This window comes from Dysgonomonas hofstadii (assembly GCF_014196915.1).
Taxonomy (GTDB): Bacteria; Bacteroidota; Bacteroidia; order Bacteroidales; family Dysgonomonadaceae; genus Dysgonomonas; species Dysgonomonas hofstadii.
Genome location: NZ_JACIEP010000011.1, coordinates 57,672 through 115,342, shown reverse-complemented (window position 1 = coordinate 115,342; position 57,671 = coordinate 57,672). Strand labels below are relative to the sequence as shown.

At 41.1% G+C, this 57,671-nt stretch carries 42 protein-coding genes and 1 tRNA gene (1 of these 43 only partly in view); 23 read left to right on the top strand and 20 right to left on the bottom strand.

The genetic code is table 11. From position 1 onward, the window contains the following. Positions 1-292 precede the first annotated feature (292 nt). From GGR21_RS14965 to GGR21_RS14955, 3 genes are read left to right on the top strand one after another with little or no spacing between them, the layout of a single operon-like run. Positions 293-1,663 carry an MFS transporter gene (locus tag GGR21_RS14965; protein ID WP_183308036.1) on the top strand — a complete coding sequence of 457 codons (1,371 nt, stop codon included), beginning with the start codon at positions 293-295 and terminating at the stop codon, positions 1,661-1,663. A gap of 37 nt (positions 1,664-1,700) precedes the next feature. Further along, a complete protein-coding gene (locus GGR21_RS14960) occupies positions 1,701-3,449 on the top strand; it encodes a peptide MFS transporter (RefSeq protein WP_183308035.1) in 1,749 nt (582 codons plus the stop codon). 3 nt (positions 3,450-3,452) lie between these two features. Continuing rightward, the gene (locus tag GGR21_RS14955; protein WP_183308034.1) at positions 3,453-3,953 is read left to right on the top strand and encodes a DNA-deoxyinosine glycosylase; all 501 of its coding nucleotides are present in this window, start codon (positions 3,453-3,455) and stop codon (positions 3,951-3,953) included. Here GGR21_RS14955 and thrC read toward each other — a convergent pair. Next, positions 3,934-5,229 (bottom strand): threonine synthase, encoded by a 1,296-nt coding sequence (gene thrC / locus GGR21_RS14950; RefSeq protein ID WP_183308033.1) that lies wholly within the window; start codon positions 5,227-5,229, stop codon positions 3,934-3,936. The genes GGR21_RS14955 and thrC overlap by 20 nt on opposite strands. A 177-nt stretch (positions 5,230-5,406) precedes the next feature. Here thrC and GGR21_RS14945 point away from each other — a divergent pair, with 177 nt between their 5' ends. From GGR21_RS14945 to GGR21_RS14930, 4 genes are all read left to right on the top strand, one after another. After that, positions 5,407-5,880: a hypothetical protein gene (locus tag GGR21_RS14945; protein WP_183308032.1), complete on the top strand. Its 474-nt coding sequence runs from the start codon at positions 5,407-5,409 to the stop codon at positions 5,878-5,880. A 4-nt stretch (positions 5,881-5,884) separates the two neighbouring features. Continuing rightward, entirely contained in the window at positions 5,885-6,094 is a 210-nt protein-coding gene (locus tag GGR21_RS14940; protein ID WP_183308031.1) for a hypothetical protein, read from the top strand. A gap of 65 nt (positions 6,095-6,159) precedes the next feature. Continuing rightward, the gene (locus GGR21_RS14935) at positions 6,160-6,984 is read left to right on the top strand and encodes a helix-turn-helix domain-containing protein (protein ID WP_183308030.1); all 825 of its coding nucleotides are present in this window, start codon (positions 6,160-6,162) and stop codon (positions 6,982-6,984) included. A gap of 12 nt (positions 6,985-6,996) precedes the next feature. After that, the gene (locus tag GGR21_RS14930; protein ID WP_183308029.1) at positions 6,997-7,956 is read left to right on the top strand and encodes a ketopantoate reductase family protein; all 960 of its coding nucleotides are present in this window, start codon (positions 6,997-6,999) and stop codon (positions 7,954-7,956) included. On the opposite strand, the gene GGR21_RS14925 is transcribed toward GGR21_RS14930, so the two are convergent. The 3 genes from GGR21_RS14925 to GGR21_RS14915 are packed head-to-tail and all read right to left on the bottom strand — an operon-like array spanning position 7,951 to position 11,341. Continuing rightward, the gene (locus GGR21_RS14925; protein ID WP_183308028.1) at positions 7,951-9,237 is read right to left on the bottom strand and encodes an Nramp family divalent metal transporter; all 1,287 of its coding nucleotides are present in this window, start codon (positions 9,235-9,237) and stop codon (positions 7,951-7,953) included. The two genes, GGR21_RS14930 and GGR21_RS14925, sit on opposite strands and share 6 nt — an antisense overlap. Next, positions 9,234-10,634: an MFS transporter gene (locus tag GGR21_RS14920; RefSeq protein WP_183308027.1), complete on the bottom strand. Its 1,401-nt coding sequence runs from the start codon at positions 10,632-10,634 to the stop codon at positions 9,234-9,236. Before GGR21_RS14920 ends, GGR21_RS14925 begins: the two co-directional genes overlap by 4 nt. 59 nt (positions 10,635-10,693) lie before the next feature. After that, a complete protein-coding gene (locus GGR21_RS14915) occupies positions 10,694-11,341 on the bottom strand; it encodes a type 1 glutamine amidotransferase (protein WP_183308026.1) in 648 nt (215 codons plus the stop codon). Positions 11,342-11,475: 134 nt separating this feature from the next. Here GGR21_RS14915 and zupT point away from each other — a divergent pair, with 134 nt between their 5' ends. The 3 genes from zupT (at position 11,476) to GGR21_RS14900 (ending at position 19,197) form a co-directional block, all read left to right on the top strand. Then, a complete protein-coding gene (gene zupT, locus GGR21_RS14910; RefSeq protein WP_183308025.1) occupies positions 11,476-12,270 on the top strand; it encodes a zinc transporter ZupT in 795 nt (264 codons plus the stop codon). 436 nt (positions 12,271-12,706) lie between these two features. Beyond that, positions 12,707-18,271, top strand: coding sequence for an alpha-2-macroglobulin family protein (locus tag GGR21_RS14905; protein ID WP_183308024.1), 5,565 nt, complete (start codon positions 12,707-12,709; stop codon positions 18,269-18,271). Between the two features lie 77 nt (positions 18,272-18,348). Further along, positions 18,349-19,197, top strand: coding sequence for a hypothetical protein (locus GGR21_RS14900; RefSeq protein ID WP_183308023.1), 849 nt, complete (start codon positions 18,349-18,351; stop codon positions 19,195-19,197). Here GGR21_RS14900 and GGR21_RS14895 read toward each other — a convergent pair whose 3' ends face one another. The 7 genes from GGR21_RS14895 to pgeF all read right to left on the bottom strand — a co-directional run bounded on the left by GGR21_RS14895 (position 19,198) and on the right by pgeF (position 24,967). Next, positions 19,198-19,644 carry a DUF3788 family protein gene (locus GGR21_RS14895; protein WP_183308022.1) on the bottom strand — a complete coding sequence of 149 codons (447 nt, stop codon included), beginning with the start codon at positions 19,642-19,644 and terminating at the stop codon, positions 19,198-19,200. Between the two features lie 39 nt (positions 19,645-19,683). Beyond that, positions 19,684-20,880 carry an MFS transporter gene (locus GGR21_RS14890; RefSeq protein WP_183308021.1) on the bottom strand — a complete coding sequence of 399 codons (1,197 nt, stop codon included), beginning with the start codon at positions 20,878-20,880 and terminating at the stop codon, positions 19,684-19,686. Positions 20,881-20,884: 4 nt separating this feature from the next. Continuing rightward, positions 20,885-21,598, bottom strand: a complete 714-nt coding sequence (locus GGR21_RS14885) for a hypothetical protein (RefSeq protein ID WP_183308020.1) — start codon at positions 21,596-21,598, stop codon at positions 20,885-20,887. A gap of 6 nt (positions 21,599-21,604) precedes the next feature. After that, positions 21,605-22,480, bottom strand: coding sequence for a carbon-nitrogen hydrolase (locus GGR21_RS14880; protein ID WP_183308019.1), 876 nt, complete (start codon positions 22,478-22,480; stop codon positions 21,605-21,607). 271 nt (positions 22,481-22,751) lie between these two features. Beyond that, entirely contained in the window at positions 22,752-22,976 is a 225-nt protein-coding gene (locus GGR21_RS14875) for a hypothetical protein (protein ID WP_183308018.1), read from the bottom strand. Between the two features lie 98 nt (positions 22,977-23,074). Next, positions 23,075-24,118 carry an agmatine deiminase family protein gene (locus tag GGR21_RS14870; protein WP_183308017.1) on the bottom strand — a complete coding sequence of 348 codons (1,044 nt, stop codon included), beginning with the start codon at positions 24,116-24,118 and terminating at the stop codon, positions 23,075-23,077. A gap of 39 nt (positions 24,119-24,157) precedes the next feature. After that, on the bottom strand, positions 24,158-24,967 hold the full coding sequence (gene pgeF, locus GGR21_RS14865) for a peptidoglycan editing factor PgeF (RefSeq protein ID WP_183308016.1): 810 nt from the start codon (positions 24,965-24,967) through the stop codon (positions 24,158-24,160). A 126-nt stretch (positions 24,968-25,093) separates the two neighbouring features. Between pgeF and GGR21_RS14860 the strand changes: the two genes are divergently transcribed. After that, the gene (locus GGR21_RS14860; protein WP_183308015.1) at positions 25,094-25,633 is read left to right on the top strand and encodes a hypothetical protein; all 540 of its coding nucleotides are present in this window, start codon (positions 25,094-25,096) and stop codon (positions 25,631-25,633) included. Between the two features lie 322 nt (positions 25,634-25,955). After that, the gene (locus tag GGR21_RS14855) at positions 25,956-26,165 is read left to right on the top strand and encodes a hypothetical protein (protein ID WP_183308014.1); all 210 of its coding nucleotides are present in this window, start codon (positions 25,956-25,958) and stop codon (positions 26,163-26,165) included. A 68-nt stretch (positions 26,166-26,233) separates the two neighbouring features. On the opposite strand, the gene GGR21_RS14850 is transcribed toward GGR21_RS14855, so the two are convergent. From GGR21_RS14850 to rnr, 9 genes are all read right to left on the bottom strand, one after another. Beyond that, entirely contained in the window at positions 26,234-28,438 is a 2,205-nt protein-coding gene (locus GGR21_RS14850) for a glycoside hydrolase family 97 protein (RefSeq protein ID WP_183308013.1), read from the bottom strand. Positions 28,439-28,770: 332 nt separating this feature from the next. Continuing rightward, positions 28,771-31,254 (bottom strand): glycoside hydrolase family 31 protein, encoded by a 2,484-nt coding sequence (locus tag GGR21_RS14845; protein ID WP_183308012.1) that lies wholly within the window; start codon positions 31,252-31,254, stop codon positions 28,771-28,773. 20 nt (positions 31,255-31,274) lie between these two features. Continuing rightward, positions 31,275-33,032 (bottom strand): endo-dextranase, encoded by a 1,758-nt coding sequence (locus GGR21_RS14840; RefSeq protein WP_183308011.1) that lies wholly within the window; start codon positions 33,030-33,032, stop codon positions 31,275-31,277. A 54-nt stretch (positions 33,033-33,086) separates the two neighbouring features. Further along, entirely contained in the window at positions 33,087-34,544 is a 1,458-nt protein-coding gene (locus tag GGR21_RS14835; protein ID WP_183308010.1) for a SusF/SusE family outer membrane protein, read from the bottom strand. Positions 34,545-34,563: 19 nt separating this feature from the next. After that, positions 34,564-36,051 carry a RagB/SusD family nutrient uptake outer membrane protein gene (locus GGR21_RS14830; protein WP_183308009.1) on the bottom strand — a complete coding sequence of 496 codons (1,488 nt, stop codon included), beginning with the start codon at positions 36,049-36,051 and terminating at the stop codon, positions 34,564-34,566. Positions 36,052-36,072: 21 nt separating this feature from the next. Next, positions 36,073-39,078: a SusC/RagA family TonB-linked outer membrane protein gene (locus GGR21_RS14825; RefSeq protein WP_183308008.1), complete on the bottom strand. Its 3,006-nt coding sequence runs from the start codon at positions 39,076-39,078 to the stop codon at positions 36,073-36,075. Between the two features lie 222 nt (positions 39,079-39,300). After that, positions 39,301-40,911 (bottom strand): DUF6377 domain-containing protein, encoded by a 1,611-nt coding sequence (locus GGR21_RS14820; protein WP_246348087.1) that lies wholly within the window; start codon positions 40,909-40,911, stop codon positions 39,301-39,303. A gap of 258 nt (positions 40,912-41,169) precedes the next feature. Beyond that, positions 41,170-41,862 carry an AIM24 family protein gene (locus GGR21_RS14815; RefSeq protein WP_183308006.1) on the bottom strand — a complete coding sequence of 231 codons (693 nt, stop codon included), beginning with the start codon at positions 41,860-41,862 and terminating at the stop codon, positions 41,170-41,172. A 233-nt stretch (positions 41,863-42,095) separates the two neighbouring features. Continuing rightward, positions 42,096-44,252 carry a ribonuclease R gene (rnr, locus tag GGR21_RS14810; protein ID WP_183308005.1) on the bottom strand — a complete coding sequence of 719 codons (2,157 nt, stop codon included), beginning with the start codon at positions 44,250-44,252 and terminating at the stop codon, positions 42,096-42,098. Positions 44,253-44,448: 196 nt separating this feature from the next. Here rnr and tsaB point away from each other — a divergent pair, with 196 nt between their 5' ends. The 11 genes from tsaB to GGR21_RS14755 all read left to right on the top strand — a co-directional run. Further along, positions 44,449-45,156 carry a tRNA (adenosine(37)-N6)-threonylcarbamoyltransferase complex dimerization subunit type 1 TsaB gene (gene tsaB / locus GGR21_RS14805; protein WP_183308004.1) on the top strand — a complete coding sequence of 236 codons (708 nt, stop codon included), beginning with the start codon at positions 44,449-44,451 and terminating at the stop codon, positions 45,154-45,156. 26 nt (positions 45,157-45,182) lie between these two features. Next, complete coding sequence (locus tag GGR21_RS14800; RefSeq protein ID WP_183308003.1) at positions 45,183-45,572, top strand: hypothetical protein; 390 nt, start codon at positions 45,183-45,185, stop codon at positions 45,570-45,572. A gap of 92 nt (positions 45,573-45,664) precedes the next feature. After that, entirely contained in the window at positions 45,665-46,027 is a 363-nt protein-coding gene (locus GGR21_RS14795) for a BlaI/MecI/CopY family transcriptional regulator (protein ID WP_183308002.1), read from the top strand. Positions 46,028-46,135: 108 nt separating this feature from the next. Further along, positions 46,136-47,848 carry a M56 family metallopeptidase gene (locus GGR21_RS14790; RefSeq protein WP_183308001.1) on the top strand — a complete coding sequence of 571 codons (1,713 nt, stop codon included), beginning with the start codon at positions 46,136-46,138 and terminating at the stop codon, positions 47,846-47,848. Between the two features lie 103 nt (positions 47,849-47,951). Continuing rightward, a complete protein-coding gene (locus tag GGR21_RS14785) occupies positions 47,952-49,253 on the top strand; it encodes a tetratricopeptide repeat protein (protein WP_183308000.1) in 1,302 nt (433 codons plus the stop codon). Between the two features lie 137 nt (positions 49,254-49,390). Continuing rightward, entirely contained in the window at positions 49,391-50,683 is a 1,293-nt protein-coding gene (tyrS, locus tag GGR21_RS14780; RefSeq protein ID WP_183307999.1) for a tyrosine--tRNA ligase, read from the top strand. A 35-nt stretch (positions 50,684-50,718) separates the two neighbouring features. Then, positions 50,719-50,789 (top strand) — tRNA-Gln (locus GGR21_RS14775). A 416-nt stretch (positions 50,790-51,205) separates the two neighbouring features. Further along, positions 51,206-54,274, top strand: a complete 3,069-nt coding sequence (locus GGR21_RS14770; protein WP_183307998.1) for a SusC/RagA family TonB-linked outer membrane protein — start codon at positions 51,206-51,208, stop codon at positions 54,272-54,274. 18 nt (positions 54,275-54,292) lie between these two features. Then, positions 54,293-56,086 (top strand): RagB/SusD family nutrient uptake outer membrane protein, encoded by a 1,794-nt coding sequence (locus tag GGR21_RS14765; protein ID WP_183307997.1) that lies wholly within the window; start codon positions 54,293-54,295, stop codon positions 56,084-56,086. 32 nt (positions 56,087-56,118) lie between these two features. Next, on the top strand, positions 56,119-57,222 hold the full coding sequence (locus GGR21_RS14760) for a DUF5017 domain-containing protein (protein ID WP_246348086.1): 1,104 nt from the start codon (positions 56,119-56,121) through the stop codon (positions 57,220-57,222). A 130-nt stretch (positions 57,223-57,352) separates the two neighbouring features. Beyond that, positions 57,353-57,671 carry the beginning of a hybrid sensor histidine kinase/response regulator transcription factor gene (locus GGR21_RS14755; RefSeq protein WP_183307996.1) on the top strand. 3,806 nt of this gene lie beyond the right edge of the window, so the window shows 319 of its 4,125 coding nt (coding positions 1-319); it begins with the start codon at positions 57,353-57,355; its stop codon lies off the right edge, out of view.

Here is a 57,671-nt window from a genome sequence, read left to right as displayed (position 1 = left end):
GGAATTCTACTCTCTAATCTTGTCGTGCTAGAGCGAAGCGAGGCATCTAAAAAAGGAAGATCCTTCGTTCCTCAGAAACAACTGTTGGCTCCGCCGATTCTTCGAATTCGACGGAATGAAATGTAGTCAATGACAAAAAGGAAATCAAAAACTAAAATATGCGTAAACTTTGTCAACTTTTAACTTTTGAAATATTCAAAACTACTTTCTGTTACTTATCTAAGAACGTTTTATAAATCTTTTCTATACATTTGCATGACTAAAATTCGAAAAATATTATAAACTCAAAAAAATGACCGAAATATTAAGACAAAAACTAAGTGACTCCAAAGCAGCCCGGTGGACTGTTCTCTGCGTTGTCGCCTTTACAATGTTTTGTGGATATTACATTACCGATGTAATGGCACCGTTGATGGATATGTTACAGGTAGAATTAAAATGGGATGCCAACGAATACGGAATCTTCACCAGTGCATACGGATGGTTCAACGTTATGTTGTTTATGCTCATTATCAGCGGCATAATACTCGATAAACTTGGAGTAAGATGGACAGGGATTATGTCTTGCGCACTAATGATAATAGGTTGTGCTTTGAAATATTATTCTGTAGCCAATCCCGATCTATTCACAGGAACTGTCTTCGGCATAAAATCACAGGTTATTTCGGCCAGTATCGGATTTGCAATATTCGGTGTAGGTATAGAAACCGCAGGGATCACTGTCACAAAAGTAATCGCCCGATGGTTTAAAGGACACGAGATAGCTTTAGCAATGGGTATTCAGGTAGCAGTAGCACGAATTGGCACAGGTCTGGCTATAGGTACAGCCATCCCCCTTGCTGAAGGTTTGGGTAGTTTATCTGCACCAATACTGCTTGGATTAGCGTTTTTATGCATAGGCACTATTTCTTACCTGGTATTTTGCGTAATGGACAGAAGGCTGGATGCTTCTGTGAAAGATATGGATGAAGAACCTGAAGAACCATTTAAGATTAAAGACATTTTCTTCATCATCGGGAACAAGGGATTCTGGCTTATTGCGCTTTTATGTGTCTTGTTCTATTCTGCCGTATTCCCATTCCTGAAATTTGCGACATCGGTGATGATCAATAAATATAGCGTCGAGCCAAAACTCGCGGGGCTCATTCCTTTAATCTTACCTTTTGGAACAGTGTTGTTAACACCTCTATTCGGCGGAATATATGACAAGAAAGGCAAAGGGGCTACAATAATGGCAATAGGTGCAATATTATTAATTATTGTTCATTTCTTATTATCGCTGCCGTTCAACTACTGGTGGTTTGCAGCTATTCTTATGGTAGTACTTGGCGTTGCATTCTCTCTTGTCCCGTCAGCCATGTGGCCTTCCGTCCCCAAAATCATACCGCAAAACAAACTTGGCACAGCCTACGGTCTTATTTTCTGGGTGCAAAATATAGGGCTCAGTGGAGTTCCTCTGTTAATAGGCTGGGTATTGAATAAATATTGCATAATAGGAGAAAAGATTGATGACAAAGGAAAGATATCTACCCTTTACGACTATACCATCCCTATGATAATTTTCACCTGCTTCGGCATACTAGCCCTATTTGTCGCATTCTTACTGAAACACGAAGACAAGAAAAAAGGCTACGGGCTCGAACAACCAAATATTAAGAAATAAAACTCAAAGTCCGGCACAACCGGACTTTTTCAATAAGATGAAGGAAGAAATAGACGCTATACAGAAAGGACATCCTAAAGGTATTTATCTGCTTTTTGCCACCGAAATGTGGGAACGTTTCAGCTATTACGGCATGCGGGCATTATTCGCTTTGTATATGCTGAAAGCTTTGTTATTCGACACGGCATACAGCAGCAGCATATATGGCAGCTACACAGGACTGGTATATTTAACCCCGCTGATCGGCGGATATATAGCCGACAGATATTGGGGCAACCGCCGCTCCATAATGGTAGGGGCCTTACTGATGGCGGTTGGGCAATTTTTATTGTTCCTTTCAGGCTGGTTTTTCAAAGATGTAAGTTTAGCTACGACGCTGATGTTCTCGGGACTGGGATTTCTCATATTCGGCAATGGGTTTTTCAAACCGAATATTTCCTCTATGGTGGGACAATTATATGCGCCCGGTGACAGCCGAAAAGATTCGGCCTATACGATTTTCTATATGGGAGTAAATACAGGCTCATTCATAGCCCCGCTTATTTGTGGATTCTTTGGGGACACAGGTCATCCCGAAGATTTCAAGTGGGGATTTCTGGCAGCATGTATCGGTATGTTGCTCGGACTGATCGTATTCATTTTATTCAAAGACAAATATCTGGTGACTCCGGCAGGCGACTCGATTGGAGTTATACCCAACAACAAGGATGAAAAGAAAACAGACGTAAATGACACGAACAAACAATCAGACAAATCTCCGGTAAAAATAGCCATCATCTGGGCTACCATACTGATTGTTTTATTCTATCTCCTTTATGTTGTTTTAGATACGGATTTCTTCGGTTCCATCATTTACTCACTGGCTGTTGCCGCACCTGGATATATTATTTCCGACCCATCATTAACCAAGATTGAGCGTTCCCGCATCTGGGTGATCTATATCATCGCCTTTTTTGTAATCTTCTTCTGGGCAGCCTTCGAACAGGCAGGAGCATCACTCACTTATTTTGCCGAAGCGCAGATCGACCGACATCTAGAATTGTTCAACTGGACAATCCCGACTTCTTACTTCCAATCGGTAAATGCACTGGCTATAATTGTATTTGCGCCGTTATTCGTAATCCTTTGGACAAAACTCGGACGAAAAGGAAAAGAACCCGCCTCTCCGATGAAACAATCGATCGGATTATTTCTCCTTGCAATAGGCTATCTGGTTATTGCGTTTGGAGTGAAAGGGCTGGCACCGGGGGTGAAAGTCAGCATGCTCTGGCTTGTAAGCCTGTATGTGATCCATACTTTTGGCGAACTTTGTTTGTCCCCCATAGGTCTGTCGATGGTGAACAAACTGGCTCCTCTCCGTTTTGCTTCATTACTGATGGCAATATGGTATCTGAGTACAGCCACGGCGAATAAATTCGCAGGGACTTTGAGTGGTTACTATCCGCAACCACTGATAGAAGTCGCCGATGTAAAAGCTGCCGCAGAAAAAAGTATGTTAAAGTTACTACCTGAAAATTTCGAGAAATCAGTATCTGAAAAAAACGGTGTGGAGGTGATGCCTTTTGATAAAATCGCATTTTCGGAAATAAAGGATAAAAACCTGAAAGAAGAAATTCAACGGGAACTAGAGCCTAAACAGATGGAGAACCCTAAAACATTTTTAGGGTATCAGATTTCCAATTTGTATGACTTCTTTATGCTCTTCGTATTCATGGCAGGGGCAGCATCTATTGTACTGTTCTTCCTGTCCCGCAGGCTATTGAAAATGATGCATGGAATAAGATAAACGATGAGAAAAGAAAGCTTTGAACCGATCATTAACGAAAAGTGCCGGATATTGATACTTGGCACACTGCCCAGCGAAGAATCGATGCGCAAACGTGAACGGTATGGCCATAAAACAAACCAGTTCTGGCGGCTTATTTTCACCCTTTTCGAAAAACCTCTACCTGATAACTACGAAGAAAAGAATGCCATATTAGCAGAAAACAATATTGCGATCTGGGATGTGCTTCACTCCGCAGAAGGTAAAGGCAGTCTCGACAGCAACTTAAAGAATGAAGTTCCTAATGATTTTATGACCTTATTCAGAGAATATCCACAGATAAAATACATCTTTTTTACCGGAACAAAAGCCGCAGATTTTTACAGAAAACATATAGGATTCGACGAAGAGCGGACATATATCACCCTACCCTCTCCCAGTGCGGCTAATGCACGTTTAACCTTTGCTCAAAAGCTGGAAAAATGGCAATTGCTACTGGATGCTGTCAAAGAAGTAAATGCTTGAATTCATCGAACGATTTACCCATACCGATACTTTTCTTTTCGCCTTTCATAAATTCCTGCAACTTTTCAGGAATAGCAATTTTCTCTCCGATAATAGACTCTACCGTTTCAAGGAATTTGGCAGGATGAGCCGTTTCCAGGAATACGCCAGTTTCATCGGGTTTTAACTGATCCTTCAACGCCTGATAGCCGCATGCTCCATGAGGATCGAGCAAATAGCCGGTATCGATATATGTTTGTTTCAGAGTTTTCCTTATACTGTCATCGTTGTACCATTCACCTGAAATGTCTGTCTTTATTTTTTCTAAAGAATGGTCATAAAGATCCAGCACCCGCACAAAATTACTCGGATCGCCTACATCCATTGCATTGGCAATCGTCTGCACAGACAGACGTGGATTATATTCACCTGTTTGCAGGTATTCGTAAAAAATATCGTTACTATTGTTTGCCGCGATAAAGCGTTTAACAGGTAATCCCATACGTTTGGCGATGAGTCCGGCCGTGATATTGCCAAAGTTACCGCTAGGCACACAGAAAACCACATTATCGGTTTTACCCTGCTTCGCCAATTGCGCATAAGCATGGAAATAATAGAAAGCCTGCGGCAGGAAACGGGCTACATTGATCGAATTGGCAGAAGTCAGGTTCAGTTTCTTATTCAATTCTTCATCAAGGAAAGCAATCTTCACTAATGCCTGGCAATCGTCGAACGTACCATCTACTTCTATAGCGGTAATATTTTGCCCTAAAGTAGTGAACTGGCATTCCTGTATTGCACTCACCTTTCCTTTAGGGTAAAGCACATATACATGGATGCCATCGACTCCCAGAAATCCGTTTGCCACGGCACTACCTGTATCACCCGATGTGGCAACCAGCACTTTCACATCTGTCTGTCCCTGTTTTTTGATGAAATAGCCCAACAAACGAGCCATAAAACGGCCGCCGACATCTTTAAAAGCCAATGTAGGGCCATGAAACAGTTCCAGACTATAAATATTATCGTTTACATGCACCATAGGCGTATCGAAGTTCAGCGTATCGTAAACGATCTGCTTCAAAGTATCCGCTTCTACATCCTCCCCGAAAAAGGCATCGGCTACGCTATAAGCAATTTCCTGAAAGGTCATATTGCCGATATTATCATAAAATGATTTTGGCAATACTTTTATTTTTTCAGGCATATAAAGCCCTTTATCGGGAGCCAGTCCTTTTACAACGGCTTCCTGCAAGCTAACTTCCGGCGATTGTTTATTCGTGCTGTAATACTTCATTTTTTCAAAAATCTAAATTATGAACAACAAAAGTAGTAAAATGACAAGATAAAATCAAATTGAAGCTCAGAATGACACACGCAATTCTACTATTTTATCTTATGAATTTGTATGTTTGCTGATATTCTATTAATTTTAAAACAAATTGCATCACGTATATAATCTAATATATTTATTATGAGAAAGCTTTTGAGCCTTTTAGTACTGAGTTTTTTATTGGCTGGTTGCAGTAGTGACACCGAAGAGCCTGACACGAAAGAATTGTACGAATTCTTCTTAGCGGGAATATGGAAACCCGCCGTTTTTGAGAATTTCCCCACGGATGGCAATTCTGAAGATTTAGGTTCGGTTTTTACTTTTAACGAGGATAAAACAGGGAGTGTGCAGATTATAGAATCTATTGAAGACAATAAATATACCTTTTCGGCTACTTACGATATAAACAAATGGGAAATCAAAGAATATGACAGTACTGGTAAAGATTATGTAATCACTTTTGATATAGAAAAAAATGTGGGGGGCCTTCCCACTAAGGTTTCATATTTATTGCTGATCAACCATATTGAAGCGACAATGCTATATACAACAGATTTAACGACAACGAAAAAAACATCATACCTGAAAACTAAGAGTATTGACCTGGCAGAATAATATTATGAAAAACTGGTTTAGAAGATTTTTTTTCTTTCTGGGACTGGCAAGTTTCACCTTCCTTCTCATGCGTTTTTTAGAGCTTCTTCGCAATGGTGGAGAGCTTGTTTTTACCGCATCTCTTTTAGGGGGGCACATACTTATTGCTATTGGCATTTCGGTTTTAGCTGCTTTTCTGATAAAGCCCAGAAAAACGGAACAAAAGGAAGAATAGATAAGGAATCAACAAAGTCCTTTTTTTACACCTTATCTTCCGAAAAATAAGTTTTAATTTGCTTTATGAATAGTTTTTATGCCATAGAACCCTCTCCTATGCTTATTCCTTTTGTAAAGCAATATTGGTTTGTATCATTAGATGATATAGCAAAAGGTTATCAAAGACTACTACCTTTCGGATATGCGGGAGTGACTTTCCACAGAACGAAACACAACAATCTCTTGGATGGAAATAGATTACCGGTCTCATATATCAGCGGACAGTCTACACAGTACAGCAAACTTGTTTTTAATGGCAGAATAAATTTCATATCAGTCATATTTCATCCGGTAGGAGCTATGTTGTTTTTCGATATGGCAATGAGTGAAATTACCGACAGGCATATACCGGTTGAAGATTTGAAGAACAGATCGATGACCGAACTGGAAAACAGATTGACAGAAACAGAGGACAACGGAAAATGTATCGAATTAATCGAAAGATTTCTGATAAAAAGCCTGTGTAAAAATCAGGACAGAGAAGACTACAGACTGGCCGCTACAATAAATTCTATCCATAACGGTGTAAATGACATTTCATCCCTCGCACAAACCGTATGCCTGGGATATAAGCAATTTAAACGAAAATTCTATGATCAGGTAGGGATTAATCCAAAAGATTATATACGGATAAAACGGTTCCAGCAAGCAGCCTATATTATACAAAGCAATAGAACGACAACGCTGGAACAATTGGCAGACAATTGTAATTATTACGATAAGTCGCATCTGATAAAGGATTTCAAAGAATTTTCGGGACACACACCCGGAGAGTATCTGTCTCATTGTGATCCATACTCCGGCTATCATGCATTGTTCAGGTCTGCTTTTCTGAATTCCACGCCCTGATAAAAATATATTATGAAAATACTTATCTATGGAGCAGGTGTTATCGGATGCACCTACGGCTGCCAATTTTCCTCTGCCGGGCATGATGTGAGCCTTTTGGTAAGAAAAGGCAAGGCTGAAAAGATAAAAGATAAAGGCATACATATCAGTTGTGCCGACTACAGAAGCGGAAAAAGACAAACAACGGAAACAATGTTCTGTCCAAAAGTAATTGAGAACCTATCTTCTGACAATGATTTTGACTATATACTAATTACTGTAAGTTCTGCCGATCTTATGGACGTATTACCTTCATTGTCTAAATCAGCTGGTAAAGCACATATTATATTCTTCCTGAATCTGTGGGACGAATTCGACGAAATATCCGGATATTTATTACCTCATCAATATTCTTATGGTTTCCCGTTTATGGCAGGCGGCGGACGGAACGGGAATATATTAGACGCGATCATATCGGGATCAAAATACTCGAAAACGATGCTGGGCAATGCCGATGGGAAGAAAACGCCCGAACTTGAAATATTCTTCGGGATTTTAGATGAAGTAAACCTGAAACCTTTTATCTCCGGTCAGATAATAAACTGGCTTGTTCCTCATTATGTATTTATAGCAGCAATATCGGCAGGAATAATAAATTCAGGCGGTACGACAAAAAACTTCCTTGGAAACAAAAAGCTTATTAAAGATACTGTAAAGGCTATCAGAGAAGGGTTCGGCATTTGTATAAGAAAAGGGATCAATCCGAAGCGGGAAAAAGTCAACCAGTTGTATTACTTACCGTTCTTTATATGTATCCCTGTCATGAGAAAAATATTCAGCAATGAAGACATGGCATCCATGTTCGACGGATACCTGAAACATTCAGTTAAAGATATAAAGTTCATGCTTGACAAAGTTATTCTTTCTGCTAAGCCGTATGATATAGAAATACCTTATCTTACCGGATTAAGGAAAAGCATCGATAGTTTATAACTTTATATCTACAAAAAAACTGGCGAGCAATAATACATTCAGGAACGTTACCACAGTAGCGATACCATACAGCAAAAATTTGGTAAATGGAGTATTAGCATACTTACCCATCACCTCTTTAGAAGAAGTTAGCCTTACCTGAAGAAATACGGTAACAGGTAATTGCATACTCAATACAGCCTGAGAAATTATAAGCCCTTTGAAAGGATCACCTATCAGGAAAATAATACATAAACCTATACCCAAAGATATGGCTATCCCCGTACGGGAATGAATATCCTTTACATTGTATGGTTCGTTGTACATCCCTGCAAAGATCGACCCTGCAGCAATCCCCGATGTCATGGAAGAAGATACCCCGGCAAACAACAAGGCTACGGCAAATATAATAACGGCATTGCTCCCCAGTAACGGTTCCAGCAGGGAATGAGCCTGTTGCAGATCATCAACTACCATTCCCTGCTTAAAAAATGTTGATGCTGCCAGTAAGATCATAGCACTGTTTATCGCCCAGCCTATCAGCATAGAGAAAAACGTATCGAAAAATTCGTATTTAAGCTGTTTTTCCATCACCTTTTCATCCTGTAAATTCCACTGGCGGCTCTGGATAATTTCAGAATGCAGAAAAAGATTGTGGGGCATCACCACCGCACCCAGCACACTCATGATGATCAGCATACTGCCTTGTGGAACAGAAGGAACAACCCATGACCTGGCAGCCTCGCCCCACTCGATGTCCACAAGAAATAGTTCATAGATAAAAGAAAGCCCTATCAGTGAAACGAAAGCTATGATATAGCGCTCGATCTTGCGGTACGAATTGGAAAACGTCATAAAGAACACAAAGACTGTAACCAGTACAGCCCCTATCTTTATAGGTACGTCAAACAACATATTCAAGGCGATAGCTCCTCCTAATATTTCGGCGAGCGAAGTAGATACTGACGCACCCATTGCCGACCACAGGACAATACGTGAACCTGTGCGTGGCAGGTATTTATTTGCAGCCTCGGAAAGGCACAACCCTGTTACAATACCCAGATGCGCCACATTGTGCTGCAAAATAATCAGCATGATTGTAGACAGGGTAACTACCCATAGCAAAGCATAACCGAATTCCGATCCGGCAGCAAAATTCGAGGCCCAGTTCCCGGGATCGATAAATCCGACCGTAACCAAGAGGCCCGGCCCTATATATTTCAGTAATTCGAAGGCGCTGGATTTTTGCCTTCTGTTGATAGTTTTGTATTCCTGCTTTAGTCTCTTGAATAAGTTTTTCATTTTCCTGTAATATCACTGGCCTTCTTTTTCTCCCTTGCCGAAGATGCATAAATCCCGAAGCAGCAAAGAACCAAACAAATAACAAAAGTGATGCGCATACTGTTCATTAATCCAACATGTACATCAGGTGAAAGCTTTACATTCCCCACCATGATAGAAATTGCCATGATGGCAATTCCCATACTGAAAGCCTGGCCTGTGAGCCGCATCGTACCCATCGTCGCGGAAGCCAGACCATAGTGCTTCTTTTCCACCGAGCTCATGATAATATTTGTATTCGGTGAAGAGAAAATACCAAAACCAAGTCCCAGCAAGAAAAGAATAGCACCGAGAAGGTAATAACTGGTAGTTTCAGAAATAAAGCATAGGCCAATCAGTCCGACGGCAATAATGCCCATCCCTAAAGTCGCCAGAAAAGTAGCTGACATCTTATCTGAAAGCCGTCCCGATTTCAAGGATGCGAACGCTTGCACGATTGATTGTATAATCAGTATAAGTCCCGCATCCCGTGGCGACAGACCTCTTACATACTGCAAATACAGGCTCAGCATAAAAGAAATGGCAAAAGTCGCCGAGTAGTTTATCAATGCCGAAAGGGAGGATAAACGGAATACCCTGTTCTCAAGGAAAACACGGATATTGAATACCGGATATTCCTGCTTCTTCTCATAAAAAGCGAAAACCAACAAAACGATCACCCCTACTCCTATACAGACAAAACCCTGTACATGAGGTAACTCGGCAAAACCATAAATAAGAGCGGATAACGAAATAGCAAAAAGTACAGAGCCTATAACATCGAACTTACTTTTCACTTCCTCTTTCCAGTCCTCCTTTATAACGATAATACCTCCTACCGCTACAATAAGACTGACTGCCGCCGCCACAAAAAAGATACTGTGCCAGTTAAGATACTGAGTAAGTATTCCTCCGATAAAAGGTCCTGCTGCTAACGAAAAATAAACAGTCGCCGCTATTGTCCCCATAGCCATCCCCCTCTTTTCGGCAGGGACAGACGAGGTAAGGATTGCAGTACTTGTACCGAACATCATAGCACTGCCCACTCCCGACAGGAACCTGTAAATAATCAGTGTTGTTCCGGTAGTGGCCAATCCGCTTAGCACAGAGAATATTGTCAGGATAATTACTCCCCAGATAAATACTTTCCGCCGTCCGATCATATCGGCGATCCGGGCACATGGTATCTGCAATATGGCTGTGGATAACATGTATGAAGTAGGTACCCACCCCGACATAACGGCATCGAGTGAAAGGTCTTTATTGATATAAGGCAATGCAAGGTTCAGCGCCGAACCCATAAATGGCACTAAGGAAGAGCCCAGGCACAATATAAATAATAGCGCGCCTGTATTCTTTTTCGTTTCAGATTGTATCATAATCTTTCAGTGAAGTTATCCAGTATTGATTTAATCATCCTGTTCGATTCCGGGATATATTACACATTGTTACGTATATATTCTTCTGTCTGAATGTATTTACCCTCTGTGAATGCACTTTTTCCGTTGACAATTATATCATCACGGCTTTCTTCTGTCACTTCGAAGTGGAATTGCAGGGCAAGCACATTTTCCTTATAAAGAAATGCCTGATTAGTGCATGCTTCACTTGAGGCTAAAAGGCGGACTCCATCCAAAGGGGGCAGATCGAAGGTGTCGCCATGCCATTGGAATGCCACAAAATATTTTTCTTTACTGTCGAATAGTTCCTGTGCTACAGAATCAGTAAAGGCAACAGGCCACCAGCCTATTTCCTTTTCCTTGTTCGGATAAACATCCGCTCCCAGGGCACTTGCGATTAACTGTGCGCCAAGACAAATCCCGATCACTGTCTTCCCGGCCTCTATGGCCTGAAGGACAAAAGCTTTCTCTTTTTTCAGCCAGGGATATTTGTCTTCTTCGTAAACACCCATAGGCCCACCCATGACAACCAGCATGTCAAATTGCGACATATCAGGTAAAATCTGATCTTCATATATTTTTGTCACCGATAGGTTATACTCTTTTTCCTTTACCCATTTTTCTATATACCCCAACCCTTCGTATGGGACATGCTGAATATAGTGAACAGTACATATTTTTTCCATTATGTTGCAATTTTAGATTATAAAATTACAAAATGTTTATTCTCTTCCTGATTAAAACCTCATTTTAATTTTAACTTTTCGCTAAAAATATGTGTATCTTTGCATCTATTATGGTAACTATCTGAAAAACAACAATGACCGAACAGAATATATTGCTTGCATTTATCCTTACCGCTATTGCCGGATTATCCACCGGTATAGGAAGCCTTATCGCTTTACTGGCAAAGCATACAAACACAAAATTCCTGTGCGCGTCATTAGGTTTTTCGGCAGGTATTATGCTTTATGTATCGTTTATGGAGATGATACCGCAGGGAAAAGAGGAACTGATATCTGTTTTCGGCGACAAAATGGGAACTTTATATCTTATCCTTGCTTTTTTTGGAGGTATTGCCTTTATCAACCTCATCGACTTTCTGATACCCGAATCGCTCAATCCGCACGAAATACAGGGTGTGGAAGATATGGACAAGAAAAGTGCACTGAAACGTACCGGATTAGTAGTAGCCATGTCCATCGCCATACATAACTTTCCTGAGGGAATAGCTACTTTTACCTCTGCACTTGGATCGCTTGATGTAGCCATACCAATCACCATAGCCATTGCCATACACAATATCCCCGAAGGAATAGCCGTGGCAGTACCGATCTACCATGCCACTGGCAGTCGCAAAAAAGCTTTCTGGTATTCCTTTGCATCGGGACTGGCTGAGCCATTCGGCGCTTTGATCGCCTATCTGTTCCTCATGCAGTTCTGGACTCCGGCCATGAACGGGATCGTGCTGGCTGCCGTATCAGGTATTATGGTGTTTATTTCTTTGGACGAACTTCTCCCGAGTGCTGAAAAATATGGAGAACATCACCTTTCTATCTCCGGACTGGTTGCCGGAATGCTGGTTATGGCGTTTAGCCTTTATTTGTTCGTGTAAGCCCAATAATCATTTTAATTCTCCGAGTTAAATAGTTGAAATCTGTATTTTTATTCTGATTCTTTATCTATAGTCAATAGAAGCAATCTTTGACATGGATAAAGTTGACAAGTAAACGAGATACAAGTAAACAAGTTTCCTCGTCTCATCGGATTTAAACTAAAAATTGTGTCAGGAATGTCAGGTTTTAACAAAAAAGCGAATAGCCATGAGCTAACAGCTAAAGGCTAAATAATCTGTCAGGTTTGTCAGGTTTTGATAAAGCAACCAAAGGCTAAATAAAAACTAAAACATACGTGAGTTCTGTAAACTTTGGCAATTTCCGACAGCTTATTTACGCTGTTTATGGAAAAATAACTTCACTTTATTTCATTTATTCTTTTATATTTGTGTTTAGAATACTTAAAACACAATATAAGGCACAAAATATACAATTATGAAAAAAAATCTACTCCTTTCCTCCATTTTTATTTTGTCGTGTCTCTTCATCATCAATGCATGCAAGAGAAGTGGCACACGGGATATCAATCCTGAATTTGCTAAGTATATTGCGGCATTTACCTACGGGCAGGTATCATCTTCATCTGAAATACAGATCGAACTGACTCAAGACATCCCTACTGTGGAGTTGAACAAAGAGGTAGATCAGGAATTATTCAAATTCTCCCCGTCTATCAAAGGGAAAGCCTTCTGGACAAGTTCGCGAACGATAAAATTCGTACCCGATCCGGGTGAATTAAAAAACGGGCAGGAATATGAAGCACACTTTTTACTGAATAAAGTGTTGAAGGTAGATAGTGAATTTAAAGATTTTAATTTCAGTTTTCATGTGCCTGAACAGAATTTCAGCGTCAACCTGAATCCCTATTCTCCGATAAAAGACAATGATCTTTTATGGAATGCCGTGCAGGGCAATCTCAATCTGGCAGACGGGGCGAACGTGGAAGATATACAAAAAATGCTGAGCCTTTCGGGCGAAAATGCAAAAGATGCCAGAATAAAAGTTACGCCAGCCGAAGGAAAAGGACGGTTCAACCTGCTAATAGACAGCCTTCGCCGTGGAGATAAAGATTTTGAATACACACTCCATATAAAGGGTGATCCTGTAGGTGTAAAAAGAAACGAAGATATAAAAATAAATATCCCTAAGATACAGGATTTTTCAGTGCTGGAGGTTATAAACGAATATTCACCGCAGGAGTGTATCAGAGTTACATTCAGCGATCCTTTATCCCTGAACCAGAATATACAAGGCCTTATCAAACCGGGGGAAATAGAGAATTTTACCTATGACATCCAGAAAAATGTATTGAGAATCTATCTGGATAAGAATACCAGTGGAACAAGTATAAACCTGAAAATCCACAAAGAGCTGAAAAGCGCCGGAAACAAACCGTTGAAAGAAGATTATACAGCAGCCGTAGTCATACAAAAAAACAAACCGGAAATCAAGCTTGTCAATGCGGGAAATATTCTTCCGAATTCCGAAAATCTGATTATTCCTTTTCAGGCAGTCAACCTATGGGCTGTAGATGTGAAAGTGATCAAAGTATATGAGAATAACATTCTGGGTTATCTTCAATCGAATGACTTTGGAGAAAACAGCGAACTTAAACGTTTCGGACGGCTCATACTGAAAAAACGAATCCGGCTTGATTCCGACCCGACGCTTAAACTCGGCGAATGGAACAACTTCTCGCTCGACCTGTCGAAGATGATCAAGCAAGATCCGGGCGCGGTCTACCGTCTCGAATTCTCGATAAAAGCACAATACTCGCTTTATCCATGCGACGGTATGATTCCGCAAATACCGGAAGAAGCGTCACTTGAGCGCTTCGATGAAATAACCGAAGCCGAAGAAGCTCAATGGGACAGGCCGGGTTATTACTATTACGATGACGGACGCGACTGGAATAATTATGTATGGAAAGAAAGGGATAATCCTTGTCATCCAACCTATTATATGGAAAAATCGTCGGTAACCTGTATGGTATTGGCCTCTAATATAGGCATTACAGCCAAGATGGGTGCCGAAAAGAAAATGACGGTTGCCGTGACTGATGTTTTAACGACAAACCCGCTTTCGGGTGCTACAGTAGATATTTACAACTATCAGATGCAGCGTATCGGCAGTAGCACTACCGATGGAAATGGTTTTGCCGAAATAGAGTATAAGAACGGCGTGCCTTTCGTTGTGATTGCGACCAACGGAAAAGAGAAAGGATATCTGAAAGTAACATCCAACCTCTCCCTGTCGTTAAGTAACTTCGATGTAAGTGGGAAAAGGCTGGAAAAAGGACTAAAAGGATATATCTATGGGGAACGGGGCGTGTGGCGTCCGGGTGACTCCATTTTTGTAACTTTCATCCTCGAAGATAAAGCCAAAACATTGCCGGAAGGGCATCCTGTTTCACTTGAACTATATACTCCTCGCGGGCAAATGGCTCAACGTTATGTATCGAATGGAGGAAAAGAAAATTTCTATCCGTTCCGTATGGCTACCGATGCGAATGCCATTACAGGAAACTGGCAGGCACGGGTAAAAGTGGGTGGCGTTACGTTCTACAAAACGCTGAAAATAGAAACAGTGAAACCAAACCGCCTGAAAGTCCGCCTCGATGTTAGCGATATGATAGACGCCAGCAGTGGTACTTTCAATAGCTCATTATCATCGCAATGGCTGCACGGTGCTCCGGCATCCAATCTGAAAGCGAAAGTGGAAATGACATTGAGCAGGGCAAACCGTCCGTTCAAAGGATACGAAAATTATACTTTCAGTAATCCTGCGTCGAATTTCACGGCAGATACATATACAGTCTTCGATGGGCAATTGGATGCATCAGGGAATGCCACTGTAAGGGCAAATCTGCCACAAGCAGCCGGTGCACCGGGATTGTTGAAAGCCGATTTTGTTTCCCGTGTATTCGAAACAGGAGGCGATGCCAGCTTTTATAGCCAGACATCTGTATACTCTCCATTTGCCGCTTACATTGGCATTAAGTCTCCGACCGATTCGTATTACGGATGGATGGAAACAGACAAAGACAACATGATCGATATTGTTACCCTCAATGCAAAAGGGCAACCTGTGAATCGTTCGGGTCTGCATGTAAAGATCTATAAGATAAAATGGTCGTGGTGGTGGAACTCCAGTGACAATCTGTCCTCTTATATAAACAATACTTCCACTCAGGTCATCCTCGATGAAAATATCTCTACGACAAACGGAGGAAAGGCCAAAGTGAAATTCCGTGTCGACTATCCTGAATGGGGACGCTATCTGATTATGGTAGAGGACAAAAACGGAGGCCATATATCAGGCAGGACACTGTATGTAGACTGGCCGTCATGGCGTGGACGTTCGGATAAACAAGACCCCGAAGGGCTGACAATGCTTTCTTTCACTACCGATAAACAAGCATATAAGGTAGGCGAAAAAGTGACTGTCACTTTACCGAAGAGTTCTGCAGGGCGTGCGCTCATCAGTATAGAAGATGGTTCGAGAATATTATCGAAGGAATGGGTGACAACCAATGCCAAAGAAGATACAAAATATACCCTCACCGTGACCGAGGAGATGGCGCCTAACTTCTATATATTCGCTACACTTCTGCAACCTCATGCACAGACTGACAACGATCTGCCTATACGTTTGTATGGTGTGTTGAATATCAATGTAGAAAATGAAGAGACCAAACTTACTCCAGTCATCAATATGCCGGACGAACTGCGTCCTGAAAAAGAATTCTCTGTATCCGTATCGGAAAAGAACGGTAAGGATATGACCTATACATTGGCAATAGTTGACGAAGGACTGCTTGATCTTACCTCATTCAAAACCCCGAACGCATGGAGTGACTTCTATGCCCGTCAGGCTTTGGGTGTGCGCACATGGGATATGTTCGACCTTGTGGTAGGTGCACAAACAGGAAAAATAGGGCCGCTATTGAGTATCGGAGGAGACGAAGCCCTGAATCCGTCTAAAAATAACGTAAACAGGTTCAAACCTGTGGTAAAATATATCGGGCCATTCACTCTGAAAGGAGGAAAAACCGATACACATAAACTAACATTGCCATCCTACTTCGGCTCTGTTCGGGTGATGGCTGTTGCCGGAAATATGAAAGGCGCTTATGGCAATGCAGAAAAGACCGTACCTGTACGCAATCCGTTGATGATATTATCTACACTTCCACGTGTAGCCGGACCGGAAGAAGAGATCCTTTTGCCTGTGAACGTATTCGCAATGGATAAGAAAGTGAAGGATGTAACTGTTACCGTCCAATCCAACGGACTATTCCAGTTCACCGATGGTAAATCCAAATCCGTTTCTTTCGCCGAAACAGGTGACAAGATGGTTTACTTCAAGGTAAAAGTGAGTAAGAAAACAGGATATGAAAAGGTAGTCATTAAAGCGACCGGAGGCGGTGAAGCTGCTACCGAAACGGTGGATATAGAAATACGCAACCCTAATCCGCATGTGATAATGACGTCCAAGTCGTTAGTAGATCCAAATGGCACAGCTAATCTGAACCTCACATTCGAAGATATAAAGGACGGTGATTGGGCCCGCATGGAGGTTTCGCGTATGCCGGGTATCGACCTGGGCAAACATCTCGAGTTCCTTCGTTACTATCCTCACGGATGTTCCGAACAGGTTACTTCCAAAGGTTTCCCTCTATTGTATGTAGAGAACTTCCGAGCTTTGACAAATGCCGAGAAAGAATTGACAAACAATCACATCAAAGAAGCGATCAACATCATTGTTTCACGACAACTCAGCGACGGAGGAATCGCATACTGGCCGGGCAACCGCTATCCGAACGAATGGGTAACTACCTACGCAGGACACTTCCTTGTAGAAGCACAACGTTCAGGTCGGGATGTACCTGCATCAGTCATCAATAAGTGGAAACAATTCCAGAAGAAATCGGCGCAAACATGGGATAGGAAAGACCTGTACAGTTCTTACTACAGTTATTCGATGAGTGATCTGCAACAGGCTTACCGTTTATATACACTGGCATTGGCCGGAGAACCTGAATTGGGAGCGATGAACCGCTTGAAAGAAATGACAGGTTTATCTACACAGGCACGCTGGCGCCTGGCCGCAGCTTATGTGCTGGCAGGCAAGAAAGACGCGGCTATACAGTTGACTAATAATGTTAGCGATAAAGTAAGTAAATATTCATTCAGCAATAATACGTATGGTAATACAGTACGAGACAGGGCTATGATAATGGAAACGTACTTGTTGCTCGATAGGGTAGAGAAAGCGCTTGAACTTTCATTCGATGTTGCGGATCACCTTAGCGGTGGTTACGTAACTACACAAACTGCAGCTTACGGACTTATAGCTATGTCACGACTTGCTGAAAAAATGGGTAAGAGCGACATTAAATATGAATGGACGCTAAATGGCGAGAAACAACAGACTGTGAATACGAATAAGGTATTCCAGGAAATAGTGATACAGCCTAAACAGAAAATAGATATCAACTTCACGAACAGAGGCGAAGGCAAACTTTATGTACGTTTGTTGGGACGCACCCAACCGTTGGAGGATAAGGCTCCTGCTATCAATGAAGGTATCAACCTGTTTGTGAAATATGTGGATGACAACGGAAAGGATATGGATATAACCAAACTGAAACAGGGTACGGAATTCTATGCAAGTGTGATTGTCCAGAATATATCGGGACAGTATTTAACAGATATGAATCTGAACCAGATATTCGCTTCGGGATGGGAGATATTCAATAACCGCCTGTTTAATGCTGGTGCAAATATGCAAAACAGCTCGTATAACTATCAGGACATACGGGACGACAGGGTGTATACGTACTTCAACATCGGGATGGGTTATTCTATGTCGTTCAAGGTGAGATTACAAGCTGCTTATTGTGGTAAATTCTATCTGCCTGCCGTAGCATGCGAAGCCATGTACAGTCCGACAGAACAAAGCCGTACTACGGGTATGTGGGTAGAAGTTGTGCAATAAACATTAGATAATATAACTAAGAAGAATAGAGTATTAATCAGATAAATGCCCTATTTTTGCATCATAAGTACAATAGGATGAAAAGAGCGGTCTGCACATTTGGTAGTTACTATCTCACGGAAGGTTTTCCCCGATTCAGGAAGATGGCGGAGGATATGAATCTCTTTGATGAGATATATACTATTTGCGAAAAGGATCTGGATGAGGATTTTAATAAACGCTGGGGACGCTATCTGATCCCTTATTCCCGTGGTTTCGGTTACTGGTGCTGGAAACCATATTTCATTCTGAAGATACTGGAAAAGATGGATGAAGGAGATGTGCTCCTTTATTCGGATATAGGCTGCTATTTCAATCCGAAAGGCCGAAAACGTCTGTTAGAATATTATGATATGGTAGAAAAGACGCCGACAGGGATGTTAGGTGTGAAAAGCCAGGTGGAAAGCTACAACGGCATGCCCGAAACACTCTATTTCGAATATGAGTGGACAAAAGGCGATGTCTTTGCCTATTATAACGTATATGATAATAAAGCATATACGCATACCCCACAATTCGAATCGACCATTATATTCTTTAAGAAAAGCCCGGTAGTAATGCAATTCGTACAGGACTGGTATCAGGCGTATCTTGATGATTACACCCTGGCAACCGACTCACCATCCCGTATACCTAATCTTCCGGGATTTAAAGAGAATCGCCACGACCAAAGCATATATTCCATCTTAGGAAAGAAATATGGAATTGCCGAAATCTCCACAAATGAGATTTTTCAGCGAGACTGGTCATTATTAGACAGTTATCCCATACAAGCACGACGAGATAAATACTATACAAGTAAATATCACTATAAACACCGTTTCAGACTAAGGAAGCTTTACAGAAGACTCTGGGCTATAAAGTATTGGTTTAAGGACAGATTCTAGCTACTGCTTCTTCATCGATTTCTTTATCATTATCATTTTCTCCAGTTCGGGCAATAGTTTACTATCGTTCAACGTAATAAGCATCCATCGGCCGTCATGTAGCTGAGGGGTATTATCAAATATGTCCGTCATATAAGAATCGAAGACAGCCCTGTTGGCCTCAAATGTAATGACTTCCTTCTTCCCATATACCAATACAACGGAGAAAGCATCTTTCTCGGGAAAAATAGAGACAAGTGTCTTTCCGTTTTTACGATAACGTATCATAACCCCGAAATTCTTGCCTCCGAAAACAATCTGTTGTTCAAAATTATAGTTATTATCGAGAAACTTCAACAGAGAATCAAATGCTTTTATTGCTTTTTTCGAACTGATAAATGCTCTTAACTCTTTCAAGTCTGGTAAAGGTTCCTGTCTATAGATTCTTTCGGGTGACTGCGCTTCCATGATAGTGTCAATTGGTTTTAACAATTGACAAATATAATATTACTCTTTGAATTTCGGCTTATTGCACAATAATAAATGCACAAATAAACATAAAATTACAAACAAAGCGCCGACAGATACAACTCCAGTCCATCCATAATATTGCCATGCCTGCCCGCCAATCAGGGTACCCACAGATCCTCCGATGAAGTAGGACACCATATAAACTGTATTCAGTCTGTTAGAAGCTTCAGGGTGAGTAGAGAAGACAATAGTCTGGTTTGTCACATGCATTGCCTGCAAGCCTAAATCAAGAAATATGATCCCGGCAATCAGTCCGGTATAGGTACTCCCCCCTATGCCAAATATCCCCCATGACAATATGAGAAGGATACAGGCTATGGTTATAATAGTGTTTTTATTGATTTTTCCTGCAATATAACCTGTCAGCGAAGCGGCCAAAGCCCCGGCAATACCCACTAATCCGAGCGATCCGGCAATATCACTCCCCTGAAAGAAAGGAGCCTGTTCGAGCCTGAAAGTCAATGTCGTCCAGAAAATAGAGAAAGAGCCAAAACCCAAAGCGCCCCTCAAGGACGCAAGCCTGAGACTGGGCAACTCCTTTGTATAGCGGGCAATGGATGCCATTAACTGGCCGTATGTTCCACCGAATGTAGGACGCATATCTGGTAAAAGCCACGCGATCAGTGCAGCCAGTACAATCATCATGGCTGTAGCGATATAGAACACCTCGCGCCAACCAAGATATTCACCTACAATGCCGCTGAATACCCGTGATGCGAGAATCCCCACCAACAGACCGCTCATCACAATCCCTACATTCCGCTCTTTCTCTTCAGGTCTTGAAAGTTGCGCCGCAATAGGAACAAATATCTGAGGAACGACAGAAGTCAAACCTATAAAAAAGCTGGCAGTAACCATTACAGGTAACGAACGGCTAAAAGCAAATACCAAAAGGGAGGCTATAATGAAAATAAAATCAATCAGTACTATCTGCTTACGTTTGAACATATCGCCAAGCGGGATAATCAACAGAAGCCCTGCCGCATAACCTACCTGTGTGAACATAGCTACCTTACTTGTAGCGGCTTCCGATTCGCCCAGTTCACGTGAAATCATTCCCAACAGAGGCTGATTGTAATAATTATTTGCCACAACAAGCCCCGCCCCAATGGTCATCAGCCAAAGAGTGCCTTTGGATAAGTATTGTCTATTATTTTTTTCCGGTTGCAGCATTTATCTATTCCGAATAAGGTGTATTCATTATCCAGTTCTTTACCATCTCCCTGTCAAAGATTTTACCAATAATCCTGTATTTCGAATCATTCAATGGATTCCTCCCTGTCAGAGGTTCGGACATCACTCCGATTTTCGGGCGGTAGTAGTTTGCATGAACAAAAGACATTTTGCCTCCTGTATAATAGATATATCCTACATGCTGATCCAATCCCACAACGTATAACCCCTCACCTTTTCTTTCGATATAGTCTATGATTTCATTCATTGGTTTCTTATGAAAACGTTGTATATCAGAACTGATTTTCTTTATCAGGTATTCCGAAGCCTGTTGCGCCCACTTTATGCGGGGAATATTAAAGCCCATGTCCCTGAGTGTGGTAGTAACAAAATACCCACAGGCAATACTTCCTACTCCGGGTATCTGGCTATGACCGTGGAATGTCCACGGGGTATTGTACCATGAACGGAAGAAATTATCAGATACCTTTAAAAGATATTTTTGAGCTTCAGTTATTATACTGTCTTTATTATTAGCCTGTTGGCATTGTTTGTAAAAATCATCCCGTTTTTCCAGTGTTTCTTTTTTCAGTTCGTTATATGGTTTTAAATATGGAATGATCTTTTTTTGTAGAGATACTGATCCTTGCTCCTGCGAATTTATATTGCAGGGAAATAGATAAAGTAAAAGAAACAATGTCAGATAAAAGAATTTCATTCTATTTTAATCTCTGAACCGCTTGGTGATATCTCCGAATGCATCGATACGCCTGTCGCGGAAGAATGGCCACCAGCGGCGTACCTGCTCCGAACGTTTCAGGTCTATTTCTACAATCCGTACCTCTTCCTTATCGTTACTTCCCTGCCATAGGATCTCACCCTGAGGGCCTGCGACAAAACTATTTCCCCAGAAAGTAATACCATTCGTCTGTCCCGATGGATCGGGCTCATAGCCTGTGCGGTTAACAGAAACGACATGCAGGCCATTGGCCACAGCATGTCCGCGTTGCGATATTACCCATGCTCCGAGTTGACGATCCTTTTCGTCCTGTGTATCGGTAGATTCCCAGCCGATAGCAGTAGGATAGATCAACAGGTCGGCACCTGCCATTGCCATCAGGCGGGCAGCTTCGGGGTACCACTGATCCCAGCAGACAAGTACACCCAGTTTACCTAATGAGGTATCGATTGGTTGAAAGCCGAGGTCGCCCGGAGTAAAGTAGAATTTCTCGTAATAGGCCGGATCATCCGGTATGTGCATTTTACGGTATTTTCCGGCGATTGTCCCGTCCTTTTCCATCACTACCGCTGTATTGTGGTACAATCCGGGAGCACGTTTTTCGAACAGGGACAAAACAATGACTACACCCAATTCTTTCGCTAAAACGCCGAATTCATCGGTAGAAGGCCCGGGAACCGGCTCTGCCAGATCAAATATATTTGTATCTTCTACCTGACAGAAATAGAGCGAATTGTGCAGCTCCTGTAAAACGATAAGCTCCGCACCCTGCTTAGCAGCCTCTCTTATATTACTTTTTAGCTGCTCTTTATTTTTGTTGACATCGGCTACATTTGCCTGTTGTATTATTCCTATTTTCATAATTCAGTAAAAAGTTGACAAAGTTGACGCATATTTTAATTTTTGATTTGCCTTTTGTCATCCTGAGGAACGAAGGATCTTTCTTTTTTAGATGCTTCGCTTCGCTCTAGCATGATAAGATTAGAAAATGAAACCTCTCGCAAAGACGCTAAGCCACAAAGTAAAAATAGTACATTCTTGAATTCTTCATTCATTATTTATAACTCAATTATTTATAACTCTTTCATACATAGATAAAGTTATCAATAAAAAATGCAAATATAATATCAAATTAATCCGGCAGTTTGATGGTATCGGGAGACATCTCGATATGTTTTTCAAACTCTTCTATTCTTAATAATATATCATCCAAAAACGCCCTATCACATCCCGCTTCCTTCGCGTCTTCATAATAACGTCTCAGCAGAGGCAGGAAAAGAATGTCATTTCCCGAGAATACCATTGCCGGCACATCATTATGTAGACATCTGAATAATAAAGCTTTCTGATCTTTCATATTTTTATAGTTACAAATAATATTAGTTAACGAGTAGACAAGATACCAGTAAACAAGTTTTCAAAATTACGATATTGTTAACTGATAACTGTTGGCTGTTAACTGTTTATAAATCCTTCCGGATATTGCATGGTTATACAATGTAACGAACCATGCTGACGAATGAGCGCAGAGCAATCTACACCTATTACCTCCCTGCCGGGAAAAGCTTTTTGCAACTGATTTTTCGCTTCTTCATCCCGTTCCTTATCATTATAGAACGGCAGCAGAACGACATTGTTCATTATTAAAAAATTGGCATAGGTAGCGGGCAGGCGGGTATTATCTTCATCATAAACAGCCTTTGCCATCGGCAGGGGAATCAGTTTATACGGATCGCCTTTATAATCTGTAAATGTTTTCAACTGCTCTTCCATTTTATTCAGGGCTTCGCAATGTTCATCATCCCGATCATTACATTTTACGTAGGCAATCGTATGCTCGTCACAATAACGGGCCAATGTATCTATATGGCTATCGGTATCGTCTCCGTCCATATACCCGTAATCGAGCCAAAGCACACGATCGAGCCCGAATGTTTCTTTCAGATAGTCTTCGATTCCTTCTTTCGACAGATAAGAGTTCCTATTGGGAGAAAGCAAACATTCACTGGTCGTCAATAGCGTCCCTTTACCGTCCGATTCCAAGGCTCCTCCTTCGAGAACAAAATCTTTCTTATTCTCTAAAACAGCATCCTGTTTAAAAACCTTCGCGGCATACAGTCCCCGGGTTATCTGATTGTCGTAGTTGGAAGCAAATTTTAACCCCCAGCCATTGAATGTAAAATCATAGATATATTTTTCTCCGTTTTTCAGGACAGAAATACCACTATGATCCCGCGCCCAGGTATCGTTTGTTGAAAGTTCCACGATTGTAAGATTATCAAATAATTCTTTATAATCCTGCAACTGATATTTTACCAATCCTTCGTCACGGCAAACAATTATAAGCTTTTGTCTTCGCAATATCTCTGCTGCGATCTTCACATAACATTCACTTACTTCCTCGAGCATATAATCCCAATCGGTATCGGCATGCGGCCACGTGAGTTGTACAGCGCTCTGAGGATACCATTCGGGCGGGAAAAATATATGATGTTTCATTTTTCAAGCATTTTATTTCACAAACAAAAGTACGAATAATTATCTTAAAACCCCACCTGTTATCATTCTGCCCGAATGTATAGTCTGGCGGCGGGCAGAGAAGAACAATCCGGGGTTGGAATAAGTGCAAAGACCGGCAAGCTCTATATTTTCGGGAAGAACACCCGATTCTGTCAAAATCATCTTATTCGTCTTTTCCAAATCGATATGCATTTTACCCGAATCATCATTCCGGTAGGCGATAGCATCGATGAGGAAGCCCGCATTTTGAAATGTATCGATAACCTCATCCCCCACTTCAAAATGCGTTTGAGAAATGCAAGGGCCTATTCCTGCCAGTAAGGAACGGGGATCGCAACCGAAATGCGCCATCATCGCCAGAATCGTTTTATACACGATTTTAGTGACGGTTCCTTTCCACCCGGCATGCGCTGCTGCCAGTATATTTTTCACCGGATCATATACTAACACAGGGACACAATCGGCCGTCGTTACACCAATGCAGACACCTTTCCGGTCTGTAATAACGGCATCGACTTCGTTCAGCTTTAAGTATCTGTCGTTATCTTTTAGAGATAAGAAAGCTTCATCTATAATGCATATTTTATCACTATGTGTCTGGTAAGGAATAAATAAATTACCATGCTCTACATCTGCTGCCGATTCCAGCCTGTAACGGTTTTCATGCACATTCTCAGGATTGTCTCCCGAATAGAATCCAAGATTGAATGTAGCATAACTACCTTTGCTTACCCCACCTTGAATCGTAGTAGAAAAATGGAATATTCTTTCGCTAGGAAATAGGTTGAACTGCAAGAGATTTATATCATTTGTATCTATTAAATTCATTTTGTTATATATCATTTTTATGTTATAAATAGTTAAATAGGAAAACCTTTCGTTACTGCCAGTGTCTTAGCTATGTAAATTATTACCAGAAATGACAAACTAATTATCTAATCAAACCAACACATTATGAAAAAAGTTTTACTGATACTACTAGTTAGTACTTTAGCCCTATTCTCGCATGCACAATCGACACAGAACGAGAATTATTACAAAGGAATAGAAACTTACCGGGATTTACAGCTTTCATCGGAACAAATAGCAAAAATTAAACAACTCAAAAAGGAAGTAGGTCCCAAATTCGAAGCGATTGGACTAGACCGTTCTCTGTCGGGATACGAAAAAGGACAGAAAAAAAGAGAACTGGCGCTTAAACATAAACAAGAAATAGAAAGTATCTTAACTAAAGAGCAGATTGGCTTGTGGGAAAAGAAACATGGCCAATACACATCCCTGGATAATGTGAGGAAGGGGGTGTCGGATGGCTACGACAGCAAAGCAGATGCCCTGGAAGACAAGTACGATGCCGAGAAATCTGCAATTGAAAACAATACATCACTTAGCAAAGACGAAAAGAAAGTTCAAAAAGAAGCCCTGAAGCAAAAATATAAAGCAGAGAAAGATAAACTTAAAGCCGAAAAAGAACATGCTAAGAATGAAATGCTTTAATCATAAATAGGATATAATTTAGAGTAAAGCCCGGAACTGAAGTTCGGGCTTTATTATTAATAATGCGAATCAGCAGTTAGATTTAAATGTTCGTTTTTACTAACGCGCCCTTCGGGTTTGTTTTTCATTTTGGCATTGCCCAAAACGAAACAAAAGGCTAGTGCTTGGTTCCCCGCCGACCTGTCAACGGCTTGCCGGCTAAACCAAATAAACTCGCCTGCGGCTCAGACAATATTTGGTTTCACGCCGTCTTCACCGGACAGGTGCCCGTCGTAGGAACCTATGCACGGAAGGCTGACGCACGACAGGGAATTACCCTACCTTGAGGTGGCTTCGCCCGGTGGCATTAAGCCGTAGTGCGGGGCACCCGTCAGGCGAAAGGGGCGTGAAATGGAAAGCGTCCACAGGACAATCTTTCCATTTAGCCCGTGAGCCTGTAACGGGTCGCACGGAGGATGAGCCACCAAAGCGTTTTTGGTTCCTTTTGTGGCTTTGGGCAAAAGGAACACAAGCAATCTTCGATTGCACGTAGTAGAAAAGAAACGAACATTTATTCATTACAATCATAATTTCAACTACTGATTGGCATTAATCAGAGGACTATAGTTTTCTTAGTCCTTTCATCAAGTTCTTGTCTGTAACAGGAACAATACTGATAGCATACCCTCCACCGGGAGCCGACATTTGCTTCAATTTTGATTTATTGGAAACCACAATTTTCCGAATCTCATAGGCCTGTGGATTGGTCTTATAATGAGCGCCTTTAGCATCGGAATAAATGGTAGCTATATATTGTTTATCAGTATCGAGGAAATCAAAAGATATATTAGATGTGTAACCTTTTTCTCCTGCGACATTTCCGATAAACCAGTTATCTGTACCTTTTGCTTTACGGGCCACAGTGACATATTCACCCGGCTCGGCTTCCAGATATCTACTGTCATCCCAATCAAGAGCCACGTCTTTGATAAACTGAAATGCATCGATAAATCGCTCATAGTGTTCAGGGAAATCGGCAGCCATTTGCAACGGACTGTACATAGTCACATACAGAGCCAACTGATTAGCCAGTGTACTGTTGACGTGCGATTTATTATTCGGATTGATCTTTTCTATATCCATTTCAAATATGCCCGGTGTATAATCCATAGGTCCACCGATCAGGCGTGTAAACGGAAGGACTGTCACATGGTTCGGCTTACTTCCTCCAAAAGCCTGATATTCTGTGCCCCGGGCCGATTCGTTTCCTATCAGGTTGGGCCATGTACGGCAGAGTCCTGTAGGCCGGGTTGCTTCATGCGCATTCACCATTATCTTATGTTCGGCAGCTTTCTCTATCGCATACTGGTAATGATTGTTCAGCCACTGGCTGTAATGATATTCACCACGGGGAATCATATCGCCCACATATCCCGACTTTACCGATGTATATCCATTTTCGTTCATCATTTTATAAGCTGCATCAAGGTGACGTTCATAGTTGCGGACAGATGCCGACGTTTCGTGGTGCATCATCATTTTCACACCTTTGCTCTTCGCATAATCACGTATGCCATTAAGATCGAAATCGGGATAAGGAGTAAGGAAATCAAATACATAATCTTTCGAATTCCCGAACCAGTCTTCCCAACCGATATTCCATCCCTCGACCAATACCGCATCGAATCCGTGTGCGGCAGCAAAGTCAATATATTTCTTTACATTTTCGGTTGTCGCTCCATGACGGCCATGCGGTTTTACTTTCGAGTAATCGGTGATGCCCAGTTGCACACTTGGCAGGTCATAAGTGTAAGACCATTCGCTTTTTCCTGTGATCATTTCCCACCATACACCAACATATTTGGTCGGTTTGATCCATGATGTATCTTTTATCTTACATGGCTCGTTCAAATTCAGCGTGATATTCGAAGCCAGTATATCCCGGGCATCATCGCTTACAATAACAGTACGCCACGGCGTGTTGCACGGAGCCTGCATATTGCCTTTATTGCCGTTCGCATCAGGAGTAAGCCACGATTCGAATATAAAATTTTTATCATCCAGATTGAGATGCATACACGAATAATCGATCAAGGCTGCTTCGTGGATATTGATATATATCCCGTCATCGGTTTTCAACTGTAAAGCTGTCTGCACACCCGTAGGAGAAAAAGGTGTTTGCGAAGCATTCGGGGTAATTGCACCTTTCATCAATCCTCTGATCTCCGACAGGCGTGATTTTGTATAATCATACTCTTGTGTATCATAATCACCCGGAATCCAGAATGCCGTATGATCTCCAGTCATGGCAAACTGTGTTTTTTCTTCTTTGATAACAAAGTATATAAGATTCTTTTGTTGTGGAAATTCATAACGGAAACCTAGTCCGTCATCGAACAGGCGAAAACGGATAAGCATCTGCCTGTCAGTTCCTTTTTGGCTGAGAGTAATAGCCAGTTCATTATAATAAGTACGGATATCTTTTGTCTCGCCCCAAACCGGTTGCCATGTTTCGTCAAAAACTGACATTTTTGTATCAACCACTTCGAAGTTATCATATAAGGATGTCTTGGGATCCTTGTTCCCGGACTTAATATCCATTTCAGCCCCAAACTCCACTTTTGTGGTATTACCTATCAATTCCAGTCCCAGCTTACTTGGTTTTATTACCTGTTTCCCTTTGTAAGCTAGTTCATAAACAGGTATTCCTTTATTTTGGACAGAGAATTTCATAACTAAATTCCCGTCCGGTGATCTTAATTCCTGTGCCTGCATCATCATACATGACAAAACACTTAAACCTAATAAAAAGATTATTTTTTTCATTATATCATTTTTCTTTTTAACTAAAAATCTTTACTGTCAACAAAATCTGACAATTGAAAATCAACGAAGCGAAGGCGAGGCAAATGTTACACTTTTGCAGCTTTTTTAATCAAAACCTGACACTTCATTCAGTGAACAGTCAACAGTGAACAGTTAACAATTTCATTCTTTGCGTCTCTATGTCTTTGCGAGAAACTTGTTTTGTTAAAACCTGACATTCCTGACACAATTTTTAGTTTAAATCCGATGAGATGAGGAAACTTGTTTACTTGTATCTTGTTTACTTGTCAACTTTATCCATGTCAAGGATCGCTTCTACTGACTATAGATAATTATTTCAAAATAATATTCACACTTTTCCTCCTATCCGGAATCTTTACCCAACATTCTTTTGTCGTTTCATTCCATGACCATTCCAAAGATGTGAAATCGGATTCCTGCTTATCTAAAATAAGTCCCTCTTCTACATTCTGAATCGCTTTCCCTTCAACTGATACCGTGTCAGGTTTTTCTTCCAGATGATATTTCAGAACAATATTGCGTTTATCCGACTGTGTGAAGCCTTTGTTTTCGGGAGCGATGGTTGTCGCATATCCTCCGGACTGTGTCGTACAAACAAACTTCGTTTTTGAATAAATGTCTTTCAGATAATCAAGATTTTCTCCATCGTCTTCATATAATTCGAAGCTTGCGCTTTCATCCTCATAGTTAGGAAAAATATGGACAGACAGCGGATAGTCTTTCTTTTCGTGTATATATTGCATAACAGGCATCATCGGAATGATGGAGCCTTTCTTTACAAAGATGGGAATAACCCCCAATGGCGCACGGTAAGCAACAGTTTGTCCACCCAGATATACAGTCTTTTTATCATTAAAGTCAATCCATTCCCCGTCAGGCAGATAAACCCGTTTTATCCGCTCGCCTTTTTTCAGGACAGGAGCCACTAAAATCTCCTCCCCGAAAATGAACTGGTTATCTATTTTCACAGCTTCCGCATCGTTCGGATATTCCATAAACAAACCTCTGGTTATAGGCAAACCTGTATCGTGTGCCTTACGGGAATAGGTATATAAGTACGGGAATAACTGGTATTTCAGTTCAATGGCAGCCTTACTGTTTTTCTCCACCACATCGCCGAACATCCACGGCTCAACAGCATTATCTCCCTCGTGATGCGCACGGCTCAGCGGGCAGAATATACCGAACTGCATCCAGCGGGTATACAATTCACCCATTGCCTTGTAGTCGGTAATATCGCCACAATAACCAGATATATCTGTTGTCCAGAAAGGGATTCCTCCCAATCCGGCAGAAATGCCGACTGCTACCTGATTCTCGAGTTGTCCCCAACCTTCAAGCACATCGTTACCGTTTCCACTGTCGTTTGTCCACCCGAAAGTATAGCGTTGGAGTCCCGCATAGGCCGACCGTGTCATTTGAAATATCCGGCGGTTAGGATTACGCTTATCAAATTGTTCTTTCACTACTCTATCCCATGTAAGGCCATATACGTTGTGTATCTCATCGTGCATACCTATATGATGTTTCATATTCAGGCGGTCAATATCTTCCTCGTTACTCCATGCCGGTTCGCCCATATCTGTCCAGAATCCGCTGATTCCATCATCCATTGGCTTCTGCTGATATTTACCCCACCAGTCGGCAACCCCGGGTAGGGTAAAATCAACTACTCCGCAATTTCCGCCCCAAGGCCATGGCATATCATATGATTTGCCGTTACGCACGTCTTTTACAAAATAGCCCAGTTTATCGGCTTCATGCCATTGCTTTTTATTTGCCTGTGAAACAACAGGGTCTTGTGAAACGATCATCTTAAAGCCCTGCCCTTTTAAAGTTTTAAGCATTTCTTTCGGATTGGTGTAGTTTCCTTTCCTCCATTCAAAGTCCTGGAGATATTGTGTCCAGCCTATATCCTGATAAATAATATCGCATGGTATCTGCCGCTTACGGAATTCGGCGGCTACGTCCAATGCCTGCGCTTCTTTTGTATAGAGCCCGCGTGACTGAGCAAAACCTAAAGCCCATTTGGGTGGCATAATCGGTTTCCCTGTCAGGGCAATGTATTGTTCCTGAATATCTTTATAATCTTTACCAAAAATGAAGTAGTAGATAAACGCCCCGTCCGGCGCTTCGAAAGAATAATATTCCTCAGATTCGGTACCGAATTTAAATTCTGTCTTGTATGTGTTATCTAAAAATATACCATAACGGTAACTGCTCATAAAGAAAGGAATACTTTTAGCCAACGGGTCTTCGGTCACGCTATAACAAGGACGGTCACTGTTCCACATTTTATATGAACGTCCACGGCGGTTCAATGGGCCTGTTTTTTCACCGAGCCCGAAAAACTGTTCATCGCTGCGCAATACTTTGTATGCTTTTACACTTTTAGAATCGGATTCATGCCCTTTTTCTTTGAAATCACTGAATACCAGCTTCTGCCATTTGTCGAATATTTGCAATTGCATCGGATCTTTATTCAGCCGGATGCGAAGTTTAGAAGTGAATATTTCATAGCAGGCGGGCTCGTCATTTACATTTATCTCGCCTACATTTTCCAGATTTTCATTTACGACAGCAAACGATTCATTACTTCGTATAAATTTACCCGACTGATCGAACCATATCTTAACCACCGAACTGCTATTGATCGTCAGCAACAGTTTCGATCCGTCCTTACAGTTAAATATTACCTGATTTCCTTTTTTGGTGTAGGAGATACATTCTCCGGCAATCAGGATTGCCGAAGAAAATACCAACCCCATGATAAATAACCAAACTCTCTTTATCATAACTTTTTACCTGTTTATCTTTAATATTCCAACACAACCATATTCCAGTATTTAAGGGATGGCAATGTCAATGCCACTTCATTTCCCGTCTGTGTAAATTCCAGATTCTGCGCTACACCGCCGTTCATATCGGGCGAAGCCAGCCACACTTTAGAAACCGTTTTAGATACTGTAATCCTGATTGCCGCATCCGCAACCTGCGCAGGCTCTTTCTGTGTACCGTTCGTATCGCGCCACTCCATCGAGTTGGCATTGGTAAAGTTTATCAGATGGATAACATCCCTGTCTGTAAACTTTTTTCCCTGCGCAGCTATACTTCCCTGTGATGCAGGCCAGTTTTCGAAAGAAAGTTTTCCATCGGCAGATTGTACATTTATTGCCGAAAATGTTCCCCCGTCACGTAACAGGTTTTGGTAAGCAACAAGGAAATCATAATAGTACATCAATGATTCTTTCATCGCCGATTTCATCTGTAAATTGGAGTTCGGAAAATATTCGTTTGCCAGATAATGTTCGCCCAGTTCAAGATGTGCTCCTCCAAAAGAAAATATAACAGCATTAGTAAGCAATACACCCGGCAGATTGATAAATCCTTTGTTGCCCGATTTAGCGTAGTTCATATAGGCTGCCAACACGGTTTGTTTTGTATTCTCACTATACGTGTTATTGTCAAGAATCACCTGTGCCAATTGTTCAAAGGATTTAGATTCGTCCCAAACCTCAGTATATAAAAAATCGACATCCGATTTTGCTATACTTTTCTGCTGCCCGTACTGAGACACTGCATTCATCACCAACCGTTTATCCGGACTGGCTACTTTCATTGCCGGAATAAATGATGCATAGCTATTTTCAAGATTCACTTCATTTCCGCTGTAATCGTACACAGTACCACGGTTTCCTAGCTGGTCGATATGGTATCCATCAAAGTCAAACACCTGATACACATCCTTATGGCGTCCTGCAATATAATCCTGCCATTCGGCATTTGCGGGATTGGTCAGATATATGCTGCTACGGAAAGGCTCATCCAGATGGTGATTGTCTTTTTCCGAATGGTTTTTATCCTTGAAGATGTACCATTCTTCTTTTACTCCGTCAGACGCGGCATTGCTCAAAGCTCCGAAAGCAAGATTGTAGAACATCGCCTTCATGCCTTTGCTGTGTGCAGCATCGATATATCCTTTTACTGTTGACAGATAATTTGTACGCCCCATAAGATCGAGCCATGTAGCGGCCGGATTATCCACCGTACCGGCCAACGGACGATGATGGTCATACATCCAGTCGTAAAACTGAATCCCGTTGATGTGATATCTGTTCAGATTATTAATATTATTCTGAATAATAGTCTCCGATAGTTTACCATAAGAGGACAAGAATCCGTAACGGGGGAACTTTGCCCAGTCGGAGGATACATCGACCGCAATACTCTGGTATATCTTTTCTTTCCCATCAACTACTTCATAAATAGACACCATATAACCTCTATAATCTCCGGCAGGTGCAACCCAGCTCCATGAGGTTGAAGACAGGCTTTCCTCCGAAAGAGTTTGTCCCAGATATGAATAACGGATTTTCGCATTCCCCGAAGGTATTTCCTTCAATGTAAACTGCACTTTATCGCCGGGTTTGTAGCAAGCCTTATCAATACTGAGATCAGCATTAAAATAAGTCTCACCATATATTACCGGATCATTTTTCGTATCGTAATAGTCTTCGCAACTACTGACAAGCAAAGCAAAAGACATGACGATAAACAAATATATTTTTTTCATACTATATTTTCTTTAAGGTGGCGTTATTAGACGACAACACCACCTATAGTTTCATTATTGTTTTTTGATTATAACTGTTTCCTGTAATTGATCCAGCTCTATGGTATACGTGCCGGCAGTGGTTATCTTCCATTTATTATCAGGATTAGACCCTGACGGACTAAATATCATTTGTTCCTGATCACCTGTCGGTTCCATTCCATTCTGGCTGGCTAAAAACCATGCTCCGTTCCAATCGCTTTGCTTGTCACACGTGAATTTCATTTCACCTTCTTTCAATGTACCTGTCCAAGTGAATTTGTACGGATCGCTTCCGGCGGTCATTGGCGTCGCGTTATCTATGCTCCAGCCATTAGGCGCAGCTTCCCCGACCAGATAAATCATAGCATATGGTGTAAATGCAACAATATCAATTTTCATATCACGGGTATCAAGCTTTATTTTATATACCCCTCCTGTTATATTCCATTTATAATCATTCTCACCTCCCGGTTTTTCACTCTCCGACCATTTCACTACATTCAGATCTGTACCTGGGCCTTGTCCGTTTATTTCAGGACGAAGGAATACAACACCCGGATCAAAATCGGCAACCGTAGCTATTTTAAATTCACCACCAGCCGAAAGGTCTGCATTGTAACGGAAAATAAACGGATCGGATGCATCGGCGGCCATCGGCTTGAAACTCCATCCCGTAGGATTACCCACGAACCATAGTTCCCCGTAGTCAGGTGCATCCAAAGCTTCGATACTGATAGCAAGGCTGATGATATTGGCTGATATTTTATATACACCCGTTGCCGGAATTGTGAATTTCTCATCAGGATCGTCATCCGATTCCCTTAAAACTAATTTCGTATCATCGCTTCCCTTATTATAAGACGGAAGAAATTCGCCAAGTGTAGTGATAAACTTGAGTTCTCCTGCATTCAGTTTTCCCTGCCACACAAATCCGCCCGCTGCGCCTGTGACCGTATTCATCTTTGTGGCATCGTCAGCACTCCAGCCATTTGGCGCTGCGCCACCTATCAGGTAAAGCGTGGATGATACCGGTTTATAACTTGCCACCTTCAATTTTACCGTTTCAGATACTTGTGGCTGGATTCCATCGCTATGCACCTGAGCCGTCACACGCGCTTCCAGTTCTACTTCTTCATTAGTTCCTGCACCAAATTCGTTCAGTAGGATCGCATTGAGCTCTTCAGTTTTATAAGATACCGAATTTTTCCCTTCCCTGAGTTCTACCTGTATGCTTTTAGTAAAGCCACTCAGTCCCAACTCGAAAGTATAGGTTATGGCAGCATTGGTATTGAAGTTAGACCCCGGAGTCCATTCAAACGTTACGGCATTGCTTTGTGGCGCGGTTATATCCAAAACCAGCGTCGATTCACTGGCAGACAATACCAGAGGCTGGTCACCCAGATTGGTCTCCGCATAATCTTCGCTACACGATACGATCAGAAAAGGAAGCGCCAGCAACATTCCGAATAATATATTATATAGTTTTTTCATCGTTATATCCTTTTTTAGATTAATATCCCGGATTTTGTTTTAGATTTGGATTCGAATCTATTTCCTGCTGTGGAATAGGTAACAACAAGTGTTTCGATTGCGCATTCACTTTTCCTATCGAATGCAGAAAATCGAGCGCATAGGTTCCGTTGTCCCAGCGTATCATATCGAACCAGCGATGGCCTTCAAAGGCCAGTTCTATACGCCGCTCGTGACGGATTTTGTCACGCATCTCATCCTGAGTCAATCCCTCAACATCGCTTCTGTCGGTAAGTCCGGCGCGTTTACGCACCTGATATAACGGTTCTTCCGCATCGCCCGTGCTTCCCAATTCATTCAGAGCTTCGGCTTTCATCAGCAACACATCAGCGTAACGCAGTACAATAATACTCGCCGAATTTGTATTATAATCGGGAGATACTGAAAGAGGAACCAGGAATTTTCGCACATTATATCCGGTAGACGACATAGAGCTCTTATACTGCTTACCATCGAAGAGCGGACCTCCCTCATAAAGGACAGTTTTATCCTTACGTAAATCCCCGTCTTCGTACTGATCGATAAATTCCTGAGTCGGCTGATTCCAACCGTAACCTCCGCCTACCCAGCCTGAATTGCGGGGTCCCATATAAGTACTTAACCAGCAAGCCTGGTTTTCGTCGTCCCAGAATCCGGCCTTTGTCAGCCCGTAGTACTGTATCTCGAATAAGGATTCGGCAGTATTTTTATGTTTATCTTCTCCTCCGAAGCAATCACTGTAGTCAGGATTAAGAACATACCCCAGAGTTTCCACCATGTTGCACATTTCTATACTTTTCTGAAATTGGCCTAAGGTAAGGTATACCTTCGCCAGCATACCGGCCGCTGCTCCTTTGCTTGCCCGGCCAAGATCTTTACTACTATAGTCCTCGCGGCGGGGGAGCAGATCGATAGCGTCGAGCAGATCGGGGATAATCACTTCGTTATATATCCGGTCTTTGTTAACCCGTTCTGGGAACAGGTTATCTCCCGGTTTTGTAGGGGTCAGGGTCAAAGGTACGTCACCAAATAACTGGACAAGGATAAAGTAATAGCTTGCCCGTAAAAACTTCGCTTCGCCGATGCACCTGTTCTTTATATCCTCACTAATCGCCATGGCAGGCACATTCTCCAGCACCGTATTACAATAAAGGATTCCGGGATTGGGACCACGCCATAGGTCGATAGCCGCAAAATTATCGGGGCCTGCCACAAAGTTGGCCAACTGGATCGTCTCTATACCATCGTCACCCCCTCCGGCCCCGACCTCACTGTTTCCGGCGACGATATCGAGCGCCCAGATACGCATGTTATACAATTTAGGGCGCTGCATCGGCTGGTAGGCCGCATTGGTCATCGCTATAGCAGAAGCTTCGTCGTTAATAGTTTCCGCACTAGGGTCTTCATACGGTTCTTTGTCCAGAAAACCGGAGCAGGAAGTGAGCATGTAAGCCAACAGAAGAAATCCTGTATATATTATTTTTTTCATGATCGTTTTATCTTTTTTAGGTTAGAACTTGATATCAACGCCAAAGCTGATAGTACGGGTAAGCGGATAATTGCTGTTGTCAACCCCGCCCTGCACTTCAGGATCGAAGCCCGAGTATTTTGTCAGTGTCAGTAAATTCTGTGCCGACATATAGACACGCAGATTACTGATATACGCCTTCTTTATCAATGAAGCGGGCAGTGTATAACCGAATGTCAGGTTCTTGAGTCGCAGGTATTTTCCATCCTCAATAAAGCGGTCTGAATTACGGGTATTCTTATTCGGGTCACTGTATATAGCCCGGGGGATAGAATTACTTGTGCCTTCACCTGTCCAGCGATCGAGAACTTTTGTAGTCTGGTTTCTGATCGTGTACATACCTTCAAGTGTTACCCTGTTTGCATTATAGATCTTATTTCCGGCTACTCCCTGCAGGAATATCTGTAAATCGAAATTACGATATGAAAAACTGTTATTCATAGAGAAGTTCCATGCAGGAGTCGGATTTCCTATATAAGTACGGTCGTAATCGTTTACCACCCCATCGTTGTTTATATCCAAAAATTTGATATCACCGGGTGCCGTACCATTTGCCGCATCCGCTCCCTGATACTGGTAGGCATAGTTATTTACCTCATCCCAGTTCTGGAACAATCCGTTTGTTACCCAGCCATAGAATGAACCCACAGGACGTCCTTCGATATGAGACTGATAGCCGTAATAAATCGGAGTACCATTATTCAGTTTTATCACTTTGTTTTTGTTATAAGATACATTAAAGTCGGTATTCCATTCAAATGCACCTCTCATATTTTGTGAAGAAACAGTCAGTTCCCAACCTGTGTTCTTCACTTCTCCGGCATTGATCATAGGCGTATAGATATCTGAATATCCGGTTGTGATCGGCACAACCATACTAACAAGCATATCGGTCGTCTTTTTGATGTATGCGTCGAAAGTCAGGTTTATACGCTGGTTAAGTAAAGTTGCATCGAATCCGATATTTGCCTGCTTCACGGTTTCCCATTTTATATCGGGATTTGGCATCACTAACGGATATAATGTGGAAACAGGCGTACCATTAAATACATACTGAGCAGTTTTCAGACGGGTAACGGCAGCATAATTATCAAGCACTGCCTGATTACCTGTTACTCCATACCCTAAACGGATTTTAAGGTCGCTTAAAATATCATTTTTCTTATAGAAGGATTCTTCCGACAAACGCCACGCAGCCGAGAAAGAAGGGAATGTTCCCCAACGATTGGCTTTAGTAATGCGTGATGTGCCGTCGCGGCGAACTGTAGCCGTTAACAGGTATTTATTATCGAACGAATAATTTACACGCCCGAAAAATGAAAGTAAAGCCCACTCATTTTTGCTACCGCCCGCAGTAGCGTCAAGCAACCCGTTATTCAACTGGTTATTGCTGTCCGACAAGAATTCCTTTATACTTGCATTCATATAGTTGTACACATTATTCTGAGCACTGGAACCCAGCATTATACTCAGGTTATGCTTTTCATTGAATGTGTCCATATAGGTGACAGTGTTATCCCACAGATAAGTAAGACTTTTGTTGGAACTTTCACTACGATACGAGTTAGGAACAGGTATGGGTTTCCAGTCGTATTTTGGTGAGAAATTTACCTCATCCCAGAATTTGAAGTCGATCCCACCCGTCATTTTATAGATTATTTTATCGAAAAGAGTGACTTCTCCATACAGGCTGCCTAATATATTATAGCCTTTTGTTGTCTTTTGGTCCAGATTGGCCGTACCGATCGGGTTGCGAAGATCGCCATAGAACTGAGGCTCTGTACCGGGGCCCGAGTATGTGCCATCTTCATTGAATATAGGCTGCGTAGGCAGGGAAGCCAGAGTATTGAGCACATCGTATGAACCGCTCTTCTTCACATCGTGGCTCAAGGTCACATTATTACCGAATTTCAACCATGACCGTACTTTCGACTCATTATTGAACTGAATTGTATAACGGCGGTAGGACGTATTTATAACAATACCTTTCTGGTCGAACACCCCACCCGACACATAATAATTACTTTTATCATTTCCACCTGAGTATGAAACCGAATAATTCTGCATCAAAGCTGTACGTAACAACGCGTCTGTCCAATCGGTGCCTGTACCCCACGAAAGCGGATCGGCAAAATCGGGACGCTGCCCGATACCATTATTGGCCATCATCTCATTGTGCAAAGAGGCGAATTGCGCAGCATTCAACATCCCGGGTACACTGGTAGCATCCTGTATACCCCAGTTTGCTCCTATTGAGATTACCCCATCTCCGTCTTTACCTTTTTTTGTAGTGATCAGAACTACCCCGTTTGCTCCACGGGAACCGTAAATGGCAGTGGCCGAAGCGTCTTTCAAAATATCGATGGTTTCTACATCATTCTGATTAAGGGCATTTAGTGGCATATCGGTGGGAACTCCGTCGATAACCAACAGGGGATCGGAATTATTTATCGAACCTAACCCACGGACACGGATACTCACATTGCTACCCGGCGCCCCCGAATTAATCACCTGTACGCCGGCAGCACGTCCCTGAAGAGCTTCTCCAATATTTGATACGGGTTTGTCCTGCATGACCTTTGCTCCGACAGAAGAAAGTGATCCGGTCAGGTCGCGTTTTTTCACAACACCGTAACCGACAACAACTATTTCGTCGAGCAATGCGGCATTTTCTTTCAATGTGATCCGGAAGTCTGTTTTTCCTGTGACAGAAATATCCTGGGGAAGAAATCCCAGATATGATATGGTTATCACCGAATTATCTTCAACACTCAAAGAGAACCGGCCGTCTATATCCGTAATTGTCCCGTTTGTTGTTCCTTTCACTGAAACCGATGCCCCAATAATGCTCTCTCCTTTTTCATCGAGAACAGTCCCTGTAATCTGTTTCTGACTTTGCGCCGATAAACCGGCCACAAAGAACAAAGACAAGGTAAGCAGACATATTCTGTTGAGATAAGTCCATTTCTTTTTCTGATTTTTTTTCATGGTCTGTGTGATTAATAATTTTAATATTTATACGGTTAACATTATTCCCTCAGTTTTCCATAACTGAAACAGAGATATAACCTCCCGGATACAAAAATATGAGGGGCAATCATTTAAAGAAAATTCACATTGATAAAATATAGACAGAAAAAAAGTATATAATACTTATATACAATACATTAGCGATACAGATAACATATAAAAATATAGATGGAGTATTTTTTAATTTTTCTTGATCGCTCCTATTTTCATAACCATATTTTCAAACTCATCGCGAGGTACGGCCGCTTTATTCCGTACCCTGGTACGGTAACTGTAAATGGTGTTTGCCGAGTAGTGAAGGAAGTGTGCAATTTTGGAGCTATCGGTAATACCTAACCGTATTAATGCGAATATGCGAAGTTCTACGTTTAATAGTTCATTCGGTTTCAGGATAAACCTTTCTTCTTCGAGCAGCAAGGAATTGAACTCTTCTACAAAATTGGGATAGAGGTGCAGGAATATGTTATCGAAGTTTTCATAAAGCTCTTTTAACTCATTGTCGATCATTTCCCGTGATTTCAGAATCTTATACAACTCGTCGAGCTTCTTCTCCACGGCTTTTTTGTTAAGGGTATTCTGATATTTCTCCAGTTTATTTATGTATGTCGAACACAGATCAAGGAAATGACCGATATAGGCTTCCTTGATCTGATTGGCTTCTGAAAGCTCATTATTAACGTCCGACAATTCTTTATTCACTTCATTAAGCTGGCTGACTGTGTATTGAAGATCGCTGTTCAGTTCGTTCAGCTTCACATTGGTTCTGTATAACTCTTTACGTATGCGCGCAACCCGTTTCATTTGCCTGTAAACATATATCACCGCAATGATCAGGAATGCAGACAATATACTCACCAGAATTAGGAATAACTGGAGTTCCGATTTCTGCCTGTTCACATTTTCCTGATAAGCCGAATCTATAATCGGAAATATCTGCGAAACCTCGTATGTCCTCAACCGGGCATTACAGAACATGGCGTCTTCCATCGAGGATTTTATGCAATCATAAGCTTTCTCCACCTCTCCGGTCTCGTAAAGTACCGAAGCCAAGGCTTGCAACGAAGCATTTTCTTTAATTGCATTCTTTATATCACAGATAGCAGATATGGCATAATAGTGCTTTTGCAGGCCGATATTCCCTTCTTTTTTATAGATATTAGCCAAAGCATAGGCCAGAACGGCCTTTTCGTGTGTATCGGATTTAGTTTTATCCAGAAGATCCTGCAATATTTGCTTCGCTTCGTTCAATTTATTTTCATCATCCAGCTTCTCGGCATATACTATCTTATAGTGATTCGACTCCTTGTCCAGAACATTTAACAGTGAATCCCTGTACAATTTACTTTTTTCGGCATGTACCAGTGTATATGGATTATTATACGAATAATAATTATATAACTGCTTATAACAATCGTAATATTTAACCAGTAACCAATCCGGAAGATCTTTATTATTTATCGATTTCAGTATATCAATGGATTCGATATACATTCCTGTGATTGAGTAAAGAGATACCAGGTCTAGCCGCGATTCGTATATCCAGTCGGCATGGTTAAGATTTTCAGCGATCTCTTTGTTTTCCCGGACATAAAAAATAGCAGAATCTGAAATATATGTTTTGTATTCATTATACAGCTTCAGATTTATATTGTAGCGCTGCTCGGCATTTATACCGGGAGTCTCAAACATCTTTCTTATTTCGGATATCTTATTCTCTTTCTGAGACATATAGGTCTCTTTATTTTCTATCAGTTGATACAGATACCTGAAAGTAGTATCTTGTGGAACCATAGAAAAAATGTTACAGACAGATAACAAAAACAAAATAAGAAAGACTGGTTTCTTCATTTATTACTACATTATATGGATACGGGCAAAGTTATTAAAATAAGCCATAAAGCGAAATTAATAATATGTTTTTAAGTTATTTGATTCTTTGACTTGCTCTATGAGCATATTTTACGATAAAGATTTTCTCTACAAAACAAGAAAAGCAGCCTGTCTGGCTGCTTTTCCCTTCTGTAAGAAGATTATATCATAAAGCTTCTCTTATTGAGGGTTGCCGTATACTTCTTCACATGGTTGTACGATCACCCATCCGTCGCCTTCAAACATCATCTGGAAGCTTTCGCCACTACCACGTCCCACAAGAGTTTTCAGGGAGATATCTGTTTTCATTGTAGGGGTAAGGTTTCCTGACCATGCTACCGTAGCATTCGGATCTGTAAATACAGGTTGTCCGGGTTTTACAATAAGTGTCAACGGATTGCCATGAGTTGTGATAGCGATATGTCCTGTTCCGCTCAAACGGGCCTGGAATAAACCGCCACCCATAATTCCGGCAACGCTCTTCATCATTTTGATCTCAGATTTGATAGATTCTTCGTGTGCAAGGATATCGTTACCATTTACGTTGATAGCCTCGTTTTCCATATACAGTACGCGTACTCTTTTTTCGAAGTCAGCAGCATATACTTTTCCTACGCCTGATGTTTTCATCATTGTTGTACCTTCGCCGGACATAGTCTTTTTCAGCAGGTTACCAATACCTTTGCTTAACATTCCTTCTCTTACGAATTTAACATTTCCGGTATATGCTACCATCGCTCCTTTTTTCAACATCACTGTCTGGTTGTTGATGTTTAACTCAAGCATGTAAGGGCTTTCCAATTGGAAAAATTCGTTTTTCGACTCGTCTTGTGCTGTTTCTTCGATAAAAGCTTTGATTGAATACTTGTTCATAGAGTAAAAGTTTGATTTTAATTAAATAATAAATGTGTTTTGTGTCAATTTCTGTGTTTCTATATTTTTTGTGTTCTTTGCTTCAGGCATCTAAAATAATATTTTTTTCATTATGTCCAAAAATATTCTGTATGTTTAGGCATTACTTTTTATTTATCCCTGATAATAAAAGAAACAGAAAATATCTTATTAAAGACATTTTCTGTTTCTTTTATTATTTTGATCGTAAAATATTATTCTTCAATCAGGGCAAAATCCAGTTGCTTACGTTCCAGGTTAGCCCTTGCCACTTTTATTTTTATAGGATCGCCAAGGCTGTATGTACGTTTATTGCGTCGTCCACGCAGGCAATAGTTCTTTTCATCGAATTCGTAGAAGTCATCATCCAGGTCACGGATAGGAATCATTCCTTCACATTTATTTTCGTTGATCTCCGCATACACTCCCCACTCTGTTATACCGGAGATAACAGCTTCGAATACCTGCCCCAGCTTATCCGACATATACTCTACCTGTTTGTATTTGATAGAAGCCCGTTCGGCATTGGCTGCCAGTTGCTCCATTTCAGAACTATGTTCACATTTGCTTTCGTATAATGTTTTGCTCACGCTGCGCCCTCCGTCGAGATACCTTGTCAGCAGGCGGTGAACCATCATGTCCGGATAACGGCGTATCGGAGACGTGAAATGAGTATAATATTCGAAAGCCAGTCCGTAATGGCCAATATTAGCCGTTGAGTATATCGCCTTTGCCATCGCACGTATAGCAATGGTTGAAATAAGATTTTCTTCAGGTTTACCGCTTACTTCATCCAATAAATGATTGATGGATTTAGATACGGAGGTTTTTGTTCCGTCCACCTTGATTTTATAACCGAAGCGCCGGATAAATTCAGAAAGGTTTTCCATTTTTTCGCTGTTCGGAATATCGTGAATCCGGTATACAAACGTCTTGGCGTTTTTATTTTTAGGGACATTGCCTACAAACTCGGCGACTGTACGGTTAGCCAGAAGCATAAACTCTTCGATAAGTTTATTCGACTCCTTTGCATATTTGAAATATACGCTGATAGGCTTACCTTTTTCGTCTATTTCGAAACGGACTTCGTGGCGGTCGAAAGCAATGGCTCCGTTTTCGAAACGTTTAGCCCGGAGTTTCTGTGCCAGATCATTTAGCTTCAACACTTCTTCTTTAAAATCACCCTCTCCGGTTTCTATTATATCCTGAGCTTCCTCATAGGTGAAACGCCTGTCGGAATGAATAACAGTGCGGGTTATCCGGTGTTTTTTAATGTTGGCATTATCATCCAGTTCAAAAACGACAGAGTAACATAGCTTATCTTCATGCGGCCGCAACGAACAAAGATTATTACTCAAACGTTCGGGAAGCATAGGGATAGTCCTGTCTACCAGATAGATCGAAGTTGCCCGGCTTTCACCTTCCTTGTCTATAATATCACCTTCCTGTACATAATGGGTAACATCGGCTATATGCACACCGATTTCCCAGTTGCCGTTCTTTAACTGTTTAACGGATAATGCATCGTCAAAGTCTTTGGCATCACGCGGGTCTATGGTAAAGGTTGTCGTTCCTCTCATGTCTTCGCGTTTAGCTATTTCCTCCGCTGTTATTTCATCGGATATTTTATTTGCGGCAGCCTCTACCTTTTCGGGGTATTTATACGGCAGGCCATACTCAGCGAGGATAGCGTTCATTTCGGTGTTATTATCGCCTGCCTGACCGAGTATATCAAGTACTTTCCCTATAGGATTCTTCGCTTTTTGCGGCCATTCCACAACCTGAACCAGGGCTTTGTCCCCGTCTTTTCCTCCTTTAAGGTTATCTTTCGGAATAAAGATATCGTTAGCCAGTATTTTGCTGTCCATCACCAGGAATGCAAACTGCTTCTGTACATCCAGCGTGCCCACGAATGAAGTTTGTTTCCGCTCGATTATTTCTACAACTTCGGCTTCGGGATCACGTCCTTTGCGTTTGGCCAGCATTTGCACTTTCACCCTGTCGCCACCCATTGCATGCGCAGAATTTCTCTCTGCTACAAATATGTGGGAATCTTCTTCCTCGCCGTCAGCGACAAAGAAATTCTTACCATTGCTCCGCCTTTCGAATGTACCTTCGAGAAATACGCCGTGCGTATTCGATTTGTATTTACCACGGGCTGTTTCTATAATAAATGCATCCTCTACCAGATCGAAAAGGATATTGTTTATAAGCTGTTTTTCCGCAGCTTTCTTATAGCCAAGTTGTTCGGCAACCTGTTTGTAACTATAAGAAGCATCCCGGTTCCTATTGAAAAAGTTGACTACTGTGTTTATTATGTCTTTCTTTGTTTTCCGCTTGTCTGTTTTGTGAGTTACGTTCTTTTTACTCATAGTATATAATAATTAATATCTTTGATTCTATTTAATTGAAACATTTCACAACAATGAATGTTTAATTCAATGTTATTTTATCCAAATGTACGAAAAAGAATTAATGTTGGAATCTCAAATCATACGAATGGAAATATTTTGCAATAAAATTTGCAATAAAATATGTACTTTTACTCCATAATAAAAATAGAAATAAATGTCTTGCATCCTTTATATAGAAACTGCCACTGAAGTATGTTCAGTAGCTGTATCAAACAACAACGAAATAATTTTCAGTAAAAAAGAAACCGAAGGCCCGTCTCACGCAGTAGTACTTGGACAGTTTGTAGATGAAGCCATAAAATTCATCAATTCGAAAAACATCAGACTGAATGCAGTTGCTGTCAGTTGTGGTCCGGGATCGTATACCGGGCTTCGCATCGGGGTGTCGGAGGCAAAAGGACTTTGCTATGGACTGAATATTCCGCTCATTGCAATAAATACCCTGAAAGTATTGGCTTACGGGATAGTTAACAATAAAACTATAGATGACGACACTTTGCTCTGCCCGATGATAGACGCCCGCAGAATGGAAGTATATGACACTTTATATAATAATAAACTGGAAGAGATAAAACCTGTTTCGGCCGATATTATCGACGAAAGCTCCTTTGGCGAATATCTCAAAGAGAAAAAAATCCTGTTTTTCGGCAATGGGGCAGAAAAATGTAAAGCTGTCTTGCATCACCCTAACGCTCTTTTCCTGGATAGTATACATCCGCTGGCAGAGGATATGACCGGGCTGGCAGAAGAAGCTTACAGAAACAAATCGTTTGTCGACACTGCATATTTCGAACCTTTCTATCTGAAAGAGTTTGTAGCGACGATACCGAAGAATAAAGTTTTACCAATGAATTCCCAGTAATATAAATCTATAAAATCTTATTACTTATGAAAAAAATATTGACTTTAGCTCTCTTAGCTGTATTTGTTTTGTCTTGTGGTTCAGATGACGACCCTAAGGAAATTGTATCAAGCATCGTTTTTTATCAACCGGCAGATATAACCTTACCCAATTGTGTGATCGGATATAAAAAAGACAGTAAGTTTATTAAAATAAAAGAGATGGGTGATTTATATAAAGACACCTATTCGGAAGAACTGTGGATGTCAGGAAATACAGTTAAAGAACTCTATTTATTCTCTGATTATAATAGTGTAGTCAGGTTTGACACAGTGTTTGTGATCAAGGAAAACGATAGAAATACATTTGAGATATCCGACAAAACAAAACTTATACCAGTAACTGACAAAGAAGATCCGGCTCAGTATCCACAATAAATTTTTCAAAAAATATTTATAATTATTTGAATTATTAGAAAACCTTTATGTATATTTACGAAAATTTCGTAGATATACCAAAATATAATAACATGGAAAAACTTACCCATCAGGAAGAATCGGTTATGATAAATATATGGCAATTGGAAGAATGCGTAGTGAAAGACATCGTAAACAAGATGGATGATCCTAAACCTCCATATACTACTGTGGCCTCCATAGTACGCAATCTGGAGCAAAAAGGCTACCTGAATGCAAAGAAATACGGAAATGTATGGGTATATTCCCCAAAGATAAAAGAAGAGGAATACAAAAAAGTATTTATGTCGGACGTTGTCAGGAGTTATTTTGAGAACTCCTATAAAGAATTGGTTTCCTTCTTCGTGAAAGAAGAGAAAATTTCTCCTAAAGAACTGAAGGAAATAATGGAAATGATAGAAAAAGGAAAACAATAAGGTCGCAGACCTTTTTATTGTTTTGTAAGCATAACAACTAAAGTTGATTATGATTCAAAAACATATCATTAAAAACCTTTTGTTACTTAATCAAAAACTCATCGCGCCATGGATAATATATTTTTTATATATCAGATAAAAGTTTCTGTCGCACTTGCCATGTTCTATATGCTATATATGTTTTGCCTCAGGAACGATACATTCCTGAAAATAAGAAGATTTTTCTTTCTGTTCGCCATCCTTTTTTCTGTTGTTTTTCCCTTTGTAAAACTGGAACTCTCGAATAATACAGATGCTGCCATGCAGATACCCGGTTACTGGCTTTCCGATTTTGAACTGGGGGTTACCGCCACAGACAGCATTACCGAAAAACCTGTCGGTATATGGGATGTGATAATCATTCTCATTATTATTGTATCCATATTGTTTGCCTTACGCTTCCTCGCACAACTGTTCAGTATTTTCAGATTAAGGACAAACAGCGAAACTGAAGATCTGCAAAACTGCCATATTGTAAAAATAAAGGATAAAGAAACATCTCCGTTCTCTTTCTTTAAATGGATTTTTGTCAACTCAGGCAGATATAACCAGCATGAATTAGGCGAAATTATAACTCATGAACAAATACATGCCAGACAGTACCATTCTATAGATGTTATCTTATCCGAAATATTGTGTATCTGTTTCTGGTGGAATCCTTTTGCCTGGCTGATAAAAAAAGAGATGAAAATAAACCTGGAATATCTTGCCGATGAAGGCGTATTAATCGCCGGCTTCGACAGCAAAGAATACCAATATATATTATTACAAGTTTCGAATAAAAGTACCGGTATACCACTTATCAATAATTTCAATGTTTCACAGTTAAAAAAACGAATTACCATGATGAATAAAAGGAAAACATCTATAGCCAAGGCTGTAAAATACTTGCTGGCAATACCGATAGGTTCGGCTCTGCTGCTGGGAAATGCAGTACAGGCTTCATCTACCGATCTGATAAATATTATTACAGAAGAAACTACTTTTGACGGGAATCAGGTTCCACAAAAGAAAGGAGACGTATATACTGTTGTTGAAGAAATGCCTGAATATCCGGGTGGAGAGAGTGAAATGCATAAGTTCATTGCATCGAACCTGAAATATCCGGCAGAAGCACAAAAAGACAAAGCGGAAGGACGCGTTGTTGTACGTTTTATTGTAAAGAGTACCGGCGAAATAGCTGATGTAGTCACAGTAAGAAAAACAAATGCTTTGCTAGATGAAGAAGCTATCCGGGTAATTAAGGCTATGCCTGACTGGACTCCGGGCAAGCAAGATGGAAAAGCGGTCGATGTATATTTCACATTGCCTGTCGTCTTTAAATTAAAAGGAAGTAAAAATAATACTGCTTCATCAGGAAATAAAGATGAAGTTGTAGTAGTGGGATATGGTTCTAAAGAAAAGGCTAATGCCACATCAATGAGTGACAATAGTAAACCATTTATAACTGTTGAACAAATGCCAATGTTCCCGGGAGGAGAAAAAGCAATGCAGGAATATATAGGCAATAACCTTAAATATCCGGAAGAAGCGCAAAAAGCAGGTGTGCAGGGGCGTGTAACTATCCGTTTTATTGTAGGTGCTGATGGAAGCATTAGTGATGTAAATATTATAAGAGGAATTTCTCCCGAAGCTGATGCAGAAGCTGCGAGAGTCATCAAAGCTATGCCCAACTGGACTCCGGGTAAACAAAATGGACAGGACGTTCCTGTGTATTTTACATTACCTATCGTTTACAGGCTGAAAAAAGATGAGCCCAAAGAAAATATGCCTCAATCGTAGGCAGGATTCACTAAACATTACTTTTTTACAAAAGAGGACGATTTTTTATTATTAATACATTGATTATTAATGAATCGTCCTCTTTAAACTAAAATGCGTATAGATGAAAAAGCCTTTCATATTTCTCATTCTCCTTTCCAGTATTACGTCCTTTCTCTATTCACAACAGGCCGATAGCGAATTGCTGTCCTATATTAATAATTTCCAGTATCAAAAAGCGCTGGAATATATAGATACACAAGAACCTACAAAAGAGATTATGGAACGGAAGGCCTTTTGTTATAAAGCATTGGGTAATTATAAAGATGCGATTGAAATATTGAGGGAATTATCGGCTGAACATGCTGATGACATCCGGCTTAAAGCCGATCTGGCCACTTGTTATGCGAATGCAGGAAAATTAGATGAAAGCATAAATTGCTACGATTCGCTGATATGCATGGACTCAACAAACTCATATTTTAAAGTACAAAAGGCAGAGTTGTTATATCAACAGGGTAGTTTTAAAAAAGCACTGGAACTTTACCAAACGATACACAGCCGTGACGGATTGAAGAATATGATAAAGCGATCTGCCCAATGTTTCGAAAAAATAAATGAACCGGATAGTGCAATACATTATTACAGCCTTGCATGGGAAACCGATTCGACGGACAGCTTTTCGGCAGCAAATCTCATAAACCTGAATCTCAAAAAAGAACAGTATGGTAATGGCAGGCTGCTTTCCGACATTTACATGCAAAGAGATTCTACCGATAAACAGATAAACCTGCTGAATGCCCTGAGTTATTACATGTCCGACTTATATGAAGAAGCCATTCCCCGCCTTCTGAAATGCCATGCGGCCGGAGATACTTCTGTAATTGTAAACCGCAGTTTAGGATTATGTTATTACTCATTAAAGGAAAGTTTTAAGGCTATGGAATTTCTGGATATAGCATACAGACAAGACACAACAAACAATAATGTATTGTATTGCCTTGCTGTCTCTTGCAGCGAAATGGCTGAACCTGAAAGAGCCATAACTTATTTTCATAAGTTACTGGACCGGACTATTCCTCCGGATCTTACATTATACCTTTATTACAGGAATTTGGCTCAGGCTTATTCAAAAACGGACCAATATCAGGAGTCGGCAGATAATTATGCTACCGCTATCCAGTACGGGACAGATAATCAAAAGATGAATTTATATTACACTATAGGTGACATTTATGTAAAGAGGCTTAGAAACAATGCAGAAGCGTTGAAATATTTCAGGCTATACAAAGTAAGTATAAACGCCTATCTGGAAAATGAGAAAACAAAGCCCGAACCAGATAAACAAGAAATAAAAGATACAATAGAAAAGATCAAACATCTGGAAGAATACATCACAAATCTGGAGAAAGAAATTAACGGATAAAGTTACAATAAATTATTACAAGACTAACTATCAGATAAATTCGTATAAAAAGCCTGTAACTTTTTTTCTTTTCGAAATAAGGTCGTACTTTTGCACCCTGACTATTTTAAGTTACGTTGTATTAATAAATCAATTCGATGAATTTTGTTGAAGAACTAAGATGGAGGGGTATGATTCAGGAAATCATGCCGGGTACGGAAGAACAACTGCAAAAGGAACTGACCTCGGGATATGTGGGCATCGACCCCACAGCCGATTCGCTTCACATTGGCCACCTTGTGAGCGTAATGATACTGAAGCATTTCCAGCGTGCAGGACATCGCCCTATCGCCCTTGTCGGTGGTGCAACAGGAATGATCGGCGATCCTTCGATGAAGTCGGCCGAACGTAATCTGTTAGATGAAGCTACGCTTCGCCACAATCAGGAATCGATAAAGAAACAACTTGCAAAGTTTCTCGATTTCGAGTCTGATAAACCCAATGCGGCTCTGTTGGTAAACAACTACGACTGGATGAAGGATTTCTCATTCCTGAGTTTTATCCGCGACGTAGGTAAACACATCACTGTGAATTATATGATGGCTAAGGAATCCGTAAAGAAACGTCTGAACGGAGAAGCCTCGGAAGGGATGTCGTTTACAGAGTTTTCATATCAACTGATGCAGGCTTACGATTATCTCCACTTATATCAGACACAAGGTGTTCGCATACAGATGGGAGGCTCTGACCAATGGGGCAATATTACCACCGGAACGGAACTTATCCGCCGCGCGGCAGGAGGCGAAGCCTTTGCTTTGGTTTGTCCATTGATTAAAAAAGCTGACGGTACAAAATTCGGTAAAACCGAATCGGGTAATGTATGGCTCGACAGAAAATATACTTCTCCTTACAAATTCTACCAGTTCTGGCTGAATGTAAGCGATGAAGACGCAGAAAAATATATAAAGATATTTACAGCACTCAGCAAGGATGAGATCGAAGCTTTAGTTGAAGAACAAAAAGCCGCGCCTCACCTTCGCCCGTTACAAAAGCGTTTGGCGAAAGAGGTGACAGTGATGGTTCACTCCGAAGAAGACTTCGAGCTGGCTGTTGAAGCATCAAATATTCTTTTTGGGAATGCGACTGCCGATGCATTCAAGAGACTGGATGAGGAAACATTCCTGCAAGTATTTGAAGGTGTCCCTGCTTTTGATATTTCTAAGGATGAGTTGTCTGCGGGAATTAAGGCCGTGGATCTGCTTACAGAAAAAGCACAGGTTTTTCCATCGAAAGGAGAGATGCGCAAAACAGTTCAGGCCGGAGGAGTAATGATAAACAAAACAAAGCTGGAAGGCTTTGACGACACTATTGATAATTCTTCTCTGATAGCCGGGAAATATATTATTGCACAAAAAGGAAAGAAAAACTACTTCCTATTGATTGCAAAATAAAAAAATTATTACTTTTGCACTGTCAAAAGTAATATTGTCTCATGGTGTAATGGTAGCACTGCAGATTCTGGATCTGCCTGTCAAGGTTCGAATCCTTGTGAGACAACAAAATATTTAATTAAGCGACTGATTATCAGCAATGATTTTTCAGTCGTTTTTTCTTTTGGGGCAAGGGCTCGGAATCAAATATATATTTTAATTCATCTTCTTTGTATATTCAAGTGAACCCTAAAAATCAATACTTATCTTTTAGGATTTACTATACTAATTTTCTCCTGAGATCCACACAAAAAATATACATTCCCCAAAAACGATGTTAAATAGCCCTCAGGTCAAGGAAAATGTACAATAGGTCAACTCGATTGAAGAATAATAAAGTTCATTTACAAACAAAAAGATTGAAACTATAGCTATTTGAAGGAATGATATATATCTTAGTATAAGAAGTAAAGTATTCTTACAATTAGCTATAATACCTTAATATGTAAAATAGTAATTGTTAATTTTAATATCTATAACATTATGAAGAAAATGCTACTAATAATGTTGTTCATTATGCCGGTCTTTATGGCTGCATTTGCACAACAAATTAATGTTTCGGGGCAGGTTTTGGATGAAAAAAGAGAACCTCTTGCCGGTGCCTCTGTGAATATAAAGAATACTTCTACCGGAACGATGGCTGATGATAACGGTAATTTTAAGATTGCTGCCAAACAGGGGGATGTCCTTGTCTTTAATTTTTTAGGATATAACCCTCAGACAATAGCAGTCAGCGACAATCGTCCCCTAACAGTTATTCTTGAGCCTGTAGTTACAGAAATGGACGAAATTGTAGTAGTCGGGTATGGAACTCAGAGAAGGAGTGATATATCAACAGCCGTAGCTTCCGTTAACATGAAGGATATTACACAAAGCGGTTCGGCACAAACACTTCAGGCCTTACAGGGAAAAGTCAGCGGGGTGCAGATAATCCCAACAGATGGTTCCTTATCCAGCGGGATGACTTTCCGTATCAGGGGGGTAAACTCCATTACCGGAGGTACTCAGCCCCTGTTTGTAATAGACGGTGTTCCTATGCCTGCGCAAAGAATAACAAACGATGATACAGAAACCGTAAACAATCCTTTGCTGGGACTCAATCCCAATGACATTGCTTCGATGGAAATACTGAAGGATGCCGCTGCCGCTGCCATATATGGGGCAAATGGTTCTAACGGTGTCGTTATTATCACCACCAAACGGGGTGCAGCATCAGCTAAACCTAAATTTTCATTAAGCTACACGGGAGGATTAGACATAAGCCCTAAAAGTTCGATAGAGGTACTTTCTCCTGAAGAATATGCTACCAAGATGCTGAATTATGCCACCTTCGATGGAGAGAACCTGATTAATTTCTGGCAAGGTGTTATTGATAATAAAGGATGGAACGATCCTTCCGTACACAAATGGATGGACGAAATTACGCAGACAGCAAGAAAGCATGAAGTAAATACAAGTATGTCGGGCGGCAGTAACGGAACAAATTACATGGTTTCGCTGGGATATCTTAATAATACAGGTATCATAAAACGTTCGGCTTTCGACCGCTTCACCTCACGTGTAAATCTGAGTCAGGAGGTAAGTTCCAAAATAAACGTTGGCGTCAATTTATCATACTCAACATCCAAAGATAAGAATCCTATCAATGACTGGTCGCAAACAGGTGTCATGCTGAATGCATTACAGAGATCGCCGTTCTTATACTATCCGGGACTATCCGACATTATGAATTACAGCAATGTAAATATAATGAGTCCCCTTGTGGCTATAGAACAGGTGGATATTAAAAACACTTACAATGAACTGAATGGTAACATTTACTTTAACTACAAGATATTAGATGATCTGACTTTCAGCACAAGCGCTTCTTACAGGAAATATACAGTCGGACAAAGCAAATTCTGGGGACCCGATACCTGGTATGGACAATCGGAAAAAGGACGGATGGAACTTACCAACAGGGAAGAAGCCAGCTGGGTCTATGAAGCCAGACTGCAATATTCCAAAAATATACAGAAACACTATTTCTCCCTGATGGGTGCTTTCGAGGCTTCGAAGTGGACAATGAAGAATATATACAACAAAGCAACCAACTTTGAAGATACAGCACTGGGCATCTGGGGAATAGACCAGGGACTTGTCACATACGCCCCTAAATACACTTACGATGGCAATCAGACAGCTTCTTTTATAAGTCGCGGAACATATACCTTTGACAACAGATACGTCCTCAACGCTTCTTTACGTATAGACGGATCTTCAAAATTCGGGATAAATAATAAGTACGGATATTTTCCGGCGGTGAGTGTTGCCTGGCGTGCGTCGGAAGAAGAATTCATCAAGGAAATCGATTTTATTTCTAACCTGAGACTGAGGACTAGTTTCGGGATGACCGGAAACAATCAGATCCCTTCATATCAATCACTCGCACAACTGGCAAACAATAAAGTGGTAGTCAATGGAAACAGTGTGGAAATAGGGCGTTATCCTTCGAATGTTGTCAACGATGACCTGAAATGGGAAAGTCAGAAGCAATATAATGTCGGCCTCGATTTCGGTGTGCTGAATAACAGGTTCTCATTCACAACGGACTTTTATTATAAAAGGATCGACGACATGTTATTGCAAGTCAATATACCTTCTACTTCCGGATATACACAAGCCTGGAAAAACGCAGGATCGATGGAAAACAAAGGTGTGGATTTTGCGATAAACGCAAACTGGCTGACAGGAGATTTTAAATGGTCTACCGATTTTAATATCTCATTCTACAAGAATAAAATCCTGTCACTCGACAAAGATCAATATCAGCAATTCTATGACAGGGGACTCAATGCCAAGATAACAAGCGATGTATTATTAAGAGTCGGTCAGCCTGTTGGTATTTATTACGGATATATATCAGACGGAGTATACAACAATGAAAATGAAATAATAAACGGATACCCGGGGCCGAATCTTGCGCTGGGGCAACTAAAAGTCGTAGATACTAATCAGGATGGCATAATAGATGCGAACGACCGAGTGCCTATCGCAGATGTAAATCCCCTGCATACCGGAGGGATAGGCAATACTTTCTCATATAAAGGATTCGATTTATATGTCTTTTTCAGATGGTCGTATGGCAACGATGTTATCAATGGTAATGCCTACTATCTGGTAGGGACAGCCAGTATAGACAATATTATGAAGAATGTATACAAGGATGTCTGGTCGGCCAGCAATCCCACAAACAATTATCCTTTGTATGGTTCCGGAACATGGGGCGAAAGTGTAATGAGAAGCGATCTTGTTGAAGACGGATCTTTCCTTAGGCTTCAAACCCTGACTTTAGGATATAATTTACCAACAAATTTTGTGAAGAAAATGGGACTATCCAATGTAAGGGTAGCAGCCACAGGCACCAATCTTTGTCTCTGGACACGCTATTCGGGTTTCGATCCCGAAGCAAATACAGGTTATGGAACGGTTGCACGTTTAGCTCCCGGTCTTGATATGAGCCCATATCCAAAACCACGGTCTTTCTCTTTCTCCATCGAACTAGGATTTTAAACATTAAAAAGAAAAACCATGAATAAATTAAGCATATTAATAATAATTTTTATATCCCTGATTGTTTGCAGCTGTTCCGATTTTCTTGAAGAAGATCCAAAGGGAATATTGACGTCTGAAAATTTCTATAACAGCGAACAGGATGCCCGTCAGGCTATCAACGGCGTTTACAGGAACCTGACCGACTCGAAAGTCACAGGATACAATATGAAGCAGATTCCAAACGACCTGCTCAAAAGGGCAAGCTGGGATGAAGCCAGTGGCTTGAGTAACTTTACGTACGGTGCAGATAATTCATACATAGCCGGCATGTGGCAATCGCATTATTCGGTTATAAAAGACTGTAATTCTGTAATAGACAACGTAACTGCCAATAAGGAAAAAATAAACAACTGGGAAAGATATGTCGGACAGGCACGGGGTATCAGGGCATTTTTATATTTCGACCTTGTCAGATGGTTTGGCGATGTTCCGTTAGTGCTGGAAGAAACAAAATCACTGAATAACCTTGAAGTCGCACGCAGTCCGCAAAGTGAGGTTTTCAAGCAGATCATAGAAGACTTTGAGTATTGCATCGAGAAAACAATGGATAAAAATGATACAAATAGTGGTTATCAGTACGGAAGATTGACAAAAGACGCCTGTCGTGGTTTCTTAGCGAAAGTTCATCTATGGATTGGAAGTGTCACACAACGTGATGGAAAAGAAATCTACGGAAGTGCCGCCGATAACTTTGAAAAGGCACTGGAATATGCGGAGGAAGTAATCCGTGGAGGGCGCTATAGCCTGGTGGACTATTACCCCGATGTATTCAATGCCAAGACACGGGAAAAAGCGCCGAATGAAGTTCTTTGGACAGTACAGGGATTGACCGGCGATGAAACAGGAACTTGGACAGGCATGATGTTCGGTATACGTGGCAATCAAAATCTGGGAGGATCGTGGGATAATATATCCAGTTCGGACTATCACCGTATGATCTACGAGCCGACCGACTCCGTACGTCGTTTATGGAACTGCCCGAGAGTACAGATCCAGGATGATGGGACTTTGTGGGGATGGGACTATAAAATCTATTGGGATACCAGAGCCGACCAAAAGCTGAGCGAAGCGACAGAAAATGACAATTGGGTTCAATGGAGCGTAGGCAAATTCAGAAGATATCCGCTGTCTGACCCGGCATCATACAATTATACTAACTTCGGTATGGATGAACCTTTGCTGCGTTATGCTGATGTCCTGCTAATATATGCAGAAGCATACAATGAGGTACATAAAGGCCCTGGAACATACAATTCTTCTGCCGGCTTCGATATGAGCGGAGCCTCTGTGCAATCGGCATACGATGCTGTGAATCTGGTGCGCAAACGGGCCAGAATGGCTGCGAAAGGCATAATGCATGAGGATGCACTTCCCCGTCAGCTTATCAGCGATTATCTGACAGAAACCAATACGCATGTCGCTGACTGGAAGCCGGGAGGCTATGGATATATTTATGACGGTGTTAGGACTGTGTGGGATTATAACAACTATGGTGACGATTATGCTGCTTTCAGAGCGGAAATACTCAATGAGCGCGCACGCGAACTGGTTGCAGAATCGACTGACAGATGGTGCGATCTGGTAAGAAGAGGAATACTCGTGCAGCAAATGCAGGTATGGCGGCAGTACAATCCATTTATAAGTACCAGCGAACGCAGCATTCCAAGTTCGGCAGCTCCCGAAAACATTAAAGCACGGAATATGCTGTTACCTATCCCTCTGAGCGAGATGGATGTCAATAAGAATTTAACTCAGAATCCCGGTTACTAACAGATAATTGTCTAATATTAAATCTGAATATTATGTTGAAAATAAAATATATTAAATTCATTATCCTGCTGTCGGCAGTCACAATGATTTCTTGTAGCGATGAAGAAGCGGAAAGCACCCGGGTCTCTTTAGAGGCAGACAAACTACAGGTTAGTGTGGGTGAGCCTGTAACCTTTACGATAAAACATAACGCGATGTCCGTAGTTATTTTTACCGGGGACGAAGGGTATGACTATCAGACAAGCGCATCATTCTTATTGAATGGTAAGACAGAGGAGGATATCCAGAATAATAACTACAGGCCTGTCGACCCTTCGGTAGTACCTTACAATTGCGATCTGTCTGAAACAGAAGCCGGAGCGGCAACTGTCAAAGACAACCTGCTGGAAGTAAGGGATGCAAACGGAGGATGGAGCCTGATTGGCTCGGAGGCAGAGGTGGTACTTGATCCCACCATTCAGAAAAATGCGCTTAAGGTTGTATCAAAAAATCCCGACTGGTGGTATCAGGCACTGCGTTTTAATATCAATTCCAAGTTGGGAACAAATAAAAACCTGACTATCCGCATGAGGTTTGAAAAGGATAAATTAGAAGAAATCTATTCAGGAGAACAACGTCCCGATATTACCACCTTCCCCGTTGTAATACGCCTGGGAGGGAAGGGCGCCGGAGATACAGATATTACATTCAGTGATAATACGGTATGGGATATTTACTGGAATCCAAATCTGGCCTATACTGACTATTCAGTCGATCTTACCCGGATAATTGCCGAATGGCAAACCGGAACAGGGAAAACAATGACTGAGTTGTCATATGTACAGATTCTGTTTACCGCAAGTGGGAGTGTTGGCTATGTAGGAGATTATTTTATCGAGTCGGCCACATACGGAGGCATTGATTATGTTCCTTTCTCTACGGCTCATGTGTTACCTGTTAATGATAATTCCGGCCTCATTACATATCAGTATACCTATACGACTCCGGGAACATACACAGTGACGGCTATCGGGAATAATTCCAGTTTCAAGAACTATTCGGGCAATGGCTATAAGGACGACCTGAAAAATATCGGAAAAGACGAATACAACTATAGTACGCAGTTTTCCACTGTCGAAATAGTTGTCAACCCATAAATAGGGACTATTCGTCCTGTATTTTTTGTACAGGACGAATAATTCTTTTCAATATGAAACGTTATAATCTTTTATGAATCTATCAGTTAATTAATATCTTAGTACTTTTGATTAAAATATTTCAATTAACATGAAGTACATTAAGAAAATAATAATAACAATTTTGTTTGTCGTATGCGGATCAACGATCCTTAGTGCGCAAGGCGAATTATTGTTCCGTCATTTAAGCCGGAATGATGGGTTGCTCCACAATAATGTCACCTGTATAGCACAAGATTCGTTGGGATATATCTGGTTTGGGACTCACAGAGGATTGAACCGCTACGATGGTTATATTATAGATTCATATAAATACGAAGATGGCAAATTACAGTCTGTGTATTACAACAGGATACACAGCATCCAGATCGCAGGCGATTATCTCTGGCTGGCTACTGAAGCCGGATTGG

What these genes read in the sequence shown, in the direction of transcription:
- GGR21_RS14965 (WP_183308036.1), top strand. Translation starts at nt 293, where the DNA reads ATGACCGAAATATTAAGACAAAAACTAAGTGACTCCAAAGCAGCCCGG.
- GGR21_RS14960 (WP_183308035.1), top strand. Translation starts at nt 1,701, where the DNA reads ATGAAGGAAGAAATAGACGCTATACAGAAAGGACATCCTAAAGGTATT.
- GGR21_RS14955 (WP_183308034.1), top strand. Translation starts at nt 3,453, where the DNA reads ATGAGAAAAGAAAGCTTTGAACCGATCATTAACGAAAAGTGCCGGATA.
- thrC (WP_183308033.1), bottom strand. Translation starts at nt 5,229, where the DNA reads ATGAAGTATTACAGCACGAATAAACAATCGCCGGAAGTTAGCTTGCAG.
- GGR21_RS14945 (WP_183308032.1), top strand. Translation starts at nt 5,407, where the DNA reads ATGAGAAAGCTTTTGAGCCTTTTAGTACTGAGTTTTTTATTGGCTGGT.
- GGR21_RS14940 (WP_183308031.1), top strand. Translation starts at nt 5,885, where the DNA reads ATGAAAAACTGGTTTAGAAGATTTTTTTTCTTTCTGGGACTGGCAAGT.
- GGR21_RS14935 (WP_183308030.1), top strand. Translation starts at nt 6,160, where the DNA reads ATGAATAGTTTTTATGCCATAGAACCCTCTCCTATGCTTATTCCTTTT.
- GGR21_RS14930 (WP_183308029.1), top strand. Translation starts at nt 6,997, where the DNA reads ATGAAAATACTTATCTATGGAGCAGGTGTTATCGGATGCACCTACGGC.
- GGR21_RS14925 (WP_183308028.1), bottom strand. Translation starts at nt 9,237, where the DNA reads ATGAAAAACTTATTCAAGAGACTAAAGCAGGAATACAAAACTATCAAC.
- GGR21_RS14920 (WP_183308027.1), bottom strand. Translation starts at nt 10,634, where the DNA reads ATGATACAATCTGAAACGAAAAAGAATACAGGCGCGCTATTATTTATA.
- GGR21_RS14915 (WP_183308026.1), bottom strand. Translation starts at nt 11,341, where the DNA reads ATGGAAAAAATATGTACTGTTCACTATATTCAGCATGTCCCATACGAA.
- zupT (WP_183308025.1), top strand. Translation starts at nt 11,476, where the DNA reads ATGACCGAACAGAATATATTGCTTGCATTTATCCTTACCGCTATTGCC.
- GGR21_RS14905 (WP_183308024.1), top strand. Translation starts at nt 12,707, where the DNA reads ATGAAAAAAAATCTACTCCTTTCCTCCATTTTTATTTTGTCGTGTCTC.
- GGR21_RS14900 (WP_183308023.1), top strand. Translation starts at nt 18,349, where the DNA reads ATGAAAAGAGCGGTCTGCACATTTGGTAGTTACTATCTCACGGAAGGT.
- GGR21_RS14895 (WP_183308022.1), bottom strand. Translation starts at nt 19,644, where the DNA reads ATGGAAGCGCAGTCACCCGAAAGAATCTATAGACAGGAACCTTTACCA.
- GGR21_RS14890 (WP_183308021.1), bottom strand. Translation starts at nt 20,880, where the DNA reads ATGCTGCAACCGGAAAAAAATAATAGACAATACTTATCCAAAGGCACT.
- GGR21_RS14885 (WP_183308020.1), bottom strand. Translation starts at nt 21,598, where the DNA reads ATGAAATTCTTTTATCTGACATTGTTTCTTTTACTTTATCTATTTCCC.
- GGR21_RS14880 (WP_183308019.1), bottom strand. Translation starts at nt 22,480, where the DNA reads ATGAAAATAGGAATAATACAACAGGCAAATGTAGCCGATGTCAACAAA.
- GGR21_RS14875 (WP_183308018.1), bottom strand. Translation starts at nt 22,976, where the DNA reads ATGAAAGATCAGAAAGCTTTATTATTCAGATGTCTACATAATGATGTG.
- GGR21_RS14870 (WP_183308017.1), bottom strand. Translation starts at nt 24,118, where the DNA reads ATGAAACATCATATATTTTTCCCGCCCGAATGGTATCCTCAGAGCGCT.
- pgeF (WP_183308016.1), bottom strand. Translation starts at nt 24,967, where the DNA reads ATGAATTTAATAGATACAAATGATATAAATCTCTTGCAGTTCAACCTA.
- GGR21_RS14860 (WP_183308015.1), top strand. Translation starts at nt 25,094, where the DNA reads ATGAAAAAAGTTTTACTGATACTACTAGTTAGTACTTTAGCCCTATTC.
- GGR21_RS14850 (WP_183308013.1), bottom strand. Translation starts at nt 28,438, where the DNA reads ATGAAAAAAATAATCTTTTTATTAGGTTTAAGTGTTTTGTCATGTATG.
- GGR21_RS14845 (WP_183308012.1), bottom strand. Translation starts at nt 31,254, where the DNA reads ATGATAAAGAGAGTTTGGTTATTTATCATGGGGTTGGTATTTTCTTCG.
- GGR21_RS14840 (WP_183308011.1), bottom strand. Translation starts at nt 33,032, where the DNA reads ATGAAAAAAATATATTTGTTTATCGTCATGTCTTTTGCTTTGCTTGTC.
- GGR21_RS14835 (WP_183308010.1), bottom strand. Translation starts at nt 34,544, where the DNA reads ATGAAAAAACTATATAATATATTATTCGGAATGTTGCTGGCGCTTCCT.
- GGR21_RS14830 (WP_183308009.1), bottom strand. Translation starts at nt 36,051, where the DNA reads ATGAAAAAAATAATATATACAGGATTTCTTCTGTTGGCTTACATGCTC.
- GGR21_RS14825 (WP_183308008.1), bottom strand. Translation starts at nt 39,078, where the DNA reads ATGAAAAAAAATCAGAAAAAGAAATGGACTTATCTCAACAGAATATGT.
- GGR21_RS14820 (WP_246348087.1), bottom strand. Translation starts at nt 40,911, where the DNA reads ATGGTTCCACAAGATACTACTTTCAGGTATCTGTATCAACTGATAGAA.
- GGR21_RS14815 (WP_183308006.1), bottom strand. Translation starts at nt 41,862, where the DNA reads ATGAACAAGTATTCAATCAAAGCTTTTATCGAAGAAACAGCACAAGAC.
- rnr (WP_183308005.1), bottom strand. Translation starts at nt 44,252, where the DNA reads ATGAGTAAAAAGAACGTAACTCACAAAACAGACAAGCGGAAAACAAAG.
- tsaB (WP_183308004.1), top strand. Translation starts at nt 44,449, where the DNA reads ATGTCTTGCATCCTTTATATAGAAACTGCCACTGAAGTATGTTCAGTA.
- GGR21_RS14800 (WP_183308003.1), top strand. Translation starts at nt 45,183, where the DNA reads ATGAAAAAAATATTGACTTTAGCTCTCTTAGCTGTATTTGTTTTGTCT.
- GGR21_RS14795 (WP_183308002.1), top strand. Translation starts at nt 45,665, where the DNA reads ATGGAAAAACTTACCCATCAGGAAGAATCGGTTATGATAAATATATGG.
- GGR21_RS14790 (WP_183308001.1), top strand. Translation starts at nt 46,136, where the DNA reads ATGGATAATATATTTTTTATATATCAGATAAAAGTTTCTGTCGCACTT.
- GGR21_RS14785 (WP_183308000.1), top strand. Translation starts at nt 47,952, where the DNA reads ATGAAAAAGCCTTTCATATTTCTCATTCTCCTTTCCAGTATTACGTCC.
- tyrS (WP_183307999.1), top strand. Translation starts at nt 49,391, where the DNA reads ATGAATTTTGTTGAAGAACTAAGATGGAGGGGTATGATTCAGGAAATC.
- GGR21_RS14770 (WP_183307998.1), top strand. Translation starts at nt 51,206, where the DNA reads ATGAAGAAAATGCTACTAATAATGTTGTTCATTATGCCGGTCTTTATG.
- GGR21_RS14765 (WP_183307997.1), top strand. Translation starts at nt 54,293, where the DNA reads ATGAATAAATTAAGCATATTAATAATAATTTTTATATCCCTGATTGTT.
- GGR21_RS14760 (WP_246348086.1), top strand. Translation starts at nt 56,119, where the DNA reads ATGTTGAAAATAAAATATATTAAATTCATTATCCTGCTGTCGGCAGTC.